This is a genomic window from Geodermatophilus sp. SYSU D00779, assembly GCF_054050595.1.
Map to the genome: position 1 here is coordinate 171,473 of NZ_JBJGZQ010000004.1, position 57,671 is coordinate 229,143.

Annotated in this window: 48 protein-coding genes (2 of these 48 running past the window's edge); 19 read left to right on the top strand and 29 right to left on the bottom strand. The window is 74.1% G+C overall.

Annotated elements, in window-relative coordinates:
* A protein-coding gene (locus ACI79G_RS04440; RefSeq protein WP_456879930.1) for a helix-turn-helix domain-containing protein crosses the window boundary here: on the bottom strand, nt 1–666 show its 5' portion. Its footprint begins 222 nt before the window's first position; only the first 666 of its 888 coding nucleotides appear in the window; the start codon lies at nt 664–666; its stop codon lies beyond the left edge, outside the window.
* 197 nt (nt 667–863) lie between these two features.
* Here ACI79G_RS04440 and ACI79G_RS04445 point away from each other — a divergent pair, with 197 nt between their 5' ends.
* Both ACI79G_RS04445 and ACI79G_RS04450 read left to right on the top strand, forming a co-directional pair.
* The gene (locus ACI79G_RS04445) at nt 864–1,679 is read left to right on the top strand and encodes an alpha/beta fold hydrolase (protein WP_456879931.1); all 816 of its coding nucleotides are present in this window, start codon (nt 864–866) and stop codon (nt 1,677–1,679) included.
* A gap of 101 nt (nt 1,680–1,780) precedes the next feature.
* Nucleotides 1,781–3,280, top strand: a complete 1,500-nt coding sequence (locus ACI79G_RS04450) for a flavin-containing monooxygenase (protein WP_456879932.1) — start codon at nt 1,781–1,783, stop codon at nt 3,278–3,280.
* A gap of 205 nt (nt 3,281–3,485) precedes the next feature.
* Here the strand turns inward: ACI79G_RS04450 and ACI79G_RS04455 are convergent, their stop codons facing one another.
* Nucleotides 3,486–5,432 (bottom strand): acyl-CoA dehydrogenase family protein, encoded by a 1,947-nt coding sequence (locus ACI79G_RS04455; protein ID WP_456879933.1) that lies wholly within the window; start codon nt 5,430–5,432, stop codon nt 3,486–3,488.
* 309 nt (nt 5,433–5,741) lie between these two features.
* On the opposite strand from ACI79G_RS04455, the gene ACI79G_RS04460 reads away from it, so the two are divergent.
* Entirely contained in the window at nt 5,742–7,061 is a 1,320-nt protein-coding gene (locus tag ACI79G_RS04460) for an MFS transporter (protein ID WP_456879934.1), read from the top strand.
* Between the two features lie 188 nt (nt 7,062–7,249).
* Here the strand turns inward: ACI79G_RS04460 and ACI79G_RS04465 are convergent, their stop codons facing one another.
* The gene (locus tag ACI79G_RS04465; RefSeq protein ID WP_456879935.1) at nt 7,250–7,573 is read right to left on the bottom strand and encodes an aromatic-ring hydroxylase C-terminal domain-containing protein; all 324 of its coding nucleotides are present in this window, start codon (nt 7,571–7,573) and stop codon (nt 7,250–7,252) included.
* A gap of 97 nt (nt 7,574–7,670) precedes the next feature.
* Nucleotides 7,671–8,048 carry a hypothetical protein gene (locus ACI79G_RS04470; RefSeq protein ID WP_456879936.1) on the bottom strand — a complete coding sequence of 126 codons (378 nt, stop codon included), beginning with the start codon at nt 8,046–8,048 and terminating at the stop codon, nt 7,671–7,673.
* A 218-nt stretch (nt 8,049–8,266) separates the two neighbouring features.
* Between ACI79G_RS04470 and ACI79G_RS04475 the strand changes: the two genes are divergently transcribed.
* On the top strand, nt 8,267–8,566 hold the full coding sequence (locus ACI79G_RS04475) for an antibiotic biosynthesis monooxygenase family protein (protein ID WP_456879937.1): 300 nt from the start codon (nt 8,267–8,269) through the stop codon (nt 8,564–8,566).
* Nucleotides 8,567–8,937: 371 nt separating this feature from the next.
* Here the strand turns inward: ACI79G_RS04475 and ACI79G_RS04480 are convergent, their stop codons facing one another.
* Together ACI79G_RS04480 and sigJ are read right to left on the bottom strand one after the other, a co-directional pair.
* Nucleotides 8,938–9,423 (bottom strand): carboxymuconolactone decarboxylase family protein, encoded by a 486-nt coding sequence (locus tag ACI79G_RS04480; RefSeq protein WP_456879938.1) that lies wholly within the window; start codon nt 9,421–9,423, stop codon nt 8,938–8,940.
* 15 nt (nt 9,424–9,438) lie between these two features.
* Nucleotides 9,439–10,335 (bottom strand): RNA polymerase sigma factor SigJ, encoded by an 897-nt coding sequence (sigJ, locus tag ACI79G_RS04485; protein ID WP_456879939.1) that lies wholly within the window; start codon nt 10,333–10,335, stop codon nt 9,439–9,441.
* A gap of 115 nt (nt 10,336–10,450) precedes the next feature.
* Between sigJ and ACI79G_RS04490 the strand changes: the two genes are divergently transcribed.
* Complete coding sequence (locus ACI79G_RS04490) at nt 10,451–11,137, top strand: NRDE family protein (RefSeq protein ID WP_456879940.1); 687 nt, start codon at nt 10,451–10,453, stop codon at nt 11,135–11,137.
* Here the strand turns inward: ACI79G_RS04490 and ACI79G_RS04495 are convergent.
* Nucleotides 11,049–11,747, bottom strand: coding sequence for a M20/M25/M40 family metallo-hydrolase (locus ACI79G_RS04495; protein ID WP_456879941.1), 699 nt, complete (start codon nt 11,745–11,747; stop codon nt 11,049–11,051). The genes ACI79G_RS04490 and ACI79G_RS04495 overlap by 89 nt on opposite strands.
* 294 nt (nt 11,748–12,041) lie before the next feature.
* Here ACI79G_RS04495 and ACI79G_RS04500 point away from each other — a divergent pair, with 294 nt between their 5' ends.
* Complete coding sequence (locus tag ACI79G_RS04500; RefSeq protein ID WP_456879942.1) at nt 12,042–12,608, top strand: hemerythrin domain-containing protein; 567 nt, start codon at nt 12,042–12,044, stop codon at nt 12,606–12,608.
* Nucleotides 12,609–12,689: 81 nt separating this feature from the next.
* Here ACI79G_RS04500 and ACI79G_RS04505 read toward each other — a convergent pair whose 3' ends face one another.
* Nucleotides 12,690–13,793 (bottom strand): lysophospholipid acyltransferase family protein, encoded by a 1,104-nt coding sequence (locus ACI79G_RS04505; protein WP_456879943.1) that lies wholly within the window; start codon nt 13,791–13,793, stop codon nt 12,690–12,692.
* A 1-nt stretch (nt 13,794) separates the two neighbouring features.
* Nucleotides 13,795–14,664: a patatin-like phospholipase family protein gene (locus ACI79G_RS04510; RefSeq protein WP_456879944.1), complete on the bottom strand. Its 870-nt coding sequence runs from the start codon at nt 14,662–14,664 to the stop codon at nt 13,795–13,797.
* Between the two features lie 190 nt (nt 14,665–14,854).
* Between ACI79G_RS04510 and ACI79G_RS04515 the strand changes: the two genes are divergently transcribed.
* Nucleotides 14,855–18,019, top strand: coding sequence for a M14 family zinc carboxypeptidase (locus ACI79G_RS04515; RefSeq protein WP_456879945.1), 3,165 nt, complete (start codon nt 14,855–14,857; stop codon nt 18,017–18,019).
* 98 nt (nt 18,020–18,117) lie between these two features.
* Here the strand turns inward: ACI79G_RS04515 and ACI79G_RS04520 are convergent, their stop codons facing one another.
* From ACI79G_RS04520 to ACI79G_RS04530, 3 genes are all read right to left on the bottom strand, one after another.
* The gene (locus ACI79G_RS04520; protein WP_456879946.1) at nt 18,118–18,636 is read right to left on the bottom strand and encodes a DUF1707 SHOCT-like domain-containing protein; all 519 of its coding nucleotides are present in this window, start codon (nt 18,634–18,636) and stop codon (nt 18,118–18,120) included.
* Nucleotides 18,637–18,880: 244 nt separating this feature from the next.
* Nucleotides 18,881–20,107: a phosphoglycerate dehydrogenase gene (gene serA, locus ACI79G_RS04525; protein ID WP_456879947.1), complete on the bottom strand. Its 1,227-nt coding sequence runs from the start codon at nt 20,105–20,107 to the stop codon at nt 18,881–18,883.
* A gap of 172 nt (nt 20,108–20,279) precedes the next feature.
* Entirely contained in the window at nt 20,280–22,442 is a 2,163-nt protein-coding gene (locus tag ACI79G_RS04530) for a DEAD/DEAH box helicase (RefSeq protein WP_456879948.1), read from the bottom strand.
* A 606-nt stretch (nt 22,443–23,048) separates the two neighbouring features.
* Between ACI79G_RS04530 and thrS the strand changes: the two genes are divergently transcribed.
* Nucleotides 23,049–24,284: a threonine--tRNA ligase gene (thrS, locus tag ACI79G_RS04535; protein WP_456879949.1), complete on the top strand. Its 1,236-nt coding sequence runs from the start codon at nt 23,049–23,051 to the stop codon at nt 24,282–24,284.
* A gap of 14 nt (nt 24,285–24,298) precedes the next feature.
* On the opposite strand, the gene ACI79G_RS04540 is transcribed toward thrS, so the two are convergent.
* From ACI79G_RS04540 to ACI79G_RS04585, 10 genes are all read right to left on the bottom strand, one after another.
* A complete protein-coding gene (locus ACI79G_RS04540; protein ID WP_456879950.1) occupies nt 24,299–25,267 on the bottom strand; it encodes an MsnO8 family LLM class oxidoreductase in 969 nt (322 codons plus the stop codon).
* Between the two features lie 111 nt (nt 25,268–25,378).
* Nucleotides 25,379–26,170 (bottom strand): IclR family transcriptional regulator, encoded by a 792-nt coding sequence (locus tag ACI79G_RS04545; RefSeq protein WP_456879951.1) that lies wholly within the window; start codon nt 26,168–26,170, stop codon nt 25,379–25,381.
* Nucleotides 26,167–27,177, bottom strand: coding sequence for a PDR/VanB family oxidoreductase (locus tag ACI79G_RS04550; RefSeq protein ID WP_456879952.1), 1,011 nt, complete (start codon nt 27,175–27,177; stop codon nt 26,167–26,169). Before ACI79G_RS04550 ends, ACI79G_RS04545 begins: the two co-directional genes overlap by 4 nt.
* A gap of 14 nt (nt 27,178–27,191) precedes the next feature.
* Nucleotides 27,192–28,466, bottom strand: coding sequence for an aromatic ring-hydroxylating dioxygenase subunit alpha (locus tag ACI79G_RS04555; RefSeq protein ID WP_456879953.1), 1,275 nt, complete (start codon nt 28,464–28,466; stop codon nt 27,192–27,194).
* A 43-nt stretch (nt 28,467–28,509) separates the two neighbouring features.
* Nucleotides 28,510–30,012: an MFS transporter gene (locus tag ACI79G_RS04560; protein WP_456879954.1), complete on the bottom strand. Its 1,503-nt coding sequence runs from the start codon at nt 30,010–30,012 to the stop codon at nt 28,510–28,512.
* Between the two features lie 176 nt (nt 30,013–30,188).
* Nucleotides 30,189–31,058 carry a 4-hydroxyphenyl-beta-ketoacyl-CoA hydrolase gene (couO, locus tag ACI79G_RS04565; RefSeq protein ID WP_456879998.1) on the bottom strand — a complete coding sequence of 290 codons (870 nt, stop codon included), beginning with the start codon at nt 31,056–31,058 and terminating at the stop codon, nt 30,189–30,191.
* Nucleotides 31,059–31,083: 25 nt separating this feature from the next.
* The gene (locus tag ACI79G_RS04570; RefSeq protein WP_456879955.1) at nt 31,084–32,028 is read right to left on the bottom strand and encodes a 3-hydroxyacyl-CoA dehydrogenase NAD-binding domain-containing protein; all 945 of its coding nucleotides are present in this window, start codon (nt 32,026–32,028) and stop codon (nt 31,084–31,086) included.
* Entirely contained in the window at nt 32,025–33,992 is a 1,968-nt protein-coding gene (locus ACI79G_RS04575; RefSeq protein ID WP_456879956.1) for an acetoacetate--CoA ligase, read from the bottom strand. The genes ACI79G_RS04570 and ACI79G_RS04575 overlap by 4 nt, the downstream gene beginning before the upstream one ends.
* The gene (locus tag ACI79G_RS04580; protein ID WP_456879957.1) at nt 33,989–34,825 is read right to left on the bottom strand and encodes a crotonase/enoyl-CoA hydratase family protein; all 837 of its coding nucleotides are present in this window, start codon (nt 34,823–34,825) and stop codon (nt 33,989–33,991) included. The genes ACI79G_RS04575 and ACI79G_RS04580 overlap by 4 nt, the downstream gene beginning before the upstream one ends.
* Nucleotides 34,822–36,411, bottom strand: a complete 1,590-nt coding sequence (locus ACI79G_RS04585) for an acyl-CoA synthetase (protein ID WP_456879958.1) — start codon at nt 36,409–36,411, stop codon at nt 34,822–34,824. The genes ACI79G_RS04580 and ACI79G_RS04585 overlap by 4 nt, the downstream gene beginning before the upstream one ends.
* A gap of 93 nt (nt 36,412–36,504) precedes the next feature.
* Here ACI79G_RS04585 and ACI79G_RS04590 point away from each other — a divergent pair, with 93 nt between their 5' ends.
* A complete protein-coding gene (locus ACI79G_RS04590) occupies nt 36,505–36,975 on the top strand; it encodes a MarR family winged helix-turn-helix transcriptional regulator (protein WP_456879959.1) in 471 nt (156 codons plus the stop codon).
* 15 nt (nt 36,976–36,990) lie between these two features.
* On the opposite strand, the gene ACI79G_RS04595 is transcribed toward ACI79G_RS04590, so the two are convergent.
* Nucleotides 36,991–37,860, bottom strand: a complete 870-nt coding sequence (locus ACI79G_RS04595; protein WP_456879960.1) for a PaaX family transcriptional regulator — start codon at nt 37,858–37,860, stop codon at nt 36,991–36,993.
* A 139-nt stretch (nt 37,861–37,999) separates the two neighbouring features.
* On the opposite strand from ACI79G_RS04595, the gene ACI79G_RS04600 reads away from it, so the two are divergent.
* From ACI79G_RS04600 to hutI, 6 genes are all read left to right on the top strand, one after another.
* A complete protein-coding gene (locus ACI79G_RS04600) occupies nt 38,000–39,328 on the top strand; it encodes an MFS transporter (protein ID WP_456879961.1) in 1,329 nt (442 codons plus the stop codon).
* Between the two features lie 199 nt (nt 39,329–39,527).
* Nucleotides 39,528–41,066 carry a histidine ammonia-lyase gene (gene hutH, locus ACI79G_RS04605; RefSeq protein WP_456879962.1) on the top strand — a complete coding sequence of 513 codons (1,539 nt, stop codon included), beginning with the start codon at nt 39,528–39,530 and terminating at the stop codon, nt 41,064–41,066.
* Nucleotides 41,067–41,090: 24 nt separating this feature from the next.
* Nucleotides 41,091–42,755 carry a urocanate hydratase gene (gene hutU, locus ACI79G_RS04610; RefSeq protein WP_456879963.1) on the top strand — a complete coding sequence of 555 codons (1,665 nt, stop codon included), beginning with the start codon at nt 41,091–41,093 and terminating at the stop codon, nt 42,753–42,755.
* On the top strand, nt 42,752–43,942 hold the full coding sequence (locus ACI79G_RS04615; RefSeq protein WP_456879964.1) for an allantoate amidohydrolase: 1,191 nt from the start codon (nt 42,752–42,754) through the stop codon (nt 43,940–43,942). Before hutU ends, ACI79G_RS04615 begins: the two co-directional genes overlap by 4 nt.
* A complete protein-coding gene (locus ACI79G_RS04620; protein ID WP_456879965.1) occupies nt 43,939–45,294 on the top strand; it encodes a formimidoylglutamate deiminase in 1,356 nt (451 codons plus the stop codon). The genes ACI79G_RS04615 and ACI79G_RS04620 overlap by 4 nt, the downstream gene beginning before the upstream one ends.
* Nucleotides 45,291–46,475, top strand: coding sequence for an imidazolonepropionase (gene hutI, locus ACI79G_RS04625; RefSeq protein ID WP_456879966.1), 1,185 nt, complete (start codon nt 45,291–45,293; stop codon nt 46,473–46,475). Before ACI79G_RS04620 ends, hutI begins: the two co-directional genes overlap by 4 nt.
* A 71-nt stretch (nt 46,476–46,546) precedes the next feature.
* Here the strand turns inward: hutI and ACI79G_RS04630 are convergent, their stop codons facing one another.
* The 4 genes from ACI79G_RS04630 to ACI79G_RS04645 form a co-directional block, all read right to left on the bottom strand.
* Nucleotides 46,547–47,686, bottom strand: a complete 1,140-nt coding sequence (locus tag ACI79G_RS04630; protein ID WP_456879967.1) for an amidohydrolase family protein — start codon at nt 47,684–47,686, stop codon at nt 46,547–46,549.
* 2 nt (nt 47,687–47,688) lie between these two features.
* Entirely contained in the window at nt 47,689–48,990 is a 1,302-nt protein-coding gene (locus ACI79G_RS04635) for an aspartate aminotransferase family protein (protein WP_456879968.1), read from the bottom strand.
* The gene (locus tag ACI79G_RS04640; protein ID WP_456879969.1) at nt 48,990–50,432 is read right to left on the bottom strand and encodes an APC family permease; all 1,443 of its coding nucleotides are present in this window, start codon (nt 50,430–50,432) and stop codon (nt 48,990–48,992) included. Before ACI79G_RS04640 ends, ACI79G_RS04635 begins: the two co-directional genes overlap by 1 nt.
* 67 nt (nt 50,433–50,499) lie before the next feature.
* Complete coding sequence (locus tag ACI79G_RS04645; protein ID WP_456879970.1) at nt 50,500–51,900, bottom strand: glutamine synthetase; 1,401 nt, start codon at nt 51,898–51,900, stop codon at nt 50,500–50,502.
* Between the two features lie 109 nt (nt 51,901–52,009).
* Here ACI79G_RS04645 and ACI79G_RS04650 point away from each other — a divergent pair, with 109 nt between their 5' ends.
* The 4 genes from ACI79G_RS04650 (at nt 52,010) to ACI79G_RS04665 (ending at nt 55,504) form a co-directional block, all read left to right on the top strand.
* Nucleotides 52,010–52,822 (top strand): class II glutamine amidotransferase, encoded by an 813-nt coding sequence (locus ACI79G_RS04650; RefSeq protein WP_456879971.1) that lies wholly within the window; start codon nt 52,010–52,012, stop codon nt 52,820–52,822.
* A gap of 4 nt (nt 52,823–52,826) precedes the next feature.
* Nucleotides 52,827–53,672, top strand: coding sequence for a MurR/RpiR family transcriptional regulator (locus tag ACI79G_RS04655; protein WP_456879972.1), 846 nt, complete (start codon nt 52,827–52,829; stop codon nt 53,670–53,672).
* A 333-nt stretch (nt 53,673–54,005) separates the two neighbouring features.
* A complete protein-coding gene (locus tag ACI79G_RS04660) occupies nt 54,006–55,148 on the top strand; it encodes a M14 family metallopeptidase (protein WP_456879973.1) in 1,143 nt (380 codons plus the stop codon).
* A 92-nt stretch (nt 55,149–55,240) separates the two neighbouring features.
* A complete protein-coding gene (locus ACI79G_RS04665) occupies nt 55,241–55,504 on the top strand; it encodes a hypothetical protein (RefSeq protein ID WP_456879974.1) in 264 nt (87 codons plus the stop codon).
* A gap of 341 nt (nt 55,505–55,845) precedes the next feature.
* Here ACI79G_RS04665 and ACI79G_RS04670 read toward each other — a convergent pair whose 3' ends face one another.
* Together ACI79G_RS04670 and ACI79G_RS04675 are read right to left on the bottom strand one after the other, a co-directional pair.
* Nucleotides 55,846–56,190: a hypothetical protein gene (locus ACI79G_RS04670; protein ID WP_456879975.1), complete on the bottom strand. Its 345-nt coding sequence runs from the start codon at nt 56,188–56,190 to the stop codon at nt 55,846–55,848.
* A gap of 105 nt (nt 56,191–56,295) precedes the next feature.
* Nucleotides 56,296–57,671 carry the 3' end of an ATP-binding protein gene (locus tag ACI79G_RS04675; RefSeq protein ID WP_456879976.1) on the bottom strand. The gene runs 1,798 nt beyond the window's last position, so only the last 1,376 of its 3,174 coding nucleotides appear in the window; the start codon falls outside the window, past its right edge; the stop codon is at nt 56,296–56,298.

Sequence of the window (57,671 nt, forward strand, 5' to 3'; positions counted from 1 at the left end):
GCGGCTCAGTCCGGCGACGGCGGCGAGGTCGTCCAGGGAGATGGTCTCGGCCAGGTGGTCGTGGATGTAGTCGCGGACCTCCCGGTCCTGCGCGAAGGTGAGCCCGTCGGAGCCGCCGGATCCCCGGAAGAGGACGTGCGCGTGGTTCCGCAGGAGCTGCACGGCGAGCTGGCAGGACAGCGAGTCGACCATCAGCTTGCTCCCGGCGGCGCCCTGCGCGGCCTCCTGGGCGATCTGCATGACGGTGCGGTGGATCGCCGGGTCGCCGGCCTTGACGGTGTCGTGCAGCTCGATGTCGTCCACGTCCCGCTCGTACATCTGGCGACACGTCGCGGCCAGCTCGGCGTGCGTCAGGTAGACGTGCACGACCTCGATGTCCCGGGGCCACACCCAGTGGGACTCGGCGGCGCGGGTGAGCAGCGAGACGTCGCCCGGGCGCAGGTCCTCGGCCGCCCAGCGCGCGTGGACGCACCGGCGCATCGGGGTGGTGCCCCGCCGGTAGGCGACGATCGTGTAGTCGCGCAGTGGCGGAACGGCGACGTCCGACGGCCCGTAGCGGTACCCGCGGACCGACAACCCGTCCCACCCGACGTCGGGGTTGTGGACGGTCAGCCGTCCGGGCACCCAGGCCGGCAGCTGGTCGGGGGCTATCAACTGCTGCGCCATGGTGGGCCTCCGGGTCCGCCCCGGCATCGACGCCGACGACCTGCTCAGAGAGTAGGTCCGGTGACGCGGGTCACGACAGTCGCCGATCCGCTGCTCCGTCGGACAGCCGACGTGCGGCCCGTCCCCCGCACGTTCCTTCAAACCGGGCCACCCGGGGCTTCAAGCCCCGGCCGGGGAGAGAGGGGCATGGTCATGGCATGCCCCTCACCCAGGTCCGTACCGGTGTCGGCCTGCACTACGAGACCACCGGGGAGGGGGAGCCGCTCCTGATGGTCATGGGGACGTCGGGGGCGATCGGGCTGTGGGCGGAGCAGGTCCCGCGCCTCGCCGAGCGGTTCCGGGTCATCGCCTTCGACAACCGAGGGCTCGGCGGCAGCGAACGCGGCGAGGGACCCGTCACCGCAGCGTCCATGGCCGAGGACGCGTCGGCCCTGCTGGAGGCCCTGGAGGTGCCGGAGGCGCACGTCCTCGGCTGGTCGCTCGGCTCGGCGGTGGCCCAGGAGATGGCGCTCGCCCACCCGCAGCAGGTCGCCACAGCCGTCCTCTACGCCACGTGGGGCCGCTGCGACGGCTTCCAGCGCAGCATCTTCACCGCGCTGCGGCACCCCTACGCGACCCGCGACATGGAGGCAGCGCTGACGGTCGCCGGCCTCGCCTTCTCACCGCAGATCCTCGACCGCCCCGACTTCCCGCAGCTCCTGGAACCGATGGCGCCCTTCTTCCCGCAGGACGAGGAGCAGATGGCGGTCACGACGGAGCAGTGGGACGCGGACCTGGCACACGACACGCTCGACCGGCTCGGCGGCATCACCGCGCCCACCCTGGTCGTCGTGGGTGAGCAGGACCTGCTCACCCCACCGTGGCAGGCCGAGGCGGTGGCCGACCGGATCCCCGGCGCTCGGTACGAACTGCTCACCGGGCCCGGCTCGAGCCACTGCCTGCACCTGGAACGGCCGGAGGACCTGGCGGGCGTCGTCAGCGACTTCCTCACCGAGCACCCCCTCGAGGACTGACCGCCGCCCCGTCCGGCGGTGCAGACGCCCACCGCCGAGAGCGAGGGCACCCATCCGACAGTGGACCCGCTCCGCACGAGTACGACACAGAAGGGGAACCCATGGACACCGAGGTCTACGAGGTCGCCATCCTGGGAGCCGGCCTGGCCGGGCTGGGCATGGGCATGAAGCTGAAGATGGCCGGCGAGGAGTCCTTCGTCATCCTGGAGAAGGAGGACCGCGTCGGCGGCACCTGGCGGGACAACAGCTATCCCGGCGCCAGCTGCGACGTGCAGTCGCACCTGTACTGGTTCTCCTTCGACGAGCAGCCGGACTGGAGCCGGGTCTTCGCCCTGCAGCCGGAGATCCAGGCCAACATCGAGCGGCTGGTCGCCCGGCGTGGCCTCAACCACCACATCCGGCTGAACGCCGAGGTGACCGAGGCGGTGTGGCTGGAGGACAGCGGGCACTGGCTCATCACCACCCTCACCGGGGAGCAGGTGCGGGCGCGGGCGTTCGTGGCGGCGTGGGGGCAGCTCAACCGGCCCAGCTTCAAGGGCATCGAGGGCCGGGAACACTTCGACGGCATCTCGTGGCACTCGGCGAGGTGGCGGCACGACGTCGACCTGACGGGCAAGCGGGTGGCCAGCATCGGCAACGGTGCCAGCGCCGTCCAGTTCATCCCCGAGGTCGCCGAGGTGGCCGGGCACCTGTCGGTGTTCCAGCGGACGCCGAACTACTGCGTCCCCCGGCTGGACCGCCCGTACACCGAGGAGGAGCGGCGGATGTTCCTCGAGGACCCGGACAAGCTGCGGGAGAGCCGCGACGGGTTCTACTGGGAGCACGAGGGCTGGATCGGCGCCATGAAGCTCGAGGACAACCCGGTCGCCCAGGAGTTCACCCGGCTCGCCCGGGAACACCTGGAGTCCCAGGTCCCCGACCCCGAGCTGCGCGAGAAGCTCTGGCCGAAGTACCCGATCGGCTGCAAGCGGCTGCTGATCGCCGACACCTTCTACCCGGCGCTCATGCGCGACAACGTCGACCTGGTCACCGAGCGGATCGACCGCATCGAGGCCGCCGGGGTCCGGACGGCCGACGGCCGGCTGCACGAGATGGACGTGATCATCTACGCCACCGGTTTCGAGACGCTGTCGTTCATCGGACACGTCGAGATCATCGGCCGCTCCCCGAAGAGCTGGCCGCCGCGACGCGGCGGGGGCGTCTCACTCCGGGATGCGTGGCGGGAGGCTCCGGAGGCCTACCTTGGGATGACCGTGTCCGGGTTCCCCAACCTCTTCATCCTGTACGGCCCGAACACCAACCTCGGCCACAACTCGATCATCGCGATGCTCGAGTGCCAGTTCGACTACGTGCTCAAGGCCGTGCAGGCCGCCCAGCAGAAGGGCGCCGCACTGGACCTGAAGCCCGAGGTGCTCGAGCACTACAACGCGCAGTTGCAGGACGAGCTCCGGAACAGCTCCTTCGCCGGGAACTGCAACAGCTGGTACAAGACGCCGGACGGCCGCATCACGAACAACTGGTCCGGCAGCGTCGAGGACTACCGGGCACGCACCGCCGAACTCGATCTCACCGACTACGAACTGGTGCCCGCAACCGCCTGACCGGGAGCCGTGCCGCTCGTCCGGCATCGCCGGGACCGAGCGGCACGGCCGGGGCGCGGACGACGGCGTCCGGCGTGGTCCTGGTACGCGTCTCGGGCCGGACGGCGTGCGGCCGAGGGACCGTGGCCGTCGGCTCCTGACTCTGTCGGCGAGCGGAGAACGAGCGCCGACGCCCCGGGGCTCACCGCTCAGGCGTGGGACTCCGCTACTGCGCGGCCGCGGTCTCCACCTCCGGCGTGGTCCCGACCCGCTCGTCCTCGAACTGCTCGGCGGCCGGTTGTCTGTGCAGCGGCATCATCGGGCCATCGCCCGCCGGGTCGAGGACGTCCTGCTCGAACCACCCGTAGCGGCCGCTCAGCACCTGCTGGGCCACCTCGTACTGCGCCGAGTCGTCGTTGGCCCACAGCTCCGTGAACAGCCGGTCGGCCCGACGCCGGGCCTGGCCGCAGAACAGGTCGGCCAGCTCGAAGGCCTCCTGCCTGCGTCGGGGGTCCCCGCGCGCGATGGTGTCCGCGTAGACGCACGCGCACGCCATGGCGTAGAGCTCTGCGCCGATGTCGACGATCCGGCCGAGCAGGTGGCCCTTCTGCTCGAGGCGCGCCTGGTAGCGGCCCATCGCGTAGAAGGTCGACCGCGCGAGCTTGCGCGAGTGGCGCTCGACGTAGCGCAGGTGTCCGGCCAGGGTCCCGAACTCGGAGAAGGAGCCTGGACGCTGGCCGGCGCCCGTCATCAGCGTCGGGAACCACGAGGCGTAGAACACGCCGGCCCTCGCGGCGGCCCTCGCCCTGCCGGCCGGGCCGGAGTCGCCGAACACCACGTCGCCCGCGACCTTCAGGTGCTGGTCGACTGCCTCCCGAGCGATCAGCAGGTGCATGATCTCCGTCGAGCCCTCGAAGATGCGGTTGATGCGCATGTCGCGCAGCATCTGCTCGGCCGGCACCGGTTTCTCGCCGCGTCGGGCGAGGGACTCGGCGGTCTCGTAGGCGCGGCCGCCGCGGATCTGGACCATCTCGTCGACGGCGATCCAGCCGAGCTCCGACCCGTAGAGCTTCGCGAGCGCGGCCTCGATGCGGATGTCGTTGCGCTTGTCGTCGGCCAGGCGACTCGACACGTCGAGCACCGCCTCGAGGCCGAAGGCGGTGCCCGTCAGCCAGGCGAGCTTCTGCGCGATCGCGTCGTGCTCGCCGATGGGCTTGCCCCACTGCGTGCGCTCGGCCGCCCACTCGCGTGCGATCTTCAGCGAGTACTTGACCGCCGACAGGCAGAACGCCGGTAGCGACAGGCGGCCGGTGTTGAGCGTGGTGAGCGCGATCCGCAGGCCCTTGCCCTCGCCGCCGACGACGTCCGAGTTCGGGACGAAGACGTCGTCGAAGCGCGTCACCGAGTTCTCGATGCCCCTGAGCCCCATGAACTCGTTGCGGTGTTCGACGGTGATGCCCTCCCGGTGGTACGGGCAGATGAAGGCGGTGATGCCGCCCGGGTGGCCGTCCGACGTCGGGACGACGGCCATGACCACCACCACGTCGGCGATCGCGCCGTTGGTCGCCCACAACTTCGTCCCGCTGATCCGGTAACCCGTGCCGTCCTCGGTCGGGATCGCGGTCGTGCTCATGCGCGCTGGGTCGGAGCCGACGTCCGGCTCGGTGAGCAGGAACGCCGAGACGTGGTCGTCGGCGAGCTTGGGCAGCCACTCGCGCTTCTGCTCCTCCGAGCCGAACAGACGGAGCGGCTCGGGGAGGCCGATCGACTGGTGCGCGGACAGCAAGGTCGAGATCGACGAGTGCCACGTGCCCGCCATGGCGAGCGCCTTGTTGTAGTGGACCTGACTCAGCCCCAGCCCGCCGTACTCCTCGGGGATCTTCATGCCGAGGGCGCCGAGGTCCGCGAGGCCCCGGATGACGTCTGCGGGGATCTTCGCCTCGCGCTCGATCCGCTGCCGGTCGACGCGCTCCGTGAGGAAGACGCGGAGGCGCTCGAGGAATGCCTCCCCCTTCCTGACCTGGGCCTGATCGAGCTCGGGCTGCGGGTGGATCAGGTCCAGGCGGAACCTGCCGAGGAAGAGCTCCTTGCCGAACGACGGCTTGGTCCACTCCGTCTCGCGGCTGGCCTCGGCGACCTGCTTCGACTGCTCGTACGACGGACTCGACGCCATGAGTGAGGATCGCCCGCCACCTCCGCGCCCGGCAACAGGCGACGGCGCAGCGCAGGACCGCCCCGAGGCCGTGGTCGACGTGCAGCCGTGTTCGTCCGGCAGGGACCGGCGTCACAGGGCTCAGCCGCTGGTGACGGGCCTGACCGGCCCGGCCGGGAGCGTCCTCCGCCGCGGTCCGTCCCGAGATCGTCGCGTGCGGGCGCGAGGAGCCCGCTTCCGCTCGGCCGCTGCAGGCCCTTTCCTGTGGCGGACCCCCGTCGCACCCGGCCGGACGACGAACCGCCACGAGCTGCAGGAGAGGACGACCACATGGACGCATCGCAGGACGGCGCCTCGACCACCGTCGCCCCGAGCGGGTCGGCGACGGGGTTCCAGGCGCCGACCACGCCGGTCGGAGCGCGCTTCGTCGTCCCGTTCGCCATCGCCTACTTCGGCTTGTGGATGACCCTGCTGACCCCGACGATCATCGCCCTGTCCGTCCACCTGGCCACCGTCCTCCCCGAGGGCGAGCGGAGCGGCGCGCTGGCGCTGGTGCTCGGCGTGGCAGGGATCGTGGGCGTCATCGCGAACCCGCTGGTCGGCAAGCTCAGCGACCGCACCACGTCCCGGCTCGGGATGCGCAAGCCGTGGCTCGTCGCCGGTGTCGTCGTCACGATCCTGGGGCTGGTGGTGATCGCCTCCTCCACCACCGTGGTGCTCATCCTGCTCGGCTGGTGCGTCGCGACCGTCGGGCTGAACGCGGCGATCGCGGCGCTGACCTCCCTGCTGCCGGACCACGTGCCCCACCACCAGCGGGGCAGGGTCTCGGGCCTCCTGGGCATGGGCATCCCCGTCGGCGCGGTGGGCGGCGCCGGCCTGGCGCAGGCGTTCACGACCAGTCCGTTCCTGCTGTTCCTGGCCCCGGCGGTCGTCCTGGTGATCGGCGTCGGGCTGCTCCTGCCGGCCTACACGGACCGACGACTGCACCAGGAGGACGCACGGCAGCTGCCCCGGTTCGACTGGAGGGAGTTCCTCGGCAGCTACTGGGTCAGCCCGCGTCGGTACCCGGACTTCGGGTGGACGTGGCTGAGCAGGTTCCTGGTCTTCATGGGCGTCTCCACCCTGGTGACGTTCCAGGCGTTCTACCTGATCGACCAGCTACGGGTCCCGCTGGAGCAGGTCGCCACCCTCGTCGCCGTGTCGACCCTGGTCCACTACGCCTTCGTCTTCGCCGCCAGCCCGGTCGCTGGCTGGCTGTCGGACAGGCTGGACCGCCGGAAGGTCTTCATCACCGTCGCTGCCGGCCTCTACGCCGCCGGCCTCGCCGTCATCGCGTTCGCCGAGTCGTTCCCCGTCTTCCTCGTGGGCATGGCCGTCACGGGGATCGGCGAGGGGGCGTACCTCGCCGTCGACCTCGCACTGGTCACCGACGTCCTGCCGAACCCGGACGAGGCCGCGAAGGAGATGGCGGTCTTCAACGTGGCGACCGCGCTCCCCCCGGCAGTCGCACCGGCAGTGGCCCCGCTCTTCCTCGCCATCCCCGTCCTCAGCAAGGGGACGGAGAGCAACTACGTGGCGCTGTTCATCGTCGCCTCGCTCTTCGCTGCCCTCGGCGCCCTCGCCATCAGGCCGGTCCGATCGGCACGGTGAGCGGTCGCGAGCGGGTCACGCGCTGCCGGCACGGCGTGTGCGACAGCCGTGTGCGCACGTACCGAGCCGACCCCGGAACCAGCCCTCGAGCAGCGCGCCGGGACGGTCAGGCTGCCTCGCGGCCCCTGCCGGGCGCACGTGCTGGGACCAGGAGGGCCGGGTCCCGGCACGCGGTCCTCGGTCGGCGGTCACGCCCGCGCCCCGGTGGCGCCCAGGGCCGCGGCAGCCCAGTCGGCCAGGGCCGTCCCCAGCCCGGCCGGCGTCCGACCGGCCCACGCGACGTCGCCGTCAGGGCGGACCAGCAGCGCAGTGGCTGCACCCGTCACGTCCACCGTCGTGACGCCGGGCACGGCCGGCGCGAAGCCCGGCGGAGCCGCGAGCACGGACCGCCCCCGGCGCAGCGCCTCGTACAGCCGGGTGCCGTCGTCTGCGGTGACGTCGGGAGCTCGGGGGCCGACCAGCGGATGAGCACCGCCGCCGCCCCACGACCCCGGTCCCCCTGCCACGAACACCCATACGACGATCACTCCTCGATCTCAGGACCGACTCCCAGCAGGAGGACGAGGAAGCCCGGCCATCCGTGACATGGGCAGTCGCCCGAGGGCTGCCTCACCGTCCGTCGGCGACCGCCGGGCGAGCACCCAGGAGCCGAGGGCCGACGACGTTGATCCGGATGACCCCGGAGCGCGTCTCCACCTCCTGCACGCCGAACTCGGCCAGGCTCTCCTGGATGTCGCGCGCCGCTGCCCGGGCCCGATGCAGGTGCCGCTGCGACCCGAACACCGTGATCGTCACCAGCGACTGCTCGCCGGTCCGCACCGCCTGGGATCTCAGGATCCCGGACGGCACCACGGGCGCGGCTGGGTCAGCCGTCTGCCCCTCCCGGGTCAGCTGCCGCGCGAACTGCTGCTGGGCCCGCGCCAGCAGTTCCTCCACAGAACCTCGCATGGAGTAGCGGCGGATCATCACCGCCATGGGCCCGGACACCCTGTCCCTCCTGCCCGCTCGACACGACGTCACCCGCGACGTCCCCCGTCGACCGCCCAGCCTCGGAGCCGGCGCGAGGAGGCCGACCCCTCGCCCGTGTTCCTCCCGCACGAGGGCAGGCGACGCGGAGTACCCCGACCGCCCGTCCGGCGGGTGCAGCCGGACGACCGACGGACGAGACTGACTGATCAGGTGACCGTCCAGCGTGGGAGCTCTCGATGATGACCGTGGTGACGACCACCCGGCTGCGTCCGGGCGGGGAGGACGAGTGGGACGCGGCAGTACGGAACCGGTTCGAGTCCGCGCACGACCGGCCGGGCTGGGTCTCGGGACAACTGCTCACCCCGACCGACGAACCCCACACCCGGGTCATCGTCGGCACCTGGCAGAGCCGGGACGACTGGGAGGCCTGGCACCACGACCCCGCGTTCCTGGAACAACGATCGACGCTCGAGCGGCTCGAGGAGCAGAGCCGGACGGAGTGGTTCGAGGTCGTCGCGGACGCACGTCGCCGCTGACCACCGGCCGGACACCGGCGGGCTGCCGCCGGGAGCGGTGCCAGGGGGACGAGCGCAGCCCGCTGCGGCCCCTCGACCTCGGCCCAGGGAGCCTGCGGCGCGGCCGCGATGCCGTCGAGCAGCCAGCGAGGCCGGCCAGGGCGTCGGCCTGCGGCCGTCGGAGGTCCGGGCTGCTCCGGCGGTCCACCCGCTCGCGGACGACGCGCCCGGGGGTGTGGTCGTCCACGGCGGTCAGCACGCCGGCCCGGACCACCAGCGGCGCGTCCAGCGACGCCAGGGCGGCGAGCGACTGCTCCACGTGCCGCAGCCGTTCGGCCCGGCAGGTCTGCGGCCGACGAGCTCGACGACCCACTGCGCGTCGGCGACAGACCTCACCGCACGAGTGAGGCGAACTGGCCGGGCTGGTAGTCCCCTGCGGGCGTGCCGGCGATCACGTTCACGCGGTTGTACGCGTTGATCACGGCGATCTCGGCGATCAGCGCCGCCAGCTGCTCGTCGTCGAAGTGCTTGCGCGCGGCCTGCCAGGCCTCGTCGCCGACCCCGGTGGCGGCGTCGGCGATGCGGGTGCCCTCCTCGGCGAGGGCGAGGGCGGCACGCTCGGCGTCGGTGAACACCGTGGCGTCCCGCCACGCGGCGACCAGGTTGAGCCGCAGCTGGGTCTCCCCCGCGGCCAGCGCGTCCTTGGTGTGCATGTCGGTGCAGAAGCCGCAGCCGTTGATCTGGCTGGCGCGGATCCGCACCAGGTTCCGCACGGTCTCCGGGAGCGCGGACTCGGTGGCGACCTGCGCCGCCGCGTTGAGCCTCCGGGCGAACCTCGTGAAGAGCTCGGATCCGAGCAGGTCGAAGCGGGTGTCCATGGTGTCGTCCTCCCTCTAGCCGCCTGCGGTCAGGGAGCGCAGGCCGTGGAACTTGTGGGGGTTGCGGATCGCGTCGATGGTGGTGATGCGCCCGTCGCGGATGCCGAGGACCAGGACCGAGCTGAGCCGTCGCTGCTCGAAGACCAGCAGGGCCGGACCGCCGTTGACCGCGCTCGGCCGCATGGTCAGGCCCGGCCTGGTGCCGATCCCGGCCAGGAACTCGGCGATCTGCCGTGCGCCGTGGACGGGCCTCGGGAGGGCCCGTGCCACGCCGCCACCGTCGGAGGTCATGACCGCGTCGGGGTCGAGCAGACCCAGCAGGCCCCCGATGTCGCCCGAGGCGGTCGCGCGGCCGAAGGCGGCGACGACCTCGCGGTGGACCTCCGGGTCGACGTCGAAGCGCGGTTGCCGCGCCTCGACGTGCTGCCGAGCGCGGGAGGCGAGCTTGCGGCAGGCGGCCGGCGCTCTGCCCAGGGCTCGGCCGATCTCGTCGAAGGACAGCCCGAACACGTCGTGGAGCACGAACGCGGCCCGCTCTGCCGGGCTCAGCGTCTCCAGGACCACCAGCATCGCCCACGACAGCGAGTCGGCGAGACTGACGGAGTCGGCCGGGTCCGGAGCGGTCTCGACCGGCTCGGGCAGCCACGGCCCGACGTACGTCTCGCGGCGGGACCGGGCCGAGCGGAGCACGTCGAGCGCGATCCGCGAGGTCGTGGTGACCAGCCAGCCGGTGATGTCGCGGATCGCCTCCAGGTCGCTGCGCTGGAGCCTGATCCATGCCTCCTGGACGGCGTCCTCGGCCTCGGCGAGCGTGCCGAGCAGGCCGTAGGCGACGCCGAGGAGGCGGGGTCGCAGCTCCTCGAACACCGCCGCGGCCTCCTCGGCCGACCGGGTCGTGCCTGGCTCCCACATGCCATGAGGACGACACGGGGCCCCGGTGTGTGACATCGCCGCACCGGTGGTCGGCCCCCCAGGGGTTCCTCCGGGGAGCGGGCACCGCCCGGCCACGGCTGGGATCATCAGCGGGGTGTGCACGGTGGTCGTCCGGTGGGCCGAGGGAGCTCCCACGGCGATCCTCGCCCTGCGTGACGAGCTGACCAGCCGCGCGTTCGACGGCCCGGGTGCCTGGTGGCCGGAGGCGCCGGACGTCGTCGGCGGCCGGGACCGCACCGCCGGGGGGACGTGGTGTGCCACCCGGGTCGCCACGGGCGTCACCGCACTGGTGCTCAACCGGCCGCACAAGCGCGACGCCGACCCGGGGGCGCCCAGCCGAGGGGTCCTGCCGCTGCTCGGCGCCGTGCACGAGGAGGACTGGCCCCGCCACGTCCGGCTCGACGGCATGGCCGGCTTCCTGGTGGTGCTGGCTACGCCCGACCGGCTGGTCACCTGGGACTTCGACGGCGCGCAGCTCACCACGACACGACACCCAGCGGGCACGTGGATGGTCACGTCCGGCGGCCCGGAGGACCTCAAGGCCGACCGCTTCCTCCCCGCCTTCCGCTCGGCGGAGTTCCCCGACGGGTGGCGGCGGCTCACGGCGAAGGAGCCACCGCAGGACGACCCCGGCGCTCTGGTGGTGCGCCACGAGCGGGACGGACTGGTCTACGCCACCGTCTTCGGCCAGCTCATCGAGGCCGCACCTGGACGGCTGCACCTGGAGCACAGCCGGCGACCGTGGACCGGCGAGTCCTGGGAGACCCTGGACGTGGGCTGACGGGCACGGTGCGGACGCACCCGGTCCGTGCCGCCGCCCGAGCTCCCCCACCCGGCCGTGGGCCTCCGCGCCTCGACGCCGAGCACTCGAGCGCCCAGCCGGACGACGAGGTCTCGTGCTGGACCGGTCGGCGGTCCGCCACCCTGGCGGACGCCCCCTCGCTGGTCTCCTCGCCGGGCTGGAAGAGGACGACCACGGTCCCGGACCAGGTGTCGCGGCTGCCCGCCAGCAGGCTGGCGGCGCCGATCGCGCAGGTGATGTGGGTGTCGTGGCCGCAGGCGTGCATGACCGGCACCTCGGTGCCGTCGCGCAGCCGACCCCGGGCGGTGCTCGCGTAGTCCAGCCCGGTGTCCTCCGCCACGGGCAGGGCGTCGGTGTCGGCGCGGAGGCCGACGACCGGACCGTCACCGTTGCGGAGGACGGCGACCACGCCGGTGCCGCCGCACGAGGAGGTCTCGAAGCCGAGCGCCGACATCCGCTCGGTGATGAGCGCGGCGGTCCGGTGCTCCTGCATCGACAGCTCGGGTGCGGCGTGGAGGTGCCGGTACAGCGCGTGCAGCTCGTCCCGCAACTCCGACGGCACCACGGTCCCGCTCGCCACCGACGTCATCCGGCGATGCTGCCTGCGTCGGCCGCCGACGTCCACGTGCTCGGTGGGTCGGCGGTCGGGTGTGCGGATCGGTCGCGCAGCGCCCACACCGACACGACCCCGGTCAGCACCGGGAGGACCGCCGCGCCGCTGGCCGGCGCCGCGACGTCGGGGACCTGGGCGCCGAGGCCCCTCGGGGCGGGGGGCCACGGCCGACTCCCTGGTCGCCACGGTGATCGCGGCGCGATCCGGGGTGGCACAGCCGGGGCGGAACGCCGAGCCCTCGGCCGATGTGCGCCGGGAGACGAGGATGGGATGACCGCCGGCACGGGTGAACAGGACGTCGTCGACATGTTGACCACCGATCACCACGAGGTCCTCGCCCTCGTGGCCCAGATCCCGACCGCCGACAGCGCACGGCGCCGGGACATGACCGACACGGTCATCGCCGAGCTCATGCGCCACTCGGTGGCCGAGGAGATGTACGTCTACCCGGCCATGCGCGAGCACCTGACCGACGGGAACAGCAAGGTCCAGCACGACATCGAGGAGCACCAGCAGCTCGAGGAGGTCATGAAGGAGCTGGGGGGCATCGATGCCGGGGACCCGCGGTCCCTCGAGGCGCTCGGGCGCCCGGAGGCGGTGCTGCGCGACCACGTCTCCGACGAGGAGAACGAGCACTTCCCCGAGCTCCGTGCCCAGCTCCCCCGCGAGCAGTTGGTCGAGTTGGGCCGGAAGGTCGAGGCCGCGAAGAAGGCAGCCCCGTCCCGTCCCCACCCCGCGGCTCCGCACAGCGAGCTGTTCCACGAGCTCGTCGGGCCGGGCGTCGGGATGGTCGACCGGCTCCGGGACAAGTTGACCGGTCGGAAGAACAGCGCCTGACCGGCACCGCACCGCCGCCGGGTCGTCCGGGGGGTCTCCCGCGGCCGGGGTCCACCCTGGCCGCGGGAGATCCGGCCCCGGCTACGACGGCTCGCGCCCGGACGTCCCGGCCACGTCGGGGCTCCGCGGCACACCGGTCCGCCGCCCACCCCGCGCCGGTTGGGCCGCAGCGGAGGTCGTGGTGATCCAGGCGTCGATCGTCTCCCACCAGTGGTACAGCCAGTCGGTCAGCTGGGCCTCGTCCCGGGGCACCTCGGCGGCAGGGATGAACCACCAGCGCAGGTGCAGGGTCTTGTCCATGGGCAGGCTCCGCCACAGGTCGCGGACCGTGCTCAGGTGTTCCAGTCCGGTGTGCGCGACCAGGACGACGTCGGCGTGCGGGGCTGCGCTCAGCGCCGCGACGACCCCACCTGGACGCGGCGGCAGCAGGTGCCGCATCGCCTCGGCCCGGCGCACCGCGGACACCAGCCCGCGGTCGCGCAGCCGTTGGAGAGCCCGGACCTTGCGCCGCGGGGTGAAGTTGGCGCCCTCGGGGAAGATCAGCAGCGCGTCCTCCTCCCCCAGGTCGCGGGCGAGGTCGGCGATGGCCTCCTCCGAGGTGTACCCCACCGCAGGGTCCGACGAGACGAAGTGGTTGGGCAGCCGGTTGAGGTACACGTCGATCAACGGGTCCAGCTGCAGCACGTCCTTGAGCACGATCCGCGGCTGGCGCAGGTGGTCGCGGTTCATCAGCGTGTGCACGAGCAGGAACGAGTCGCCCGGACCGGCGTGCCGGGAGAGCACGACCATGGCGTTGGTCGAGCCGGGCACCCCGTCGTCCAGCGGCGACCAGGACTCGCCGTCGGTGACCAGTCGCAGGGCGAACAGCCGCTGCGCCGCCCGCATCAGGGCGTCGAGCAGCAGGCGCAGCACGGTGTAGTGCGCCTGCCGGAACACCGGGGTCCGGACGTGGCGGCCGAAGCCGCTGGCCACCCACAGCACCGCTGCGGCGACGAGCCCGGCGACCTCCAGTCCGAGGTACACCAGACCGAAGCACAGCAGCCGCAGCGCGCGCAGCCGCCCGGGCAGGAACACCGAGGCGAGCACCGCCACCACCGCGAGCACGGGCAGCAGGACGACGGCGACCACCAGCGCGCCGACGAGCAGCGGACCGGCGACCCGGCGCACGCGGCGTGGGGGCAGCACCTCAGACCACCCCGTCCCGGGACGCGGCGATCCGTCCGAGGTGCTCGCGGGCGGCGGCGTGCGCGCGCTCGATCCGGGCGGGCACCGCGGAGAAGTCGCGGTAGCGCAGGTTGCCCGCGCCGGGTGGAGCCGGGTCCCCCGCGGGCAGCACGTGCACCGTGACGCCCGGGGGCAGCGCGGCGAGGTCGGCGGCGAACCGGTGCCGGCGGGCGATCTCGAAGGCGACCGTGGCGACCTCCCACGGCCGGGCCGGCGGGCGCAGCGGACGGTCGATCCGCCCGACGTGCAGCACGTAGACCGTGTCGGCGCCGAGCGCGACCGCCCGGCCCACGGGGATGCTGTGCACCAGTCCTCCGTCCAGGTAGTGCTCGCCGTCGATCTCCACCGGCGGCAGCAGCCCGGGGACGGCGCAGGAGGCGAGCACCGCGTCGACCAGGTTGCCGTCGGTGAACCAGTGCTCGGCGGCCCGCTCGATGCTGGCCGCGACGCACTGGAAGGGAACGGGCAGCTCGGCGAAGGTCCGCACGGGCAGGTGGGCCACGAGCAGGTCCCGCAGTGGTCCACGCGGGTGCACGTGGGTGCGGGTCCGCACCAGGGTGCCCAGGCGGCCCAGCGCGGACCCGGCGAAGACCCGGTGGGAGGCCACCTCCCCCCACACGGCGCGCAACCGGTCCACCGCGCCCGGTGTGGGGTCTGCGGCGACGAGCGCCCCGTTGATCGCGCCCACCGACGTGCCCACGACCAGGTCGGGGCGCACGCCGTGCTCGAACAGCGCCTGCAGCATCCCCACCTCGGCCGCGCCGAGCACTCCCCCGCCACCGAGGACGAATGCCGTGCCGCCCCGCCCGGCAGGCACCCGCGGCGAGGCCATGGCCGCATCGTGCCACCCACGGCAGGAGATCCGGGCACCACGCCACTCATCACCCCTCGTGACCGGCCGCAGCCGCTGCGGCAGCACGCCCCGAACCCGCTCCCGCCCCGCCCCGGCCCGCGCGGAGGCGGGGCATGGACCTGCTGTTGCGCGCGGACCCTGTGCAGGGCCTGTCTCGCTCCCCTGCCACGTGATCTGGACGGTCGACATGGTGCTCGGCGCTGAACGCCCCCGCGGCGGCCCCGTTCCGGCCCTCGTGGTCCTGCTGCTCGTGCTGGGGGTGCTCACCGGCACGGGGACCGCCGCGAGCGCCGCGCCCTCGGCCGGCGGCGAGGGCCCGGTCGCCTACACGGCCGAGCTGACGCCCGAGCAGCTGGCCCTGGTGCTGGACAGCGGGCTGGACCGCCGGGAGGTGCTGACCGCGCCCGGTGGTGCACCCGGTTCGGTACGGGTGGAGATCGTGCTCGGCGAGCGCAGCGCGGACGCCCTGATGGCGGAGGGCGTGCCGCTGCGGGCTCGGACGGCCACCGCGCAGGCCGCTGCGGCGACGGCCGGTGTGTTCCGTCCGTGGAGCGGTGCGGGCGGGCTGCGCGAGGAGTTCGTCGCGCTCGCGGAGGCGCACCCGTACCTGGTGGAGCAGGTCGTGATCGGCCGTTCCGTCACCGGGCAGGAGATCCTCGCGTTCAAGGTGACCGCGGATGCCCGACGGACGCCCGACGGCAGCCGCCCCGCGGTGCTGTACGTCTCGGCCCAGCACGCCCGCGAGTGGATCACCCCGGAGATGAGCCGGCGGCTGATGCGCCACGTCCTCGACGGCTCCCGCACCGACCCAGGACTCCGCGGACTGCTGGACCGCACCGAGCTGTGGTTCGTCCCCGTGGCGAACCCGGACGGCTACGACCACACGTTCACCACCGACCGGCTGTGGCGCAAGAACCTGCGCGACAACGACGACGACGGCGTGATCACCGCGGCCGACGGCGTCGACCTCAACCGGAACTTCCCGACCCGCTGGGGCTACGACAACGAGGGCTCGTCCCCGTCGCCGGACAGCGATGTCCACCGTGGCCCGGCGCCGGCGTCCGAACCCGAGACGCGCGCCCTCGACGGGCTCATGCGCCGGATCGGCTTCGAGTTCCTCGTGAACTACCACTCCGCGGCCGAGCTGCTGCTCTACGGCACGGGCTGGCAGGTCGCCACCCCGACGCCCGACGACGTCGTCTACGAGGCGATGGCCGGCGACGACGCCGATCCCGCGGTGCCCGGCTACGACCCGGACATCTCGGCGGAGCTGTACACCACGAACGGCGAGACGACCGAGCACGCCCAGGAGGCGTACGGCACGCTCGCCTTCACGCCGGAGATGGCGACGTGCCAGACGGCCAGCGCGGCCGACCCCGGCGACGCCTTCGAGCCCGCCGACTGCGGGAGCGTGTTCGAGTTCCCCGACTCCGAGCCGCTGGTCCAGGCGGAGTTCGACAAGAACCTCCCCTTCGCCCTGGCCGTGGCCCGGTCGGCGCAGGACCCGTCGAACCCCGTCTCGGTCGTGGGCCGCACCGTGCCGGACTTCGTGCTCGACCCCTTCCCCGTCTCCTACGGGACCCCGCAGCCGGTCGCCGTCACAGCGCGGCGCGACCTGCACGACCTCGAGCTGCGCTACCGGGTCGACGGGGGGCCCGAACAGCGCGCGACCGTGCGCGAGTGGGACGGCGGCGAGCGCTACGGGGACGAGGGCGACACCTACTACGCGGAGTTCCGCGGGGAGGTCCGCGGAGCACTCGTGGGACAGGACGTCGAGGTGTGGTTCACCGGCGTGCGGCCCGGCCGCGGCCCGGTGACCAGCGAGCGGTTCAGCTACACCGTGGCACACGACGGCGGGTCGGTCCTGGTGCTGGCCAACGAGGACTACGAGGGCTACAACCCCGGAGAGCCAGGTGCCACCACCGCACCCCGGTACGCGCAGCAGTACGTCGACGCGCTCACCGACGCCGGCCTCAGCTCCGCCGTGTGGGACGTGTCCGCCCAGGGGGTGCCGCACGACCTCGGGGTGCTCGGCCACTTCGACAGCGTGGTCTGGTACCTCGGCGACAACCGGCTGACCCAGGACGCCGAGGACGTCGTCACCGATGTCCTCGGCGCACCGCTGGAGGACGCGGCCGTCGCCGAGCGGCAGCAGTACCTGACCCTCGCGGTCCGCGACTACCTCAACGGAGGCGGCACCCTCACGCTCACCGGTGAGACGGCGGCCTACCACGGCGTGCTCGGCACCGGGCTCGGCGGCATCTACTTCGGACTGGACGGCGCGCCGGACCAGGACTGCGTGGTGACGGTCGACCCGCTGAGCGACTGCCTGCTGCTCAAGGACGACTTCTCCCAGTACTACCTGGGCGCGTTCACCCGGTCGCCGCGGGCGGCGCCGGAGTTCCTGGACGGGACGGGCACGCCGATCAGCGGCACCAGCACGGAACTGGGGGCCACGCCGAGCAACCCGATCGACGAGGCCGGGACGTTCCTCCCCACGAGCGCCGTCCTGCCCCCGGACCGGTTCCCGCAGTTCACGAGTGCCGTGTCCGGCGAGTACCGGGGTGGCCCGCCGGGCAACCTCGAGACCTTCGAGGGCGAGTGGTTCGCCGCGGCGGCGCACGCCGACAACTCGTACATGAGGCTCACCCGCACCGTCGACCTCACGGACGTCCCGGCGGCGCAGACGCCGACGCTGCAGTTCGCGCTGTCCCACGACGTGGAGACGGGCTACGACAACGTCATCGTCGAGGCCCACCCCGTCGGCACCGACACGTGGACGACGCTGCCGGAGGTCAGCGGGCTCAGCGACAGCGAACCGCCGACGGCGTGCGAGGTCGGGGTCCTGCTGGAGCGCCACCCGTTCCTCTCGCACTACCTGACCAGCGGCGACCCCTGCCGGCCGACCGGGACCACGGGGACGTGGAACCGGATCACCGGTACCTCCGAGGGCTGGCAACAGGTCGGCTTCGACCTGTCCGCCTACGCGGGCGGGCAGGTCGAGGTGGCGATCAGCTACGTCACCGACCCGGCCACGGGTGGGGCCGGGGTGTTCGTGGACCAGACCCGGTTGGTGATCGGCGGCACGGCCGTCGAGCCGCAGGGCTTCGAGACCGACCTCGGGCCGTGGACGGTGCCCGGTGCGCCCGAGGGCAGCCCGCCGAACGTCGGGGACTTCGTGCGGGCGCAGTCACAGGTCGGAGCGGCGATCACCACCGAGGACACCGTGCTGCTCGGGTTCGGGATCGAGCAGGTGCCCGACCCGACGGCCCGCGCAGCACTCCTCGGGAGGATCGTGCGCAGCCTCACCGGCGCGTCTCCGACGGGGGGCTGAGACACCTGGACCTCGGCGTCGGGGAGACGGCGGGGACGAGCGTGGGTCGCGGTGCCCGTGGGCCACCGATCCCGGACGGCGGCGGACCGCCGAGCAGGTCAGTCGTCGTCCCAGCGGTCCCAGTCGTCATGGTCCCAGTCGTCATGGTCCCAGTCGTCGTGACCCCAGGGGTGGTCCCAGCCCCCGTGCGAGCCGCCGCCACCGCCCCCGCCGCCACCGCTGTCGGACAGCGCCACCCCGCTCAGGGCGCCGACGAGGACGAGGAAGAGGGCGGCGACGAGGAGCACGACCGCCACCCGCGCCGGCCCCAGCCGGCCGGTGGTGGCCGTGGCCAGGGAGGCCCGCACCTGCTCGACCGCGAGCGTCCCGAGCGCCCGCCAGCCGGGGGCCGTGCGTTCCGGTGGCTCCGGCGGGAGGTCCTCGGTCAGCGGATCGAGGTCGGCCAGGTGGACGGCGGCGAAGGCGTCGGCCATCCGCTCGCTGCCCTCGTCCGGCGTGAGCAGGCCGCGGGCGACCGCGTCCTGCAGGCGCTCGACGGTGGCCAGCCGGTCGGCGTCCGAGGCGCGCACCCGCGGTGCGGACCTGGCCGCGCTGTCCGGATCGATCAGGGGTGGCATGGCTGCTCCTCCCGGGGAGGCGACGCGGAGAGGGCCACAGCCTGCACCCGCGCCCGGGAGGCCGGGCGGGTCCCGGGGCGCGCGGGTCCGCGACGACACGAGGCCCCGCGCGACGGGTGCGCCACGCAGGGGCCTCGTGTCTCTCCGTGTCCTCAGGCGCCCACCGGTGCCCGGAGCGGCTGCGGGCCGGACGTCGGCCGCACCGCTCGCGCAGGCGGCGACGGTCCCGTCCGGCCCGCGACGCTCAGCCGGACAGCACGTGGACCCGGATGGTCCCCGGCATGCCGCGCAGCCGGTCGACCACGGCCGGGGCCAGTGAACCGCGCACGTCGGTGACCACGTAGCCGACCGACCCGGACGTGGCGAACACCTGCTGCTCGACGTTCAGGTCGCCGTCGGCGAGCAGCTCGTTCACGTGGGCCAGCGTGCCCGGCTGGTTGCGGTGCAGGAGCACCAGGCGCACGGTCCCGGCCGGCCGCGCCGGCTGGACCTCGGGCAGGTTGACGCTCAGCCCGGTGACGCCGTGCTGCAGGTAGCCGATCAGCTTGGTGGCCACGAACCGGCCGATGTCCTGCTGCGCCTCCTCGGTGGAGCCGCCGACGTGCGGCGAGAGGATGACGTTGGGCAGCCCGCGGAGGTCGGACTCGAACGCGTCGCCCGCCGCGGCCGGCTCGTCCGGGAACACGTCGACCGCCGCGCCGGCCAGGTGACCGCTGTCGATGTGCCGGCGCAGGGCGGCGTGGTCGACGACGAAGCCGCGGGAGAGGTTGAGGAACAGCGCACCGGGCACCATGGCCGCGAACTGCTCCTCGCCGAACATGCCGCTGTTGCCGGGCCGGCCGTCGACGTGCAGCGACACCACGTCGGAGTCGGCGAGCAGCTCGTCGAGCGTCGCGCACCGGCGGGCGTTGCCGAGGGCGAGGCGGTCCGCGGTGTCGAAGAAGGACACCCGCATGCCGAGCGCCTCGGCGAGCACCGAGAGCTGGCTGCCGATCTTGCCGTACCCGACGATGCCCAGCCGCCGTCCGCGCACCTCGTGGCTGCCCTTCGCCGACTTGCGCCAGATCCCGGTGTGCATGGCGTCGTTGTGCACGGTCAGCCGGCGGGTGAGCGCGATGATCTCGGCCACCGCGAGCTCGACCACGCTGCGGGTGTTGGAGAACGGGGCGTTGAACACCGCCACCCCGTGCGCGGTGGCCGCCTGCAGGTCGATCTGGTTGGTCCCGATGCAGAACGCCCCGACCACCTGCAGGTCCGGGGCCTGCGCGAGGACGTCGGCGGTCACCCGGGTGCCCGAGCGCAGTCCCAGCACCTGCACACCGTGCAACCGTCGCACCAGCTCTCCGGGGTCCAGAGCACGGTCCACCTGTTCGACGGCGATGCCGCACGTGGCCAACAGGTCGGCCGCGATCGGGTGGACACCCTCGACCAACAGGGCCCGCACCGGACGTGGGGACACCGGGACGGTCATGCAAGGCCTCCTTGCCTCGGTCCGACTGCCGCAGGGACCCCCTCGGCCCTGCGGACTCCCCCACTAGGAGGACGGATGTCCGCGCCGAGATACAGGCACGAGGCATGCACCGGCCGGCCGTGGCGGTGGGACCGGAGCAGCGAGCCCCCGCACGCCCGGGAGGTGCGACCGGTCAGGAACCCGGGGCGTCCCCTCGTCCGGGGGACGCGCGCAGCGCATCCGTCAGCACCGCGACCAGCGCCTCGAGCTGCACGTCGGCCGACGCGGAGACCTCCTCGTCGGACCCGTCCAGCGCCCGGGCGGCCAGCCCCGCCTTGCTCTCGATCAGCTCGGCGATCCGGGCGTCGATGGTCTGCGCGGCGATGATGCGCCACGCCGTGACCGGCTCGGTCTGCCCGATGCGGTGGCTGCGGTCGATGGCCTGGGTCTGCTCCGCGTCCGTCCACGACAGCTCGGCCAGCACGACGTTCGAGGCCACCTGCAGGTTCACGCCGACGCCGGCCGCGGTCAGCGAGCACACCGCGACGGCGACGTCCGGGTCGCCCACGAAGGCGTCGATGTTCGCCTGCCGCGCCGTGGGGGTCTGGTCGCCACGGATCGACGAGAAGCGCACCCCCTGCCGGGCGAAGGCCTCCTCGGCGGCGTCCATCACGTCGACGTGCCTGGCGAAGAAGACGACCTTGCCGGCGCTGCGGGCCAGCTGCGCGGCGTAGTCCGCGGCCAGCTCGGCCTTCGCCAGGCCGATGCGCCGCAGCATGGTGAACACGTTCTCGCCGGACTGCGCGGACATCGCCTCCTTCAGCTCCGACCGGGCCACCCGGCGGACGAGGTCCATGTCGATGCCACCGTCGGTGCCGTCGACGACGGCGTCGGACGACCGGTGCGCGAGCGCGGTCTCGTACCGCGCCGTCATCCGGCGGGCGAGGTCCCGCTCGGCTGCCCGGATCGACCGGCCGACAGGTCCGTCCAGCTCGACGGGGAGGTCGGCGATGCGGCGGGCGGGGATGTCGGCGGCCACGTCGACCTTGCGGCGGCGCACGATGCCCAGGTCGATCACGCACTGGCGGGCCGCGGCGTGGAAACCCCGGTCGGCGGGCGTCAGGCCGATGTCGTCGAGCGCCTCCATCAGCTCGTCGAGGGGCTTGCTGTCGTCGATCCAGCCGAGGTACTGCCAGATCGTCCGGAAGTCCTCGATGTCGTTGATCAACGGGGTACCGGTGAGCGCCATCAACAGGGGCCGCGGGGTGCGGGACCGGATGCGGTCGGAGAGCGCGAGGACGTGCCGGGAGCGCTGGGAGGTCTTGTTCTTGATGAAGTGGGCCTCGTCCACGACCATCCCGCGGAAGCCGAAGTCGCCGAGCCAGCCCACGTGGCGGTCGAGCACCTCGTAGTTGACCACGACGACGTCGGCGAAGCCGTCGACCGTCTCGCCGTCGCCCTGCACCACGGTGGTCGCGCGGTGGGGCGTCCAGCGGGCCGCCTCACGGGCCCAGTTGGTCTTGACGACGTTCGGCACGACGACGAGCAGCGGGTAGGCGTTCGCCGCCTCCGCGGCGAGCAGTGCCTGAGCCGTCTTGCCCAGACCCGGCTCGTCGGCGAGCAGGAAGGTCCGGTGGCCGGCAGCGGCTGCGGCGACCAGCTGCCCCTGGTGCGGCATCAACGCGAGGCCCGCCGGGGTGAACCGTGCCGTCGGCACCGGGAGCGTCATGCACGCCGGGGCACCCCCGGCAGCGCGCTCGAACGAGCTCAGCAGCGGGCCGAGCAGCTCCCAGCCGGCCAGGCGGCGCGGGCGGGCGGTGCGCTGCGGGACGGCGGAGAAGTCGGGGGCGAGGAAGGGGTTCGCCAGCTGCCGGGAGACCACCGACTGCGGCACGACCCGACGCTCCGTGCCGGCGGGAGCGGTCGCGGCCTCCGCCGGCGTGATCTCCTCGGGCGCCGGTTCGATGCCGAGGTCGCTCAGGATCTCCCGCGCGAGCGACCGGGCCGCGTCGGAGACGACGGCGTCCTCGGCGAGCAGCGCCAGCAGCCCGGCGTCCCGGACGGCGGTCGTCGCGAGGACGGTCGCGATGCCGTCCAGGCGCTTGAGCTGCTCGGCCCGATGACCGTCGCTGCCGGCCGCCGCTCGGACGCGGGCGCGCTCCTCGCGCAGCAGCAGGGCGACCGCCTGGAACTTCGTGCGCACGGCAGGCGTCACGCGGCCGCGCTGGGCGGCCGACTCGACCTCGCGGACGGTGCGGGCGAGCACCGGAACGACGTCGCCGCGGTGGTGGACGCGTCGCTGCTTCCGCGAGGCGGTACGGCGAGCGCCCGTCTGGCGCTGGCCTGGTCGGACCACGAACTCCTCCTCTGGGGTGCCGGGCACGGTGGCCGCGGCAGCATGGCGCACGGTCCCGCGGACAGGACGAGGGACGTCCCGAACGGAGGGCCCGGTGCTCCGAACGCCGAGCCGGCTCGCGGATCCCCGAGGATCGCCGCCGCTGGCCCGGACAGGCCTGCTACGGGGACCCGGGGCCGCGGTGGGCGGGCCGGTGACCACGGCGCGGAGACAGTCGTCCTCAGGCGACCGGTCCGGTTCTCGTGGTCGGTGCCTCGATCGTGTCAACGCGAGCGGGAGCGCATGATTCCCGACGTCCACCGCTCGGCGCTCGAGCAGCATCTCACGTCCACCGCCGACCAGCCGGTGACGGTCGCCGGTGGCGCGGCGCGCTCGCGGTCCGCCTCGAGCCCAGGTCGCCGTCGAGCACGCTCCCGTGGGCCGCCCGGGTAATGCCCTTGCTCCTCGGACCTCCGGGTGTCATGGTCGGCGACGTGCTCATCGCGCTGCAGCAGACGACCACGCCGGAGGTCCTTTGGCGTCTCGTGTAGCAGCGCGCTACCAGTCCCGGGGAGCCAACCCCGGGTGTGCTGTCGGCGGTCGGTTCCCCTCGTGAGAGGAACCGAGATGTCCCCCAGCCCTGCCGAGCACTCCGGTCTCGGACGTGCCCTGGATCTCTTCGACACCTCCCCCTCGGTGGGTGCCGGGCTGCCCCTGTGGCTGCCCGACGGCGCCGTCGTCCGCGCCGAGCTGGAACGGTTCGCCGTGGAACAGGCCCTCGCGTCGGGGTGCCGCCGCGTGTACACCCCCGTGCTCGGCAAGCGGGAGTTGTTCGAACGCTCGGGGCACTGGGACAAGTTCTCCGCCGACATGTTCCCGGAGATGCGGGTGGGCGGGGAGAGCCTCGTGCTCCGCCCGGCGAACTGTCCGCACCACACCCAGGTGTTCGCGGCCCGCCCGCACAGCTACCGGGACATGCCGGTGCGGCTGGCGGAGATCGGCTCGATGTTCCGCAGCGAACTGTCCGGCGTCCTGGTCGGGCTCAGCCGGGTCCGGCAGATCAACCTCGACGACGCGCACTCCTTCTGCCGTCCCGACCAGGTCGTGGACGAGGTGCGTCTGGCACTGGACGCGATCCGGCACTGCTACCAGGTGCTCGGCATCGGCATCCACCGGTTCCGGCTGTCCGTCCGCGGACCCCGTGGCCGCTACCTGGGGTCGGACGAGCAGTGGCGCACCGCCGAGGACGACCTCCGCGCCGCTCTGGACGCCACCGGCCTCGACCACGACGTCGCACCGGGTGAGGCCGCCTTCTACGGTCCGAAGATCGACGTCCAGGTGGTGGACCACCGCGGCCGCGAGGAGACCCTGTCCACCGTGCAGGTCGACCACAACCAGCCGGAGCGGTTCGACCTGCACTACGTCGGCGAGGACGGCCGGAGGCACCGCCCGGTCATGGTGCACCGGGGGCTGCTCAGTTCGATGGAGCGGATGACCGCCATCCTCCTGGACGGCGGCAACGGCCGCTTCCCCACCTGGCTGTCCCCGGAGCAGGTCCGCGTGCTGCCGGTCAGCGAGGAGGCGCACGGAGCTGCCGCACGCTCGGTGGTGACCCGACTCGCGCGCGCGGGCATCCGCGCGGAGCTGTCCGGACGTGGCTCGCTGGCGGTCCGCATCAAGGAGGCCCACCACCGGCGGGCGGCATACGTCGCAGTGGTGGGCGACGCGGAGGCCGCGGACGACGCGGTGACCGTGTCCGCGCCCGGCTCATCGGCCCGGTCCTGCCTGCCGGTGCCCGAACTGGTCGAGCGGCTGGTCGGGGAGATCGCTGCCCGCCGTCGCGACCGGACCGTGGCCGGCTGACCCGTCCGGTCCGATCAGGCCAGCAGCGCTGCGAGCGAGGCGTCGGAGCCGGCGAGCGCCGCGCGGTCGTGGGTCGAGCCGGTGGCCAGCAGCTCGTCGGCCCCGGTGCGCTCGGCGAGCTGCTCGAGGCGGCGGCGGACCGTCCCCGGGCTGCCGGCGGGAACGGCGTCGAGGCCGCGCTCGACCCGGCCGGCGACCTGGTCGTCCCAGCGCTGGTCGCGGATGGCCGCCACCGGCTCGAGGGCGCCGAAGACGCCGGTGCGCCGCGAGTCGACCATCGCCCACACCTCGGGCAGCGCCAGCTCGCGGGCCTCGGCGTCGGTGTCGGCGACCAGCACGTCGAGCGCGACGGTGACGTGCGGGCGGCCGTCCCGGTGCGGACGGAAGTCCCGTCGGTAGCCCGCGAGCAGGTCCCCCAGGTCGGGCCGGTCGATCACCGGGCCACCCAGCACCACCGGGAGCCCCAGCCGGGCGGCGACCTCGACCCCGCGGCCGGTGGCGAGCACGAACAGCGGGACCGGCGCCTCGACGACCGGCCGGGCGGTGACCGGTGCGGTCCGCTCGAGGTAGCTGCGCAGCTCGACGACGTCGTCGGCGAACGTGTCCGGCTCGTCGCCGGAGCGGCGCAGGGCACGGCGCACCGGCGCGGTGAAGCCGAGCGAACGGCCCAGGCCGAGGTCCACCCGGCCGGGGTACAGGGCGGCGAGCATCAGGAACTGCTCGGCCACGACGAGCGGCTGGTGGTGCGGCAGCATCACCCCGCCCGACCCGAGCCGGATCGTCGCCGTGTGCGCCCCGACCGCCGCCAGCAGCACCGCCGGCGCCCCGGACGCGACACCGGGCACGCCGTGGTGCTCGGCCACCCAGAACCGGTGGTAGCCGAGCCCCTCCGCCGCGACCGCCCGCTCCACGGTGTGCGTCAGCGCGGCTCCCTCGGGGGAGCCGGCGCGGGTCCGGGAGCGGTCGAGCAGCGAGAGCCTCACACCGGGGCCAACCGGGGACACCGCGCTCGGCTTCCGGCCGGGGCGCGGCAGCGCACCTCCCCTGCCGGGGACCCCCTCATCGACACCCGGCACTTCCCGCGGAGATGGCCGTCAGGGAGCCCGCCAGCCCGTGCCGGGCGAGGCGAGGGTGCGGCCGATGCCGCGGGCGGCAGCCCGCACCCCGGGCGCGAAGTCGCGGACGGCGGCCGGGGAGCTCCCCCGCACGACGATGGACAACGCGGCCACCACGGCGCCGCTGACCTCGACCGGTGCGGCGACGGAGACGGCGTCCTCGGTGACCTGCCGGTCGCTGATCGCCATGCCGGTCCGGCGGACCTCGGCGAGCACCCGGCGCAACCGCCGCGGATCGGTGATGGTGTGCCGGGTGTGGGCCGTCAGCGGCTCGGCCAGCACGCGTTCCTGCACCTCGGCCGGGGCGTGGGCGAGCAGCACCAGGCCGACCCCGGTCGGCGGCAGGGCGAAGCGGCCGCCGACCCGGGTGAGCACGCCGACGGCCGACCGCCCGGCGATCCGCTCGACGAAGACCACCTCGGTGCCGTCGCGCACGGCCAGCTGCACGTTCTCGTGGGTGACCTCGTAGAGGTCCTCCATGAACGGCAGCGCCACCTCGCGCAGCCCCAGACCGCGTGGTGCGAGGGCGCCCAGCTCCCACACCCGCAGGCCCACCCGGTACCGGCCGTCCTCGTCCCGCTCGACGCCGCCCCAGGCGCACAACTCCCCGACCAGGCGGTGGGCGGTGGACAGCGGCACGCCGACGGCCCGGGCGATCTCCGACAGCGTGAGTGCCGGCCGCTCCCGCGTGAAGGCGTCGAGGACGGCGAGCAGCTTGCCGCCCGCCGTCCGTCGCACCGGCAGCGGACCGGCGCGCAGGCCGTTGGTCACGGGACGTCGATGGAGACGACCCCCGGCCGCCCGTCGCCGCCGGCCAGCCCCCCGGTGCGGGCGCTGACCACGCGGGAGACGCAGCACTGCAGCCGGTCGCCCACCCGGTGCTGCTCGTCGCTGAGGAAGACGTCGCGGTGGTCGATCACCCCGTCGACGTCGAGGACCTTGACCTCGCACAGGCCGCACTCGCCGCGACGGCAGTCGAACATCATGTCCGCGCCGCAGGCCTCCAGCGCCTCGAGCATCGACACGTCGTGCGGCACGAGGGTCTCCAGGCCCAGCCGCGGGATGCGCACGGTGAACGCCTCGGGGGCGAACCGGCCGCTGCTGCCGAACGTCTCGAACCGCAGGTCGGCCGGACGCCGTCCGGCCTGGGCCCAGGCGGCCTTGATCGCGTCGAGCATGGGGGTGGGACCGCAGACGTACAGCTCCCCGCCGTCGGGGACGTCGGCGACGAGCCCGGCGACGTCGAGGGAGCCGCCCTCGTCGTCGATCCGCAGGTCGAGGCGGTCGCCGTGCTCGGCGACCAGCTCGTCGAGGAACGCCATGAGGCTCCGCGACCGGGCGCCGTAGACGAAGCGGTAGTCCGCGCCGCGGGCCTTGAGCGCCCTGCCCATGGCCACCAGGGCGGTGACGCCGATCCCCCCGGCGGCCAGGACGTACCCGGGCTTGCCGTAGTTGAGCGGGAAGTTCTGCAGCGGCTGGGTGATCGACACCTCCTGCCCCCGGCGCAGGCCGTGCATGAAGGCCGAGCCGCCCCGGCTCTGCCGGGCCAGCTGCACCCCGAGCACCAGCTCGGTGCCGTAGCCGCTCATGCCCACGACCGAGTACGAGCGGACGTCGGCGCGGCCGTTGACGTAGACCCCGATGTCGATGTGGCTGCCGGGCGGAGCGGGCACGTCGAGCTGCTCGGGCTCCAGCACGATCCGCCGGACGTGCTGCGCGACGTCGCAGACGTCGATCACCCGCGCCCGCCCCCACCGCTTGGCGCTCGTGGCTGCCATGTCGGTCGCTCCGGCTACAGGCCGCGGCCCATGAGGCCGGCCGTCGGCTGCTCCCGGTGATGGGCCACGCCACTCGCCACCTCGGCCGCCTGGCCGGCTCCGCCGTTCCCCGGCGGCTCGGCGTTGGCCGCGGCGGTGACCTCGGCCATCGCGGCGGCGGCGTGCCCGGCCGCGTCCCCCACCGCTCCGGTGTCCGAGCCGAGCTCGGCGTCGATCATGCGCTGCACGATCCGGCGGGTCCACATGCTGCCCGCGTCGATGTTGAGGTTGTAGAAGTCGTAGTCGGGGTTGGCCTCGATCCCCCGCTGCTGGGCCTCGAGCATCAGCTCGTCCTCGAAGAAGACGTTGGACACGCCCTCGCGCAGCCGGGTGGTGATCACCTGCTTGTCCAGGCACCAGTCGCGGGCGAACGCCCACAGGTAGTGGCAGGTGTTGTCGGTCTCCGGCGTCATGGTGTTGATCACCGTGCCGGTGACCCCCTGGCTGCGGTCGCCCTCGGGTGCGCCCGTCCCGGCCTTGGCCACGCCGACGTCGATCGCGATGGTCGACGGGGCGGTGTAGCGGATGATCTGCCAGCGGTCGACCGGCCCCTCGTAGTCGGGGAAGCGGTCCTGCAGGTTGCGCTTCCAGAACGGCGGCGGGTCGATGCCGAGCATCCACTTGGTCACCGTCACCGTCCGGTCGGTGTGGGTCACGGTGAACTCCGACTCGGACAGCGCGTCGTGGCCGATGCTCGACCCGTGCACGAACTGCTCGTGCGTGAGGTCCATGAGGTTGTCGACGATGAGCTGGTAGCTGCAGTTGACGTGGATCGTCTTGCCGTCGCCGGCCCAGTCTGGGTGCTCGTTCCAGTACAGGTCGGGCACCAGCGCCGGGTCGGCCAGCGCCGGGTCGCCCGGCCAGATCCACACGTAGCGGTGTCGCTCCACCACCGGGAAGGAGTGCACCGTGGCGCTGGGGTTGATCGTCTCCTGCGCCGGCATGAACGTGGCCCGGCCGTCGGGGTCGTAGCAGATGCCGTGGTAGCCGCACATGATCTCGTCGTCGCCGCGCAGCTTGCCCATCGACAGGGGCGCCAGCCGGTGCCAGCAGGCGTCGGCCAGCGCGACCGGACGACCGCCGGTGGTCCGGTACAGGACGACCGGCCGGTTGGCGATCGTCTTGGGTAGCAGGTTGCGCCCCACCTCGTGGTCCCACGCCGCCGCGTACCAGGCGTTGAGCGGGAACGAGCGGAACGAGGCGTGCCCGGTCGGGCGGCCGATGGAGGCGGGAGAGGTCGAACCGGTCATGTTCGGGGTTCCTCCGGAGGTCTCGGACGGGTCGAGGGGACGTTCAGGCGGGGATGGGGTCCTCGTGGTGGGCCGGTGACTCCCGGACCATCGCGTAGAGGAAGAAGGAGACGATCATGATCCCGGCGGCGAGGTAGACCCCCGGAGCCCAGCTGCCGGTCGCGTCGCGCAGGATGCCGCTGACCACCGGGCTGAGCACGGCGCCGATCTCCGAGACGAGGTTGAGCATCCCGAAGGCCGAGCCGCGCTCGCTGGCGGGCACCAGGTCGCCGGTCATGCCCTGCACGATCGGCTGCAGCGCGTTGAAGAACACCCCGGAGCTGAACAGCAGCAGCCCGAGGAGGGTCAGCGAGGGCAGCTGGTCACCCTCCCCGCCGGAGATGCTCCAGCCGAAGAGGAGCACGAGCGCCGAGTAGACGGCGGTGCAGACCAAGGCGAGTGGCTTGCGGCCGCGGCCGCTGCGGACGGCGCGGTCGGCCAGCCAGCCGCCGACGGGGAAGCCGAGGATCCCGGCGCCGGCGTTGAAGGCGGCGGTCAGCGCGGCGGCCAGCAGACTGCTCTCCGCTGCCTCCCGGACGATCTGCACCGACCAGAAGCTGAAGAACCACAGGTTCCACAGGATCGCGATGTAGGCGATGTAGATCAGCCACATGTTCCGGTTGAGCAGGGCCGCGCCGCGACCGGACCGCTGCACGCTGCGCACGATGATCGCGATGTACACGAGCGCGATGACCGACGCGATGGTCGCGGTCAGCCACTCCGGCCACTGGAACGTCTCGGCCATCAGGAAGAGGCCGACGATGACCAGGAAGGTTGGCGTGGAGAACAGCAGCAGCCGCAGGAACGGCGGCCCCAGCCGCAGCGCCCCACCGAGCTTCGACCGGAAGAAGGCGAACGCCACCGCCGCGACCACGAACGTGAACGCGGCGAACACGAAGAACGGCAGTCGCCAGGCACCGTCGCCCATCCCCAGCGACTCGCCCCAGGCGATCAGCAGCGGCGTGGCGATGATCCCGACCGTCAGGCCGATGGACAGGCCGGTGATCACGATGCCCAGACCGAGCGTCCGCTGGGCCGCCGGGGTGTGCGTGATGATCAGGGTCCGGTCGTTCGAGTAGAAGACGCCCTCCCCCAGCCCGGTCAGCACGCGGGCCGCGACGAACGCCACGAGCCCGGCCACCAGACCGGAGACGACGGTCAGGACGCCGGCCGCCAGCAGCGAGACGATGATCATCTCGCGGTGACCGAACCGGTCACCGAGCCGCCCGCCCGGGTACTGGGTGAGCATGTAGCCCAGGAAGAACATCGAACCGACCAGGCCACCCACCGTCGCCGGGTTGGACGCGTCCCCGATGAAGCCCGCCTGGTTCTGGATCATCCAGGCGATGACCGGGCCGGTGACCGTCCGGTCCGCGTAGCTGACCACCCAGCCGAGCAGCAGCACCGCCCACAGGGCCCGGTAGGGCAGGACCGGGTGGTCGTCACGGCCGGCGTCGAGCAGCTGCTCCTCCCGGGCGGTGTCGCTCTCGGAACTCCCTGACGCCATCTGCCGCTCCCTCTCGGACGAGGACGTCGCCGTCGATCGGCGACCGGTGGAGGGGAAAGAGTGACGCAGGACACCGCCGCGGGTGTACGCCACTTCCGTGTGGTGGAAGACGTATTCGCCCGGGTGTCCGCCCCGGGCGCGGACGACGCACCGGGGGTCGCCGGGGTGCCTCCCGCTCAGCCGGTGAGGCCGAGCACCCGGACGGCGTTCTCCTTCAGGATCAGCGGGCGGACGTCGTCCCTGATGTCGAGCGCCTCGAAGTCCGCCATCCACCGGTCCGGGGTGATGACCGGGAAGTCCGAGCCGAACAGCACCTTGCGCTTGAGCAGGGTGTTGGCGGCCCGGACCAGCTGCGGCGGGAAGTACCTCGGCGACCACCCGGACAGGTCGATGTAGACGTTGGCCTTGTGGGTGGCGATCGAGATCGCCTCGTCCTGCCACGGCACCGACGGATGGGCCAGCACGATGGTCAGGCCCGGGAAGTCGGCGGCGACGTCGTCGAGCAGCATCGGGTCGGAGTAGCGCAGCTTGATGCCGCGCCCGCCGGGCAGCCCGGCGCCGATCCCGGTCTGCCCGGTGTGGAACAGCGCCGGGACGCCGAGCTCCTCCAGGGCCGCGTAGAGCGGGTAGAAGCGGACGTCGTTGGGCTCGAACGCCTGCAGGCTGGGGTGGAACTTGAACCCCCGCACCCCGTGCTCGGTCACCAGCCGCCGGGCGCGGGCGACGGCGGCCTTGCCGGCGTGCGGGTCGACCGAGCCGAACGGGATGAGCACGTCGGGGTGCTCGGCGGCCTGCTCGGCGATCTCCTCGCTGGACAGCGCCGGGTGGCCCGTGCCGGACGGGGCGTCGACGGTGAACACCACGGCGGCCGTGCGGCGGGCGCGGTAGTGCTCGGCGATCGACGCGACGGTCGGGGTGCGGTCCTGGTCGGCGCGGAAGTACTTCGCCGAGGCGTCCATCAGCTCCTGGTCGAGCGAGAAGCAGCCGTGCGCGTCCTGCTCCACGTGCACGTGCACGTCGATGGCGTCCAGGGCTGCGGGGTCCAGGGTGGTGGTCACGGGGTCCTCCCGGTCAGGCCAGGCCGTTGTCGGCCTTGGCGGCGAGCAGGGCGTCCAGGACGGCGTCGCGGCGGGCGACCAGGTCGGCCTCGTCGGTGCCGGCGAGCTCCTCGTCGACCCCGGCCACCAGCCGCTGCACCAACGCGGGGGTGAGGGTGACCCGGCCGAGGTCGCGCCACCAGCGCTCGGTCGGCGGGCCGAGGTGCTCGAGCACGTGCGCGATGCCGCCGGGGCCGCCCGAGAGGTGCTGGTTGAGGAACGGCCCGAGGACGGCCCAGCGCAGGCCGGGGCCCTGCGAGATCGCGGTGTCGATGTCGCTGACGGTCGCCACGCCGCGCTCGACGAGCGAGTAGGCCTCCTGCCACAGGGCGGCCTGGAGCCGGTTGGCGACGTGGCCGGGCAGCTCCTGGCGCAGCCGGATGGGCCGCTTGCCGACGGCGGCGTAGAACGCCATCGCCGCCTCGACGGACTCCGCGGAGGTGCGCTCCCCCGGGACCACCTCGACCAGCGGGATGAGGTGCGGCGGGTTGAACGGGTGGCCGATCACCACGCGCTCCGGGTGCTGCGGGCAGCCCCGCGCGATGACGCTGGGCAGCAGGCCCGAGGAGCTGCTGGCGAGGACGACACCGGGTCGGGCGGCGGCGTCCAGCACGGCGAAGAGGGCGTGCTTGACGTCCTCGCGCTCCGGGCCGTTCTCCTGCACGAAGTCGGCGTCGGCCACGGCCTCGGCGGCGTCCGCGGTGAAGGCGAGCCGGTCGGGCGAGGCGCCCCCGGCCAGGCCGAGCCGCTCCAGCACCGGCCAGTGGGCGGCGACGTCGGCGCGCAGCCGCTCCTCCGCGCCGGGTGCGGGGTCGGTCGCGGTGACGTCGAGGCCGTGCGCGAGGAAGTGCGCGGCCCAGCTGGCGCCGATGACCCCGGTGCCGACGACCGCGACCCGCTGCACTCCCCCGGTGCTCACGACGGCCTCCGCGCCGCGGCGAGCCGGACGAAGGTGTCCAGCGACGTGGGCTCGGCCAGCACGTCGCGGCTGGCGACCTCGTCCAGCGGGGCGCCGAGCAGGATCTTCTTGGCCGGGAGCTCGAGCTTCTTGCCGGTGCGGTTGCGCGGGACCGCCGGGACGGCGACGACGCCGTCCGGGACGTGCCGCGGTGACAGCGCCGTGCGCAGCGCGCCGGCGATCCGGCGGCGCAGGTCGTCGTCGAGCTCGGCGCCGTCGCGCAGCTGGACGTAGAGCAGCAGCTCCCCGTTGCCGCCGGCCGGGTCCTCGAGGTGCACGACGAGGCTGTCGACGACCTCGGGCAGCTCCTCGACGACCCGGTAGAACTCCGCGGTGCCCAACCGGACGCCGCCGCGGTTCAGGGTGGCGTCGGAGCGGCCGGCGATGACGCAGCTGCCGACCTCGGAGAAGCGGATCCAGTCCCCGTGCCGCCAGACGCCGGGGTAGTCCTCGAAGTAGGTGGCGCGGTAGCGGCTGCCGTCGTCGTCCCCCCAGAAGCCGATCGGCATGGAGGGCATCGGCGCGGTGATCACCAGCTCGCCGAGGTCGCCGACCACCGGGTTGCCCTGCTCGTCGAACGCCTGCGCGGCCACGCCCAGGCAGGGTCCGGAGATCTCGCCGGCCCAGACCGGCTGGAGCGGGCTGCCCTGGACGATCCCGCTGCAGACGTCGGTGCCGCCGCTGCCCACGTTGAGCAGCACGCCGGGGCCCAGGTGCTCGTGCACCCAGCGGTACCCCTCGGCGGGCAGCGGGCTGCCGGCGGCGCCGAGCTGCCGGATCCGGGACAGGTCGAACTCCTCGGCCGGCCGCACGCCCTCCTTGCGGCAGGCCATCAGGTAGCCGGGGCTGGCGCCCATCAGCGTGGCCCCCGTCTCGGCGGCGAGCTGCCACTGCCACCGCAGGTCGGGGTGCAGCGGGTTGCCGTCCACCATCACGATCGAGGCGCGCACCAGCAGCGCCGACACCAGCGCGTTCCACATCATCCAGGCGGTGGTGGAGAACCAGAGGATCCGGTCGCCGGCGCGCAGGTCCCAGCTCAGGCCGTGGTTCTTCAGGTGCTCCAGGAGGATCCCGCCGTGGCCGTGCACGATCGCCTTGGGCCTGCCGGTGGTGCCGGAGGAGAAGAGCACGCACAGCGGGTGCGCGAACGGCACCGGGTCGAAGGCGAGCTCGGCCGGTCCGGCGAGCAGCTCGTCCCAGCCGACCGCGTCGGGCAGGGCGTTCGCCCCGTAGGGGACGTGCACCACGTGTCGCACGGTGGGCAGCCCGGCCCGGATCTCGGCCACCTGCTCGCGGCGGTCGACGTCCTTGGCGCCGTAGCGGTACCCGGCGACGGCCAGCAGCACGGTCGGCTCGATCTGGCCGAAGCGGTCGACGACGCTGCGGGGGCCGAACTCGGGGGCGCAGCTGGCCCAGACCGCGCCGAGGCTGGCGGTGGCGAGGAAGGCCACCAGGGTCTCGGGGGTGTTGGGCAGGTAGGCCACGACCCGGTCCCCGCGGCCGACGCCGAGCCGCTGGAGGCCGGCGCGGGCGCGGGCGACCTGCTCCCGGAGCTGCCCCCAGGTCAGCTCGACCGGCGGCCGGGTCTGCGAGTGCGCGACCACCGCGACCTCGTCGGCGTCGGAGCCGTCGAGCAGCCCGACGGCGTGCTCGGCGTAGTTCAGCGTCGCGCCCGGGAACCACTCGGCGCCCGGCATCTCCCGCCGGCCCAGCACCCGCTCCGGTGCCGTGGCGAACCGGACGTCGAAGAACGCCGCGACGGCCGACCAGAAGCCCTCGAGGTCCTCGACCGACCAGCGGTGCAGGTCGGCGTAGCCGTCGAAGCGCAGCCCGCGCTCGCGTTCCAGCCAGCCGAGGAAGCGGCCGATCTCGGTGGTCTCGCGGACGTCGTCCGCCGGCGGGCGCAGCAGCTCCGGCCCGGTCACCGCCCCTGCACCTTCCCGCCCCGGCCCTGGAGGAAGGCCTGCATCCGCTCCTTGGCCTCGGTGCTGCCGGTGGCGACGGCGGCCATGAGCGACTCCATGAGGTAGCCCTCGGCGGGGTTGGCCTCGGCGATCCGCGGCAGCGCCTGGAGCACGGCGAAGTTGGTGACCGGGGAGTTGGCGGCGATGGCGCGGGCCAGCTCCAGCGCCTTGGCCAGGCCCTCGCCGGGCCCGGTCAGGTAGTGCGACAGGCCCAGGGCCTGCCCCTCGTCGGCGCCGACCACCCGGCCGGTCAGCATCATGTCGGCCATCCGGTGGACGCCGATCAGCCGCGGCACCCGCACCGACGCGCCGCCGCCGACGAACAGCCCGCGCTGCCCCTCGGGCAGGGCGTAGAACGCGCTCGGCTCGGCCACCCGGATGTGCGCGGCCGAGGCCAGCTCCAGCCCGCCGCCGATCACCGCTCCCTTGAGCACCGCGACGACCGGCAGCCGGCCGCGCTCCAGGCGGGCGAAGGCGCGGTGCCACATCATCGAGTGCTCCAGGCCCTCGAAGGCGTCCCGCTCGGTCAGCTCGGACAGGTCCAGCCCGGCGCAGAAGTGGTCGCCCTCGGCGTCGAGGACCACGGCCTTGACGCCGGCGGGCGGGGTGCTGAAGAACGTCTCGACGCCCAGCACGGTGGGGTCGTCGAGGGCGTTGCGCTTGGCGGCGCGGGTCAGCCGCAGCACGGCGACCTCCCCGTGCCGTTCGACCTGCAGCGACGGCGGCAGCAGCGCCTGCACCTGGTCGTCGGACGGCGCGGGCAGCCCCTGCGGGGTCTCGGCGGCCTGGCTCATGACACTCCCTCCGGCCGCGGGGACACCACGGCGTGCTCGTCGGCGGCGCGGGTGCGCAGCTCGACCCGGCGGATCTTCCCCGTGGCGTTGCGCGGGAGCTCGCCCACGAAGACCAGGTGCCGGGGCACCTTGTAGCGGGCGAGGTGGGCCTCGAGGTGGGCGCGCAGCTGCTCCTCGGTGAGCGTGGCGCCGTCGCGGAGCTCGACGTAGCCGACGCCGACCTCGCCCCAGCGCTCGTCCCGGAGGCCGACGACGGCGCAGCTGGCCACCTCGTCCAGCTGGACGGCGACCGCCTCGACCTCGGCCGGGTACACGTTCTCGCCGCCGGAGATGAACACGTCCTTCACCCGGTCGACGACGTGCGCCCAGCCGTCCTCGTCGACCCGCAGCACGTCGCCGGTGCGGAACCACTGCCCGTCGACGAAGCTCGCGGCGGTCTCCTCGGGCCGGCCCCAGTAGCCGGGGAACACGTGCGGCCCCCGGACGAGCAGCTCGGCGGGCTCGCCGCCGACCGGCTCCGGCCGGCCGTCCCGCAGCTGGGCCACGTCGGTGAAGAAGTGCGGCACCCCGACGGCCGTCGGGTGGGCCGCGGTGCCGTCGTGGGTGCTCATGTACACGCCCGGGGAGGCCTCGGTCATGCCGTAGCCCTGCAGGAGCCGCACCCCGCGGTCCAGCCAGGCGCGGGCGACCCGCTCCTGGACCGGGGACCCGCCGTACTGCACGACGGCCAGCGAGCTCAGGTCGGCCGTGTCCCAGGCCGGGTGCTCGCACATCATCTGCAGCATCGTGGGGACGGCGGAGAAGCTGGTGATCCCCGCCGCGGACACCCGCTCGAGGACCACGCCGGGGTCGGCCCTCGGGACCAGCTCGACGCTGCCGCCCTTGAACAGGGTGGGCAGCGTGACCTGGCCCAGGCCGACGCAATGGAAGAGCGGGGCGATGCACAGCGCGCGGTCGGTGCTCAGCACGTCGACGTGCGCCAGGTAGTTGATCGTGTTCCAGGTGAGGTTGCCGTGCGTGAGGACCGCGCCTTTGGGGCGGCCCGTCGTCCCCGACGTGTAGAGGATGAGCGCCGCGTCGTCGAGCCCGACGGGGGGATCCTCGGCGAGCGCGGGCCCGGCGGCGACCTCGGCCGCGTAGTCCCGGCCGCCGGCCGGGCAGCTCGCCGGGTGCACCGCGACGACGTCGCGCACCCCGGTCGGCAGCGGCGCGGCGGCGCCGACGAGCGCGTCGGTGTCGGCGCTGTGCACGAGGACCGAGGCCCCGGAGTCCTCGAGCATGTAGCGGATCTCGGGGCCGGACAGCCGGTAGTTCAGCGGGACGGCGATCGCGCCCAGCAGCCAGGTGGCGAAGAAGGTCTCGAAGACCTCGACGGCGTTGACCCCGAGGTAGGCGACCCGGTCGCCGCGCTGCACGCCCAGGCGCCGCAGCGCGCCGGCGAGCCGCGCGGTGCGGTCGGCGAGCTCGGCGTAGGTCAGCGTCCGGTGCGGGTCGGCGAGCGCCGTCCGGTCGGGGGCGATGCGCGCCCGCCGGGCCGGCCAGCCGCCCAGGCCGGCGACGGGCGCCTGCCGGATCGCGGTCTCCATCACGGTCCTCCGCTGGGGTGGGTGTGGCCGAGACGATAACAGGGTTCCTTCCATTCGCGGTAGCCTCGGTCACGAGCGACGGAGGTGGGGACGATGGCGGCACGACCGGCGCCGGACGCGCTGCCCGCGCGACCGCGGACGCCGTCCCTGCTCTACGCGGTCAAGCAGGTGGAGCTCGCCGTGCGGGCCCACCTCGACGAGCTGCTGCGGACGTCGGGCACGACCGTGCTGCAGTACACGGCGCTGACCGTGCTGGCCCGGCGGGACGGGTTGACGACGGCCGAGCTGGCCCGCAACTCGTTCGTCACGCCACAGGCCATGGGCGAGCTGGTGACCGCCCTGGAGCGCCGCGGGCTGATCGAGCGGCGGCCGGACCCGGGCAACCGCCGTCGGTTGCTGATCAGCCTCACCGGGGCGGGCGCGGAGCTGCTCGCGGGGCTGGACGAGCCGGTGCGCGGGCTCGAGGAGCGGATGGTGTCCGCGTTCACCGCCGACGAGCGGGCGGCGTTCGCCGACCACCTCAACCGCGCCCGGGCCGCGCTGGCCGCCGAGCCGGCGCGCTGACCGGCCGGCGCCGGGTCAGCTCCGGGCGAGCGCGTCGTCCGGGACGACGTCGAGGACGTCGGCGACGACCGCCCGCGCCTCGTCGTCGAGCTCGGCGTGCAGGCCGAGGAACAGCCGCTGGGCCCGCTCGGCAGGCCACCCCTCCGGCAGGTGCTGGACCGGCAGCCGCGGGTCCTGCCGGATCACCCGCAGCCAGTCGGTCTGCAGCGCCAGCTGCCGGGCCAGGGCGTCGGGGAGCTCCGGGCGCCGCTCGGGCGCCTCCCAGCGCTCGAGGAACCCGCGGTAGCGCGCGGCGATCGCGTCGAGGTCCCAGGCGTCGCGCACCATCGCGTCGACGTCCGTCGGCGGCAGCGCGCGGGCGGTGAACACCCGGATGTGGGCGGACAGGCCCGGGTTCCCGGCCACGGCGGAGACGTCGGCGCCGGACGGCGCGACCCAGAGCCCGCCCTGGAGCGGGCCGAACCCGGCCCACAGCAGCCGCGACCGCAGCTCGTGCCGCTGGCTGCGCTGCGCATCGGGCAGGGAGAACCCGAGGAGGGTCCAGGCGCCGTCCCAGTGGGTGTTGACCGCGCCGACCCGCCAGACGCGGGTCTCGCCGTCCCGCAGGACCTCGCGCGACCGCGGGGTCAGCCCGAGGTACACCTGGCGGCCCTGCCGCACCCGGCGCAGCAGGTCGCGGCGGGCCATCCGGCTCAGCGTCGAGCGGACGGCGTGCTCGGAGACGCCGACGCGGCCGAGGACCTCCAGGACGCTGCCGGTGGAGACGGCCACGCCGCGGCCGAGCACGTAGCCGCCGAAGAACGTCAGGAGGAGCGACTGCGGGCGCGGCGCACCGGCCGGCTCCCGGTCCTCGTCCTCCGGCGCATCGACGCCTGGCACCACCATGTCGATCACTGTAGATCCGCGGGGATGTTGGGCAGTTCGTTGACGGCAGCCACGGTTCTGCCTAGTCTCGCTCCCGCATGTGACCCATGTGACTCCGGACGACCGCCGTCTCCGCCCCTCCCCAGACAGGCCACTGCAGATGACTCCTCCCCAGCAGCGCCACGCCCGGCTCCAGCTCCGCCGCGCCGTGCTGTCCAGCTACCTCGGCAGCGTGATCGAGTACTACGACTTCCTGCTCTACGCGACGGCGTCCGCGGTCGTGTTCAACCAGGTCTTCTTCTCCGACCTCGACCCGCTGGCCGGCACGGTCGCCAGCTTCGGCACCCTCGCCACCGGCTACCTCGCGCGGCCGCTCGGCGGTGCCGTCTTCGGCCACTTCGGCGACCGCATCGGCCGCAAGCGGATGCTGATCCTCACGATGGCGCTGATGGGCGTGGCCAGCGTGCTCATCGGCGTGCTGCCGTCCTACGCCACGATCGGCGTCTGGGCCCCGGTCCTGCTGGTGCTGCTGCGCGTCGCGCAGGGCATCGCGGTCGGAGGTGAGTGGGGCGGCGCGGTGCTGATGTCGGCCGAGCACGCCACGTCCCGGCGCGGCCTGTGGGCGAGCTTCACCAACGCCGGCGCCCCCAGCGGCATGGTCCTCTCCACCGTGGTCCTGGCCCTGGCCGCCGGTGCGACCGGCGAGGAGGGCTTCCTCGCCTGGGGCTGGCGGATCCCGTTCCTGCTCAGCGCCGTGCTGCTGGCCGTCGGCCTGTTCGTGCGGGCCAAGGTCGAGGAGACGCCGGTCTTCGTGGAGGCGGCGCGCGCCGCACCGGCCCGGCCGCCGCTGTTCGAGGTGCTGCGCAAGCACCCGCGCAACCTGCTGCTGTCGATCGGCGTCGGCTTCGGAGCGTTCGTCGCGCAGGGGACGCTGACGACCTTCGTGATCGCCTACGCGGTGGGCGCCGGCTTCCCGCGGCAGACGGTCCTCAACGCCCTGACGCTGTCCTCGATCGCGGCCGTCGCCGGCATCATCGGCTTCTCGGCCCTCTCCGACCGGCTGGGCCGCCGCCCGGTCGTGCTGACCGGCGCGCTGGCGATGGCGGTGTGGAGCTTCCTGCTCTTCCCGCTGATCGACAGCGGCTCGGCCCTCCTGCTCACCGTCGCGGTCGTCGTCGGACAGGGCATCGTGCACGCGGCCATGTACGGCCCGCTCGCGGCGCTCTACACCGAGCTGTTCAGCACCCGGGCCCGCTACACCGGGGCCTCGCTGGGCTACCAGATCGCGGGGACCGGCGCCGGCCTGGCCCCGGTCGTCTTCGCCTCGGTGCTCAGCGGGGGCGGGAGCACCCTCACCGTCTCGTCGATCATCGCGGCGTCGCTGCTGGTGACCGTCGGCTGCCTGCTGGCCCTGCGGGAGACCGCCGGTGCCGACCTCACCGCGGACCCGGAGCAGCAGCCGTCCACCGACCGGGTGCTCGCGCGCTGAGGTCCGCAGCCTGCTGAGCCGTCCGCACGGAGCGGCCGGGCCCGGGGTCCCGGGTCCGGCCGCCGCGCGTGGGGGCCGGCGTCCCGTCACCGGGCCCTCCTGCTGCTCCCCGACGATCGGGCCACGGTCGCTGCGGAGGCCGACATCGACCGGGCCGACAGGTCTAGGCGACCCGGCGGTTCCGGTGTCCCATGACCCCATGCCTCCCGAACGCGTGGCCGTCGGGACCGGCCCGCTGCGGCCCGAGGACGTGGTCCGCGTCGCCCGGGACGGGTGCGGGGTCCGACTGACCGCCGAGGCCCTCGCGGAGATCGCCCGGAGCCGCTCCGTCGTCGACGCCCTGGCCGGGGACGACCGGCCGCACTACGGCGTGTCCACCGGGTTCGGGGCGCTGGCCACCCTGCACATCCCGGTCGAGCAGCGCGGCCGGTTGCAGCGCAGCCTCGTCCGTTCCCACGCCGCGGGATCCGGGCCCGAGGTCGAACGCGAGGTCGTCCGGGCCCTCATGCTGCTGCGGCTGTCCACCCTCGCGACCGGCCGCACCGGCGTCCGGCCGGAGACCGCCCGGGCCTACGCGGCCGTGCTCGACGCCGGACTCGCCCCGGTCGTGCACGAGTACGGCTCGCTCGGGTGCTCCGGCGACCTGGCCCCGCTGGCCTCGGTCGCGCTCGCCCTCACGGGGGAAGGGTGCGTCCGGGACGGCGCCGGTGTGCTCCGCCCGGCCGCCGAGGCCCTGCGCGAGCACGGCATCGAGCCGGTGGAGCTGGCCGAGAAGGAGGGGCTCGCGCTGGTGAACGGGACCGACGGCACGCTCGGCATGCTGGTCCTGGCCCTCGCCGACCTGCGCCGCCTGCTGACGACGGCCGACGTCGCCGCGGCCATGAGCGTCGAGGCCCTGCTCGGCACCGACGCCGTGTTCGCCGCGGACCTGCAGGCGCTGCGCCCGCACCCCGGGCAGGCGGCCTCGGCCGCCAACCTGCGCATGCTCCTGAGCGGCAGCGGCGTGGTGGCCAGCCACCGCGGGCCCGGGTGCACGCGGGTGCAGGACGCCTACTCGCTGCGCTGCGCACCGCAGGTGCACGGCGCGGCCCGCGACACCGTCGCCCACGCCGCCGCGGTCGCGGGCCGCGAGCTCGCCGCGGCCATCGACAACCCGGTGGTCACCCTCGACGACCGCGTGGAGTCCAACGGCAACTTCCACGGCGCGCCGGTCGGCTACGTCCTCGACTTCCTCGCGATCGCGGCCGCCGACGTCGCCGGCATGAGCGAGCGGCGCACCGACCGGTTCCTGGACGTGGCCCGCAGCAACGGACTGCCGCCGTTCCTCGCCGACGCTCCCGGGGTCGACTCCGGGCACATGATCGCCCAGTACACCGCGGCCGGGATCGTCAGCGAGCTCAAGCGGCTCGCCGTCCCGGCCAGCGTCGACACCATCCCCTCCTCGGCGATGCAGGAAGACCACGTCTCCATGGGCTGGGCCGCCGCGCGCAAGCTGCGGCGCGCGATCGACGGCCTCACCCGCGTGCTCGCCATCGAGATCCTGACCGCGGCCCGCGCCCTCGACCTGAGGGCACCGCTGCGACCGGCCCGGGCCACGGCCGCGGTGCGCGACGCCGTCCGCGCGGCCGGCGTCGACGGGCCCGGACCGGACCGGCACCTGGCCCCGGAGATCGAGGCCGTCGTCGGCCTGGTAGCCGACGGAGCCCTGCTCCGGGCCACCGACCTGCCCCTGAGCTGACCCGCCGAGACGAGGAGAGCCCTCATGGACGGAGCACGACCGGTACGGGCACCGCGCGGCACCACCCTCACGGCCCGGAGCTGGCAGACGGAGGCGCCGCTGCGGATGCTGCAGAACAACCTCGACCCCGACGTGGCCGAACGGCCCGACGACCTGGTCGTCTACGGCGGCACCGGTCGTGCCGCCCGCGACTGGCGCAGCTTCGACGCCATGGTGCGCACGCTGACGACCCTCGCCGACGACGAGACGATGCTGGTGCAGTCCGGCCGGCCGGTCGGCGTCCTGCGCACGCACGAGTGGGCGCCCCGGGTGCTGATCGCCAACTCCAACCTGGTGGGCGACTGGGCCACCTGGCCGGAGTTCCGACGCCTCGAGCACCTCGGCCTGACCATGTACGGGCAGATGACCGCCGGCTCGTGGATCTACATCGGCACCCAGGGGATCCTGCAGGGCACCTACGAGACGTTCGCCGCCGTCGCCGCGAAGCGCTTCGGCGGCACCCTCGCCGGCACGCTCACCCTGACCGGGGGCTGCGGCGGCATGGGTGGTGCCCAGCCCCTGGCGGTGACCCTGAACGGCGGCGTCTGCCTGGTGGTCGACGTCGACGCGGCGCGGCTGCACCGGCGGGTCGAGCACCGGTACCTCGACGAGGTGGCCGACGACCTGGACGACGCCGTCGCGCGCTGCCTGGCCGCGAGGCGCGACCGGCGGGCCCTGTCGGTCGGGCTGGTCGGCAACGCCGCCACGGTGGTCCCCGAGCTGCTGCGCCGGGGCGTCGAGGTCGACGTCGTCACCGACCAGACCTCGGCCCACGACCCGCTGAGCTACCTCCCGGAGGGCGTGGACCCCGACGACTGGCACGGCTACGCCGAGGCCAAGCCGGAGGAGTTCACCGACCGGGCCCGGGCGTCGATGGCGAAGCACGTCGAGGCGATGGTCGGGTTCCTCGACGCCGGGGCCGAGGTCTTCGACTACGGCAACTCCATCCGGGACGAGGCCCGCCAGGGCGGCTGCGACCGGGCGTTCGCCTTCCCGGGATTCGTGCCGGCCTACATCCGGCCGCTGTTCTGCGCGGGCAAGGGTCCCTTCCGCTGGGTCGCCCTGTCCGGGGACCCGGCCGACATCGCCGCGACCGACCGCGCCGTCCTCGACCTGTTCCCGGACGACGACCACCTGCAGCGCTGGATCCGGGCCGCCCGGGACAGGGTCGCCTTCCAGGGCCTGCCGGCCCGGATCTGCTGGCTGGGGTACGGCGAGCGCGATGCCGCCGGCGCGCGGTTCAACGACATGGTCGCCTCCGGGGAGATCACCGCACCGATCGTCATCGGCCGCGACCACCTCGACGCCGGGTCCGTCGCCTCCCCCTACCGGGAGACGGAGGCCATGGCCGACGGATCGGACGCCATCGCCGACTGGCCGCTGCTCAACGCGCTGGTCACCACCGCGTCCGGCGCGACCTGGGTGTCCGTCCACCACGGCGGCGGCGTCGGCATGGGCCGATCCCTGCACGCCGGCCAGGTCAGCGTCGCCGACGGCACGGAGCTGGCCGCCCGGAAGCTGGCGCGGGTGCTGCGCAACGACCCCGGCACGGGCGTGCTCCGGCACGCCGACGCCGGCTACGAGGCGGCCGCGCAGGTCGCGGAGGAGCGGGGCCTGCGGATCCCGATGGCGGAGGAGCCGGGCGGGTGAGCGGGTTCGACGCCATGTGGTCGGACCTGGCGCCGGTCGGCCGGCACCCGGCGACCGGCGGCTACCGCCGGTACGCCTGGACGCGCACCGACGCCACGCTGCGCGAGTGGTTCCGCGGCGAGGCCTCGGCGCGCGGGCTGGACGTCGCGCCCGACCGGGCCGGCAACCTCTGGGCCTGGACGGCGGACCCGGACGCCGGACCACCGGGCCTGGTGATGGGCAGCCACCTGGACTCGGTCCCCGACGGGGGCGCGTTCGACGGACCGCTGGGCGTGGTGTCGGCGTTCGCCGCGCTGGACCTGGTCCGGGCCCGGGGCCTCTCGCCGCGGCGCCCGCTGGGCGTCGTCTGCTCCAGCGACGAGGAGGGCGCCCGCTTCGGCGTCGCGTGCGCCGGGTCGCGGCTGCTCACCGGCGCGCTCGACCCCGACCGGGCGCGGCGGCTGACCGACGACGACGGGACCACGCTGGCCGAGGCGGTGTCCGCGGCGGGCTGGGACCCGGGCAGCCTCGGCCGCGACGACGAGGCCCTGCGCCGGATCGGCACGTTCCTCGAACTGCACGTGGAGCAGGGCCGTGGGCTGGGCGACGGCGACGCGCCGGTCGGGATCGCCACCGCGATCCGCCCTCACGGGCGCTGGCGGCTCGACCTGCCCGGCCGCGCCGACCACGCCGGCACGACCCGCCTCGAGGACCGCCGCGACCCGCTGCTGCCCCTCGCCGCCGTCATCCGCGCCGCGCGGGACGCCGCCGCGGCGCACGGCGTCCTCGCCACCGTCGGGAAGGTGCTGGTCACCCCGAACGCGGTCAACGCGATCCCCTCGGCGGTGACGGCGTGGCTGGACGCCCGCGGCCTGCCCGAGGCCGCCGTGCGGGCGGTGGTGGCCGAGGTGGGCGCCTCGGGGGGTGTCGACCCGGTCGAGGAGTCCTGGACCCCGGCGACCGCCTTCGACCCGGACCTGCGCGACGTGGTGGCGGCCGCCGCGGGGGGCGACCGGGGACCGGCACCGCTGCTCGCCACCGGCGCCGGCCACGACGCCGGGATCCTGGCCGCAGCCGGCGTCCCCTCCGCGATGGTGTTCGTCCGCAACCCCACGGGGGTGTCCCACTCCCCCGCCGAGCACGCGGAGCGCGACGACTGCCTCGCCGGTGCCGAGGCCCTGGCCCGGACCGTCGAGGCACTGGCGTGAGCGGGCGCGCGCCGACGCCCGGGCACGGCACGGCCTTCTGGTGCGAGCACGCCTGGCTCGCGGACGCGGTCGTGGCCGGCGTGCGGGTGGTCGTGCACGGCGGGCGGATCACCGACGTCACCTGCACTCCGGTCGCGGCCCCCGGCGACTCGCGGCTGCGCGGCGTCGTGCTGCCCGGCTTCGCGAACGCGCACTCGCACGCGTTCCACCGGGCCCTGCGCGGACGCACCCACGACCGGGCCGGAACGTTCTGGACCTGGCGGGAGCGCGTGTACGGCCTCGCCGCCCGGCTCGACCCCGACCGGCACCTCGCCCTGGCCCGCGCCGCCTACGCCGAGATGGCGCTCGCCGGGGTCACCTGCGTCGGCGAGTTCCACTACCTGCACCACCCGCCCGGCGGCGGTCGGTACACCGACCCGAACGCCATGGGCGAGGGACTGGTCCAGGCGGCAGCCGACGCCGGAATCCGGCTGACCCTGCTCGACGCCTGCTACCTCGCCGGCGGGCTCGACGGAGGCGGACACCGGCCCCTCGACGAGGTCCAGGTCCGGTTCGCCGACGGGGACGCCGAGGCCTGGGCCGCGCGGACCGAGCTGCTCCCGGAGCGGGACGGCGTCCGGGTCGGAGCCGCCGTGCACTCCGTGCGAGCCGTACCGGCGGCGCACCTGCCCACCGTCGTGCACGCAGCCGGCGGGCGCCCCCTGCACGTGCACCTCTCCGAGCAGCCCGCGGAGAACGAGGCCTGCCTGGCCCACTACGGCACGACGCCCACCGGGCTGCTGGACGAGCAGGGGGTCCTCGGTGCGTCGACCACCGCCGTGCACGCCGTCCACCTCACCCGGGACGACGTCGCGACGCTCGGGCGCACCGGGACGGGGGTCTGCGCCTGCCCGAGCACCGAGGCCGACCTCGCCGACGGGATCGCGCCCCTCCGGGAGCTCCGGGACGCCGGCTCGCCGCTCAGCCTGGGCAGCGATCAGCACGTCGTCACCGATCTGCTGGCCGAGGCCCAGCTGCTCGAGGAGCACGAGCGGCTGCGCAGCTCCGAACGCGGCCGCTTCGCCCCGGCCGGGCTCGTCGCCGCGCTGACCCTCGACGGGCACCGCGCCCTCGGCTGGCCCGATGCCGGTCGCATCGCCCCGGGCCGGCGGGCCGACCTGGTGGCCGTCCGGCTCGACAGCCCGCGGACGGCCGGGTCCGCACCGGCCCAGCTGCCGATGGTGGCGGGCGCCGCGGACGTGCACACCGTGGTGGTCGACGGCCGGGTCGTCGTCGCCGAGGGCAGGCACGTGCTGGGCGACGTCGGCCGCCTGCTCGCGGCGGCCATCGGGCCCCTGTGGGACGACGCATGAGCACCCTGGTCACCGGCATCGCCGAACTGGTCACCAACGACCCCTCCCGGGGCACGGGCCCGCTGGGCCTGGTCGCCGACGCGGCGGTGGTCGTGGCGGACGGCGCCGTCGCCTGGACCGGGTCGCAACGCCGGGCACCGGCCGCCGATGCGTCGATCGACGTCGGTGGCCGGGCGGTCGTCCCGGGCTTCGTCGACAGCCACACCCACCTGGTCTTCGCCGGCGACCGGGCCGCGGAGTTCGAGGCCCGGGTGTCGGGCGCGCGCTACGACGGCGGCGGCATCGCGGCCACCGTCGCCGCGACCCGCGCCGCCTCCGACGACACCCTCCGCAGCCGGCTGCGCGGGCTGGTGGCGGAGATGCGTCGCCAGGGCACGACGACCGCGGAGGTCAAGAGCGGCTACGGGCTGACCGTCGAGGACGAGGCGCGCTGCCTGCGGCTGGCCGCGGAGGTCACGGCCGAGACCACGTTCCTGGGCGCGCACGTGGTGCCGGCCGAGTACGCCGGCCGCCGCGAGGACTACGTCGCCCTGGTCACCGGTCCGATGCTCGCGGCGTGCGCCCCGTTCGCCCGGTGGATCGACGTCTTCTGCGAGCCGGCCTCGGCGCACGCCTTCGACGGCGACGCGGCGCGCGCCGTGCTGGAGGCCGGCCTGTCCCGGGGCCTGCAGCCGCGGGTGCACGCCAACCAGCTCTCGGCGGGCCCGGGTGTGCGGCTCGCGGTGGAGCTCGGCGCGGCCAGCGTCGACCACTGCACCCACCTGACCGACGCCGACGTCGACGCCCTCGCCGACGGCGGCACGGTCGCGACCCTGCTGCCCGGTGCCGAGTTCTCCACCCGCTCGCCCTATCCCGACGCCCGGCGGCTGCTGTCGGCGGGGGTCCCGGTGGCCCTGGCCACCGACTGCAACCCGGGCACCAGCTTCACGTCGTCGATGCCGTTCTGCATCGCGCTCGCCGTGCGCGAGATGGGGATGACCCCGGCCGAGGCGCTGTGGGCGGCGACCGCCGGCGGCGCGGCGGCGTTGCGGCGGCCGGACGTCGGGCACCTCGGTCCCGGTGCGCGGGCCGACCTGGCCGTCCTCGACGCGCCGTCCCACCGGTACCTGGCCTACCGCCCCGGCGTGCCGCTCGCCCGGGCGCTCGCCCCGGACGACAGCGGGCGGCCGGCCGCCCCCTGAGGTGCGAATGCCGGCCGCCGGGACCCGTGGGCACCGGGGTGCGGCGGTCGGCGTCGCGGCTCAGCGGCGGATCAGAGCCGGTACACCCGCCGGGCGTTCTCGTGGCCGATGAGGCGCACCACGCGCTCGGCGTCGGACCGCGCCCACTCGCCGTCCCGCACCCACTGCCCGACCACCCGGCTGATGCCCCGTCGCCACAGCAGCGCACCGAGCAGGTGCAGCTCGCTGGGGCCCCAGGCGTCCGACGAGTACAGCTGCTTGGTGAAGGGGGCGACCTCGAGCGACTCGGCGACGATCTGCGCGCTCTGGCTGCCGGAGTAGAAGAGGCCGAGGCCGACGTCGAAGTAGACGTTGTCGAACACCTGGGCCAGGTAGCCCGCCTCGCGGTGGTACGGGTAGTTGTGCAGCAGCATCACCGGGACGCCGGTCGGCTCCACGCGGCGCAGCCAGGGCATGAGCAGCAGGGGGTTGGCCCGGTGCAGGTCCAGGTCGGGGTCGCCGTACCCGCTGTGCAGCTGCAGGGGCAGGCCGCGGTCGACACCGCACCACAGCAGGTGGCGCAGGAGCACCGGGTCCTCGACCCGGACCCGGCCGGAAGCCGAGCCGAGGAGTCGGTCGACGGCCTCGACGACCTCGCCCTCGCCGGGGCGTGCCGGGTCGACGTCGAAGCCGGCGCGGTAGGCGATGATGCTCTTGGTGCCGACCGCCGCGCGGGTCGCCTCCCCCAGCACGGACGGGTACTCCGCGACGAAGGCGCGCCCCGAGTCCACCTCCCCGAGCAGCCTCTCGGCCAGGGTCTCGAGCCGGACGACCTCGTGCGCGGCCGCGCCGGCGGCCTCGGCGTGCTCCGCGGGGGTCAGGACGGCGTCCCCGAGGTACCCCGTCTCCACCAGGTAGGTGTCGGTGCCGGCCGCTCCGAGGAACCGCCGGTTGACCTCGTCCTCCCCCAGCTCGCACCGGCGCGCCCAGTACTCCTCCGCGGGCGCGTGCGGCTGCAGGTCCAGCAGCGGGGCGCACCAGCGCCGGATGGCGAAGCCGACCTGCGAGTCGAACGCGGTCCCCGCCGAGTGCGGTCTGGGCCCCTCGGTGATCATCGACTCGTAGGTCGGCCGGTCGACCGCCGCCCGCAGCGCGCCGTGCACGTGGTGGTCGACGAGGGGGAGGTCGGCCACCACCTCGTCCAGCGGCCCGGGGTGTGCGTGCCGGTCCACGGTCACCATCCTGCGTAGGGCGCGACCTGGGCGTCGCTGACCCGGCCGGCGGCCGCGTCCTCGATGCCCTGCGCGAGCAGCTCCACGGCGCGGTCCACCTCGTCGTCGGTGACCACCAGCGGCGGCGTGACCTCCAGGACGTTTCCGCCGACGTAGAAGACGACGCCACCGAGCTCCCACACCCGGTAGACGGTCTTCGCCGCGAGCGCGGGGTCGCGGCGGCAGCTGGCCCGGTCGGTCACGAGGTCCACGCCGATGGCCAGTCCGCGCCCCCGCACGTCCCCCACGACGTCGAGGTGCGCGGTGGCCTCCCGCAGGCCCCGCCGGAGCCGCTCGCCGGCCCGCGCGGCCCGCTCCACCAGCCCCTCCGCCCGGTACGTGGCGAGGACCGCCCGGGCGACGGCGGTGCTGTAGGGGTTGCCCGCCTGGGTAAGCAGCGCGGACGCACCGGGCTCGTCGAGCACCGTCGCCGGGCCGACCGCGGCGGAGATGGGCACGCCGGCGCCCAGCGACTTGCCGAAGGTGACGACGTCGGGGGTGATCCCGTCGTGCTCGAACGCGTGCCACGTCCCCGGCCGGCCGAGGCCGACCTTGACCTCGTCGCAGATCAGCAGGGTGCCCGCCGCGGCGCACCGGGCGGCGACCTCGGCGAGGAAACCGTCGGGCGGCACGACCAGGCCGCCGTCGGACAGGATCGGCTCGACCACCAGGCAAGCGACGTCCTGGCCGGCCAGCGCCTCGTCGAGGGCGGCGAGGACCTGGCCGTGGCGCTCGGGCTCCCGGTACGGATCCGGGTAGGGCGTGAAGCGGACCTGCTCGTCCGCGGCGACGCTGCCGGCCTCGACGTGCACGCCCGAGGCCTTCATCGCCACCCCGATCCCGCCGTGGTAGCTGTGCTCGAAGGCGAGCACCCCGGGGCGGCCGGTGGCGTGGACGGCGCTGCGGATGGCCACGTCGTTGGCGTCGGACCCCGCGTGGCCGAAGTACACCCGCCGGTCCCCGGTGCCGGGGGTGAGCTCGAGCAGCTCCTCGGCCAGCGCGACGGCGTCCTCGTGGACGGCGCTGAGTGCACCCGCTCCGGGCGGCGCCGCCGCCGCCCGGAGCAGGGCGTCCCTCACCGCGGGGTGGCCGTGCCCCAGACCGCACGCGGTCCAGGTCGCCGACAGGTCCAGCAGCCGGCGTCCGCCGGCCTCGACCAGCCAGGATCCCTGCCCGGCCTCGAGCGCCAACGGGAAGAAGCGCAGCTTCTCGACCCCGGCGACGACCCGGTCGCGCTCGTACAACCGCCGTGCGGTCCCGTGCATCAGCGGGCCTCGGTGTCGGCGAACGTGGCGTCCCTGTCGACGTCCTCGAGCTCCCGGGTCAGCGAGGCCCCGATCCGCTGGGCCAGGCCGCCGGCGAAGGCGGCGACCAGGAGGCCGACCACGACCCAGCCGATGGCCACGAAGGCCGGCGACAGGCCGCTGGCGTCCTTCACGCTGTAGACGATGACGACCACGATGAACAGGCCGCCCAGGGCAGGGAGCACGAGCTCGGCGGGGTTGAGCGTGACCTGCCCCCTGCGCCACGCGGCGAACACCGCCAGCTCGACCAGCAGGTAGGCGAACAGCAGGCAGGTCGCCCCCACGACGGCGAAGAAGAAGTACGCGTCGATGGCGGCGTCACCGGTGCCCATGACCGGCCAGCCGGTCAGCCAGGTGACCAGGTTGACGACGATGCCGACACCGGCCATGGCCAGGACGGCGTTGCGCGGGATCCGGTGGGTCGGGTCGATCCGGGCGAACTGGCGGGGACCGAAGCCGTCGCGCGCCAGCGCCATCGCCAGCCGCGCCGAGGCCATCACCGAGGAGAGGTTCGAGGCGAACGCCGACAGCACGGCCGTCACCAGGAGCAGCAGGGCGAACCAGTGCCCGACGAAGCCCTCGCCCAGGTCGCCGAGGGTGTTCCCGGAGCCCTGGAAGGCGGCCAGGCCCTCCTCGTCGGTGCCGAAACCGATCGTCTGGGCGAACATGACGACGACGAACAGCACGCCGGTGAGCAGGACGGAGCCGAAGAGCGCGCGCGGGATGTTGCGGCGGGGGTTGTCGGTCTCCTCGCCCAGCGCGGCACAGGCCTCGAAGCCGGCCCAGGAGAGGAACGCGGCGACGACCGCGGCGAGCACGGCGCCGAGCCCGATGCCCTCCGGCGTGAACGTGGAGAGGTCGACGCCGGTCGACTCCGCGCCGCCCTGGCCGAGGACCGCGATGACCAGGACCAGCATGGCGGCGATGCCCACGCCCTCGATGGCGAGCAGCGAGCGCGACACCGTCGTGGTGTCGCGGGTGTTCATGTAGCCGGTGACGAGCAGGCAGAGGATGGCCGCGATGCCGTAGCCGAGGCTGGTGCCCCCACCGGTGAGCGACGCGAGCAGCGCGTTGAGGAAGGCCCCGAACACCGCCGCCGTGCAGATCGTGAAGAACAGGTACGTGCCGAAGAGCGCGAAACCGGCGACGAAGCCGGCCCGCGGCCCGAGCGTCGCGCCCACCAGCGCGTAGGCGCTACCGGCGTGGTTGTACCGCTGGGTCAGCCGGATGAACCCGTAGGCGACCAGCGCGACGCCGATGAAGCCCAGCAGGAACACGAGCGGGACGGCCTTGCCGACCGTGCCGATGATGCCCTGGCCGTTGCCGGCCATGGCCAGCGTGGGACCCATGAGGCCGAGTGAGAGCGCGAGCGCCTCCCACAGTCGCAGCTTCCGCTTGGCCATGACACTCCTCGTTTCGGACGGGTGGTGCGCCGGTGTGGTGCGGACAGGTGCTCCGGGCGACGGCGTCTCAGGAGGACCAGGCGAACCTGGTCAGGGCGTGGGCGTCCTCGTCCTGGAACAGCGCGGACTCGTACCGGCGGACGGCGAGGACGGCGGCGTGCAGCTCCGGGCCCAGGACGGCGCGGGCCGCGGCGCTGCGCGCGAACAGCTCGATGCGGGTGGCCGCGTCGCTCGGGAGCGGCACCACCGCCGCTGCCCGCGCCTCCTCGGGCGACAGCTGCGTCGGGTCGACGTCGACGGCGGAGGGCAGGTCCAGCCCCCGCTCGATGCCCTCGGCGGCGAAGCCGAGGACCAGGCCGGTCGCGAGGTAGCTGTTGGCACCGGAGTCCACGCACTTGACCTCGACGTTCGCGCCGTGGGGGTTGCCGTTGTTCGCGAGCAGCAGGCGGACGGCGGCCTCGCGGTTCTCGACGCCCCAGCAGGCCGACGCCCCGGACCAGTGGCCCGGCTGCATGCGCTCCCCGGAGACGACGGTGCCGGCCAGCACGGCGATGCCGCCGGGCAGGTCGCGGACGATCCCGGCGACGGCCGAGGCGCCCTCGGCGGTCAGGCCCTCGGCCAGCGGACCGCCGGTGAACAGCGGGATCCCGTCCCGGGTGAGGGAGACGTGCATGTGGGCGCCGTTGCCCGAGCCGCCGGGGAAGGGGACCGGGGAGAAGGTGACCCGGAGCCCGTGCTCCCGGGCGACCCGGCCGAGGACGGCCCGGGCGAGGAGCACGTCGTCGGCGGCGCGGACCGGGTCGCGCGGCGGCAGGGAGAGCTCGAACTGCCCGAGCCCGTACTCGGCGTGGACCTGCTCGACCGGGACGCCGGCGGCGTCCAGCCGCTCGCACACGTCCGCGGCGAACCCGCTGAGCTCGCTGTACACGCCCGCCCCGTAGCAGGGCCAGCCGTGGCGCTCCCCCAGCGGCCGCCCGGCCTCGTCCAGCAGGCCGAACTCCAGCTCGTTGCCGACCAGGGCCTCGAGGCCGAGCGCCGCCAGCCGGTCGACCTGGCGCCGGGCGACGCTGCGCCAGCAGTACGGGGACAGCTCGCCGTCCTGGTCCCGCACGTCCGCGGGGGCCCAGCCGAACCCGGAGTCCAGCACGACCGCCCGCTCGAGGTCCGCGGTCAGCCGCAGGTCCCCGACGACGCCGACCTCGGGGGTCATCGCGATGCCGTTGTCGACGCAGAAGACCGGCCAGGTCAAGGAGGCGCCCATGCCCGAGCGGGCGAAGGACTCGATCCGCCGCGCCGGGACGGTCTTGGCCCGGATGACCCCGCCGCTGTCGCTCACGACACCGGTCAGGGTGCGCAGGCCGGCCTCCCGCAGACGCTCGGCGTGCACCTCGATGTCACGGCGGTGGGTGTCACGGCGGTCGATGTCACGGCGGTGGACCGACGACCCGGTCGGAGGGACCACTGGCACTTGACGCGTCCGTTTCGTGAGGGCAATTCTCCATGCCTATGTAACCTCTGTTACACAGCCGCGCCTTTATACCGGCTCTCCAACGGCGTTGAGAAGGGGTGTTGTCGACGTGTGTCGGTTGCTGGGATACGTGTCCGAGGGGCCGGAGTCCGCGGTGGAGGGCCTCGGCGCCAAGGGGTTCCAGACCTTCACCTCGCTGTCCGCCCTGCACGGGGACGGCTGGGGGATGGCGTGGTCCCGGCCGGGCGGCACCGGGATCGAGACCGCCACCTCACCCATGTCGGCCGCTGACGACCCGGCCTACTCCGAGTTGGCGGGGCGGGCCCTGGGCTCGGCCGGGCTGGTGCACCTGCGCTGGGCCACGGACGGGCTCGCCGTCCACCCCATGAACACCCACCCGTTCAGCGACGGCACCCACGCGCTGGCGCACAACGGCAGCATCGCGCCGGTCGACGCGCTGGAGGGCCTGCTGTCGGAGGCCGGCCGGGCCCGGCTGCGGGGCACCACCGACAGCGAGCGCTACTTCCGTCTCGTCCTGCAGTGCATCGAGGCCGACGGCGACGAGCGGGCCGGCCTGGTCCACGCGGTCGGGTTGCTGCACGACCACTTCCCCGGGGCCAGTCTCAACGCGCTCTTCCTGACCCCGACGCACCTGTACGCGGTGCACGTCAACAGCCAGGCGGCGACCCCGCTCGACGACCTCCGGGAGCTGTTCGGGTCCGACGACGCCATGCCGCACGGGCACGCCGCCGCGTACTTCGACATGGCGTACCGGGTCTCCCCCACCGCGGTGCACGTGATCTCCAGCGGTCTGCCGGACGAGGGGTGGACGCCGGTCCCGAGCGACAGCATCCTGGCCATCGACCTGGCCTCCCGTGAGGTCGAGGTGCTCGCCCCCCGGATCGTGGCCTCCGGGCGGTGACCCGGTGTCGATCGGTGACGCCCTGAAGGCGGACCTGTCGTCCTTCAGCCCCCAGGAACGGCGGGTGGCGCGGGTCCTGCTCGCCGACTACCCCCGGGCGGCGCTCGGCACCAGCGCGGAGCTCGCGGCGGCCGCCGGGGTGAGCCCGCCGACGGTCGTCCGCTTCGCCCGGAGCCTCGGCCACTCGGGGTTCCCCGCTCTCCAGCAGGCGTTGCTCGACGAGCTCTCCGAACGCGTGGCGTCCCCCCTGTCCCTCTACGAGGACAGCCGGGCCGACCGTGCCGAGGGGCACTGGCTCGACCGCGGGGTCCGGGTCGCGACGGGCTCGATCACGCAGTCCCTGACCGCCATCCCCACGGCTGAACTCGACGCCGCGGTCGCCCTCCTGGCCGATCCCCGGATGCGGATCAGGGCCGTGGGTGGCCGGTTCTCCGGCCACCTGGCCGGCTACCTCGTGCGCCACCTGCGACAGATCCGCACCAACGTCTCGGCGCCGGACGGCGGGCAGACGCTCGACGCGGCGGACGTGATCGACGCCGACCGGCGGGACGTCGTCGTCGTGTACGACTTCCGGCGGTACCAGACGTCGACGGTGCAGCGCGCGACCGAGCTGGCCGCCGCCGGTGCGCACATCGTCTGCATCACCGACGAGTGGCTCTCCCCCGTCGCCCAGGCGGCCGAGGTCGTCCTGCCCACCTCGGTGCGCTCCACGGGCGCCTTCGACTCCGCTGCGGCCGCCTTCGTGCTCACCGAGCTGCTGGTGGACGCCGTCCTCGACCGGCTCGGACCGGCCGCCGTCGAGCGCATGCGCCGGTGGGAGGCGGCCAGCGCCCACGAGGTGCTGGCCTGAGGCGAGCCCGGCCAGGGGTGGCTCCTCGACGGTCGGCGCGGCGCCGGGATCGTCCTCCGACCGGCGGGAGGCGTGGGCGCGCGTAGCGGGTCGCCCCTCGGACACCGCCCCACCCCGGTGCGCTCGCGGGTCGGGAGCCCGGGGTGGTGGCGCACCTGGGCCGGGCCCGCCGCACGGGAGGCTGCCCTGTATCAGGTGCGAGGTCATCGGCCTCTACTGCGTGCACGGTGCTGCGGCTCCTCGCCGGGTGGGGCTCGAGCGGACGGGCTCCCTGTCCGGTCGGGGTGGGCGCACCGTGCGCCGGCACCCCGTCGACGGAGTCAGGAGAGACCGATGGCGAGCCTGATCGCGAGAGTCACGTCCACGAGCCCGCGGGCCCCGCTCGCCCGGCTCCTCACCGCCCCCCTCGGGCTGGACGTGTGGGAGGTCAAGCCCGACCACCTGGTGCTGCAGGCCGACGAGGCCCAGGCCGCCCGGCTGGAGGCGATGGGGTACGGCGTCGAGCAGGTGCAGATGCTCGAGCCCTACCTGTCGGCCTTCGCCACGGACGCCGCCGCGACCGGCTACCACTCGGTGGCCAGCCTGGAGGAGGACCTGCGGCGCCTGGCCGAGGAGCACCCGGAGATCGCCGAGCTGCACCAGATCGGGCGCAGCGTCGAGGGCCGCCCGCTGTGGGCCCTGCGCATCGGGGAGCGCCGCGGCAGCACCCGCAAGGTCGCCGTCCTCGGCTGTCACCACGCGCGGGAGTGGCTGGCCGTCGAGGTCCCCTACCTGCTCGCCGAGCACCTGCTCGAGAGCTCGTCGTCCGACCCCGTGCAGCGGTGGTTGCAGCAGGGCGAGGTCTGGGTGGCGCCGATGGTGAACCCGGACGGACACGAGTACTCGCGCGTCGACCACCGGCTGTGGCGCAAGAACCGGCGCCCGAACCGGGACGGCAGCGTCGGCGTCGACCCGAACCGCAACTACGGCTACATGTGGGGCTCGCTCGACGTCAGCACCTCCAGCCACGTCCCGTCCGACCAGACGTACGTCGGCCCACGGGCCTTCTCCGAGCCCGAGGTGCGCGCGGTGCGGGACCTCGTCGCCCGCGAGCGCTTCAGCGGCGTCCTCAGCTACCACAGCTACTCGCAGCTGATCCTGTACCCGTGGGGGTACACGGCGGAGCCGATCGAGGACCGGGACGACTTCGCCGAGCACCGCGACCTCGCCCAGGACATGGAACAGCTGATCCGGAAGGTGCACGGCAGGACCTACGTCGCGCAGCAGTCCTCGGAGCTGTATCCGACGGCGGGTGACACCGCCGACTGGACCCACGGCGAGTACGACGCGGTGTCGTTGACCATCGAGCTGCGCCCCGCCTCCGCGGAGGAGGGCGGGTTCATCGTGCCGTCCAGCGAGATCCAGCCCTGCTGGGAGGAGAACCGGCCCGCGGCGTTCGGGTTCATCCAGCACGTCCTCGAGCGGCCGGAGGGCTGACCGGTCGTGGCTCTCCCGGACCGCACCGGCAGCGCCGCGACGGGGTCGGCCGCGGCCCCGGGCCGGTGAACGCGGGGAGAGGCGACGAGCCGGTGGTCGCCCGCGTGGTGCCGCTGGCAGGCGGCAGCGTCGCGGAGCTGCTCGGCATGTCCCTGGGACTCGACGTCTGGGAACGCCACGCCGACTTCCTCGTCGTCGCCGCGCCCGAGAGCCGGCTCGGCGAGCTGGAGCGGCGGCGGCTGGCCCGGGTCGACCGCTGGGCCACAGCGGCGGACTACGTGGCACGGATGCAGACCCGGCCACCGGCCGAGGACGGCGGGGCGGAGCCCCCGGAGGACGACGAGCAGCCCGGGTGACGGCGACCCGGTGACCACGGCAGTCCGGGGTCACCGGTCCACGAACGCCGGTCCTGGCCTGCCGATCCGGAGCTGCCGCGCACCGGCTGCCGACGCCGGGAGGTGGTGCGGGGATCCGCGTGGGTCGACGCCCGACACCTCGTGCCGGCGGGGTGCTGCGTGGCCGACGTCATCCGGCTGCGGTCCCCCAGGACAGCGTGTCGTCGGGCCGGAGCGGGCCTCGGGCACGACCGTGGTGGAGACGGCCGACGAGATCCTGCGGAGGTCGGCCACGACCCGGCGCAGCGCGTCGTTCCCTCGCTCCAGTCCGGCCGGGTGCGCTCAGCGGTGGTCGGGTCCGATCAGTACCTCCCGCCTCGTTCCAGTCGGACGTTGCTGTCGGACCACCAGTACGGGGTCGTCGATCCGTCTGCTCGTCTCAGGATGGCCAGGGCCATCCCGGTCGCAGGCCCGGGCCGGAACTCGCCGTACTCGGACTGCGCCCTCGTCTTCCACTCCGTACCACCCTCCCTCCTGGCGGCCGCGCTGTCGAAGTCCGCGTCGTCCAGCACGGCTGTGGCGGCAGCCCCCGTCCCGTCACCGTCCGACTGCCAGAGCCAGACGTACATCTTCCACAGCGTCTGGTCCTCCCCGAGTTCGAGAGGACCGCGGAGCCAGATGCCCCTCTCCGCGTCGATCGTCAGCACCCGGTTGAAGTTGCCTCCGGCTGACGCCATCGCGTCACCGCCAATCCGAGCCCCGCGGCTCACAGGTGTGCCTGTACGCAGTGGTCCCCGCGCACAGCATGGCCATCATGTCCACTTGCCGAGTTCCTCGAGCCGCCGTCGGGTTGCGGCTGCGGCGATGACGTTCCCCTTCACCTCGTAGAGACGCAGCGCCTCCGAGGCAGCGGTGACGGCTCCGTCGCCTCTGCGGGAGGCTTCGAGCACGTGTGACAGGTCGAGCAACGCGTCGGCCCGGTGGTTGAGGAAGTCGGTCGCCCCGGCGATCGTCACCGCCTCGCGCGCCAGCTCCTCGGCCTCCTGGAGTTCCGCACGCCTGGTGAGCACGCGCGCGCGGACCCCGCGCCAGAGGACCTGCGACAGCAGGTCGGTGGGCCCGGCCAGTCGGGCGCTGAGGTCTGCGAGGTCCTCCGCCTCCGCGTCGCGCCCCTGTTCGAAGATCGCTCGCGCGAGGAAGGCGGCGGTCGTCGGGAGGAACATGCGCTCCCCCATCTCCTCGAGCGCGCGACATCCCGTGCGCAGGCTCTCCTCGGCCGCTGCCGGGTTGCCCGCGAGCAGCTCGATGACGGCCTCGTTCTGGGACGTCGCCGCATTCAGGGTGAGGCCGAGGTCCGCGTAGGCGGCGTTGCTCGTCGCCAGCAGCCGACGGGCGAGGTCGAAGCGGCCGAGCATCGCGTGCAGGCCGGCGAGGTGACGGAGGATCGCCGCCTCGGACTCCGGACTCTCGCGCACCTCCTCGCGCATCGCCTCGCAGCGGCGCACACCCTCGTCGGCGGGTGTCGGACCGAACCACAGCGAGGACGCGACCCACGTCAGGATCTCGTCCCGCACATGACGAGCCCCTGCCTCGTGCGCATGCGCGGCTGCGCGCTCCCACGCCGCTGCTGCTGCCTCGGCACGGGCCTCGTTCCAGTGGAGCCAGGCCTCGAGCCGCCGTGCACGGCACAGGCCGAGGTCGTCCCCACAACGCTCGAAGACCGGGATCACCCGGGCCATCGCCCGAGCGGCGTCCTCGGCCCCGCCCTCCTCGACGTGGAGCAGCCGCAGGAACTGCTGCTGGACCAGCACGTGCGACGCCGCGCACGCGTCGTCCCCGGTGGCAGCCAGCCGCTCCGCCTCGTCGAGCACGCGCGCGGCCTCGGCCAGCCGGCCGCGCTCGATCATCGCGGCGCCGAGCTCGGCGAGCACCAGCGGCCGCCTCGGGTCCTCGGGCCGGAGCAGCCCCGTCACCCGCTCGAGCAGGCCGATGCCCGCAGGCAGGTCGCTGCGGGCCAGCGCCCGCCGTCCTGCCGCCTCGAGCCGCTCGGACGCCCGTGCAGCGAGCGAGGCGGCACGCGAGTCGACCGATCCGACTGCGACCCGGTACCGGAAGGCCTGTTCGAGGTGGTACCCGACGATCTCCTCGAACTCGCGCAGGCGCGAGCGGTCAGCAGCCATCGCCTCGA

Coding starts and splice junctions, on each gene's coding strand:
- ACI79G_RS04445 (WP_456879931.1), top strand. CDS start 864: ATGCCCCTCACCCAGGTCCGTACCGGTGTCGGCCTGCACTACGAGACC.
- ACI79G_RS04450 (WP_456879932.1), top strand. CDS start 1,781: ATGGACACCGAGGTCTACGAGGTCGCCATCCTGGGAGCCGGCCTGGCC.
- ACI79G_RS04455 (WP_456879933.1), bottom strand. CDS start 5,432: ATGGCGTCGAGTCCGTCGTACGAGCAGTCGAAGCAGGTCGCCGAGGCC.
- ACI79G_RS04460 (WP_456879934.1), top strand. CDS start 5,742: ATGGACGCATCGCAGGACGGCGCCTCGACCACCGTCGCCCCGAGCGGG.
- ACI79G_RS04475 (WP_456879937.1), top strand. CDS start 8,267: ATGATGACCGTGGTGACGACCACCCGGCTGCGTCCGGGCGGGGAGGAC.
- ACI79G_RS04480 (WP_456879938.1), bottom strand. CDS start 9,423: ATGGACACCCGCTTCGACCTGCTCGGATCCGAGCTCTTCACGAGGTTC.
- sigJ (WP_456879939.1), bottom strand. CDS start 10,335: ATGTGGGAGCCAGGCACGACCCGGTCGGCCGAGGAGGCCGCGGCGGTG.
- ACI79G_RS04495 (WP_456879941.1), bottom strand. CDS start 11,747: ATGACGTCGGTGGCGAGCGGGACCGTGGTGCCGTCGGAGTTGCGGGAC.
- ACI79G_RS04500 (WP_456879942.1), top strand. CDS start 12,042: ATGACCGCCGGCACGGGTGAACAGGACGTCGTCGACATGTTGACCACC.
- ACI79G_RS04510 (WP_456879944.1), bottom strand. CDS start 14,664: ATGGCCTCGCCGCGGGTGCCTGCCGGGCGGGGCGGCACGGCATTCGTC.
- ACI79G_RS04520 (WP_456879946.1), bottom strand. CDS start 18,636: ATGCCACCCCTGATCGATCCGGACAGCGCGGCCAGGTCCGCACCGCGG.
- serA (WP_456879947.1), bottom strand. CDS start 20,107: ATGACCGTCCCGGTGTCCCCACGTCCGGTGCGGGCCCTGTTGGTCGAG.
- thrS (WP_456879949.1), top strand. CDS start 23,049: ATGTCCCCCAGCCCTGCCGAGCACTCCGGTCTCGGACGTGCCCTGGAT.
- ACI79G_RS04550 (WP_456879952.1), bottom strand. CDS start 27,177: ATGGCAGCCACGAGCGCCAAGCGGTGGGGGCGGGCGCGGGTGATCGAC.
- ACI79G_RS04555 (WP_456879953.1), bottom strand. CDS start 28,466: ATGACCGGTTCGACCTCTCCCGCCTCCATCGGCCGCCCGACCGGGCAC.
- ACI79G_RS04560 (WP_456879954.1), bottom strand. CDS start 30,012: ATGGCGTCAGGGAGTTCCGAGAGCGACACCGCCCGGGAGGAGCAGCTG.
- ACI79G_RS04580 (WP_456879957.1), bottom strand. CDS start 34,825: ATGAGCCAGGCCGCCGAGACCCCGCAGGGGCTGCCCGCGCCGTCCGAC.
- ACI79G_RS04585 (WP_456879958.1), bottom strand. CDS start 36,411: ATGGAGACCGCGATCCGGCAGGCGCCCGTCGCCGGCCTGGGCGGCTGG.
- ACI79G_RS04590 (WP_456879959.1), top strand. CDS start 36,505: ATGGCGGCACGACCGGCGCCGGACGCGCTGCCCGCGCGACCGCGGACG.
- ACI79G_RS04595 (WP_456879960.1), bottom strand. CDS start 37,860: ATGGTGGTGCCAGGCGTCGATGCGCCGGAGGACGAGGACCGGGAGCCG.
- ACI79G_RS04600 (WP_456879961.1), top strand. CDS start 38,000: ATGACTCCTCCCCAGCAGCGCCACGCCCGGCTCCAGCTCCGCCGCGCC.
- hutH (WP_456879962.1), top strand. CDS start 39,528: ATGCCTCCCGAACGCGTGGCCGTCGGGACCGGCCCGCTGCGGCCCGAG.
- hutU (WP_456879963.1), top strand. CDS start 41,091: ATGGACGGAGCACGACCGGTACGGGCACCGCGCGGCACCACCCTCACG.
- hutI (WP_456879966.1), top strand. CDS start 45,291: ATGAGCACCCTGGTCACCGGCATCGCCGAACTGGTCACCAACGACCCC.
- ACI79G_RS04635 (WP_456879968.1), bottom strand. CDS start 48,990: ATGCACGGGACCGCACGGCGGTTGTACGAGCGCGACCGGGTCGTCGCC.
- ACI79G_RS04640 (WP_456879969.1), bottom strand. CDS start 50,432: ATGGCCAAGCGGAAGCTGCGACTGTGGGAGGCGCTCGCGCTCTCACTC.
- ACI79G_RS04660 (WP_456879973.1), top strand. CDS start 54,006: ATGGCGAGCCTGATCGCGAGAGTCACGTCCACGAGCCCGCGGGCCCCG.